The following is a 55,161-nucleotide window of genomic DNA, read 5'->3' on the forward strand; positions in this document are numbered from 1 at the left end:
GCCCCGGGCGGGCCACCGCCGTCACGTTGATGCCGCTGTTCCATGGCAGTCACGCTAGACCGGGGCATCGGCGAAGGGCGTCCGCCAGGCGTGGCGATCAGGCGTACTCCCGCTGGAGTACGAGGGGGAGTACGCCCTGCGGTACGAGGCGGGGTGCGGGAGCCGGCGGCCCCGGTCGGCCTACCGGTCCAGCCGGCTCAGTGCCCGCCCCGCCAGCGGATGCGTCCGCACCAGCTCGGCCAGCGTCATCGAGCCGCGGGTGATCTTCGCGAACGCGTTCCACGCCGGGCGGAAGCCCGTGAGGGCCGTGTGCAGCAGGCCGGGGCGGCGCTCGAAGACGTTGAGCATGCGGCGGCCGACGCTCATCTCGACGCCGAGGCCCGCCTTGATGGCGAACGCGTAGTTCAGGGCCTGACGGCGGGCGTCCACCGCGTCGTGGGCCTCCGAGATGCGCACGGCCCACTCCCCCGCGAGCCGCCCGGAGCGCAGCGCGAACGAGATGCCCTCGCGGGTCCACGGCTCAAGGAGGCCCGCCGCGTCGCCGCAGACCAGGACGCGCCCGCGCGAGAGCGGCGAGTCGTCGCTGCGGCAGCGCGTGAGGTGGCCGGAGGACAGGCTCGGCTCGAAGCCCGCGAGGCCGAGGCGGGCGATGAAGTCCTCCAAGTACCGCTTCGTGGCGGCGCCTTCGCCGCGCGCGGAGATCACGCCGACGGTGAGGGTGTCGCCCTTGGGGAACACCCAGCCGTAGCTCCCGGGCATCGGTCCCCAGTCGATGAGGACGCGGCCCGCCCAGTCCTCCGCGACGGTCTCGGGCACCGGGATCTCCGCCTCCAGGCCGAGGTCCACCTGGTCGAGCTTCACGCCGACGTGCGCCCCTATGCGGCTGGCGCTGCCGTCCGCGCCGACGACGGCGCGGGCCAGGACGGTCTCGCCGCCCTGGAGGACGACGGCGACCGTGCGCCGGTCGGGCACCGCGGGTCCGTGCTGCTCGACCCGGCTCACCGTGGCGCCCGTGCGCAGCTCGGCGCCCGCCTTCTGTGCGTGCTCGACCAGCTGCTGGTCGAACTCCGGGCGGTTGATCAGCCCGAACAGCATGCTCCGTGAGCGGCGGGTGCGGGCGAACTTGCCGTCCAGGGAGAACGTCACGGCGTGCACGCGGTCCTGGAAGGGCAGCTCGAATCCCGGCGGCAACGCGTCGCGCGAAGGGCCGATGATGCCGCCGCCGCACGTCTTGTACCGCGGCAGTTCGGCCTTCTCGAGGATCAGTACGCTGCGTCCGGCGACGGCTGCCGCGTACGCCGCCGAGGCGCCCGCGGGTCCGGCGCCGACCACGACGACGTCCCAGACCTGCCGCGCGTCGTCCGCTGAGTTCTCGCTGCTCACGTTGGTCTTCCGCTCCCGATCCCGCTCTTGGCCGCGCTCTCTTGAGGCATCCTACGGCGCACGCTTCCGCGATCCTCCTGTGGGAGGATCACGTACACCCCGCACAACGTCGCACCCACGAGGAGCGTGCCCATGTCGCCGCATCCGATCGCCGAGACCGTCGCCTCCCTCATGCCGAAGGCGAAGGCGGAACTCACCGAACTGGTGGCGTTCAAGTCGGTGGCGGACTTCGAGCAGTATCCGCGGAGCGAGAGCGAGGCCGCCGCGAACTGGGTCGCCGACGCGCTGCGCACCGAGGGCTTCCAGGACGTCGCGCTGCTCGACACCCCGGACGGCACCCAGTCGGTGTACGGCTTCCTGCCCGGCCCCGAGGGCGCCCCGACGGTCCTGCTGTACGCGCACTACGACGTGCAGCCGCCGCTCGACGAGGCCGGGTGGGCCACGCCCCCGTTCGAGCTGACGGAGCGCGACGGCCGCTGGTTCGGCCGCGGCAGCGCCGACTGCAAGGGCGGCATCGTGATGCACCTGCTCGCGCTGCGCGCCCTCAAGGCGAACGGCGGCGTCCCGGTGCACGTGAAGGTCATCGCGGAGGGCTCGGAGGAGCAGGGCACGGGCGGCCTCGAACGGTACGCGGAGGAGCACCCGGAGCTGCTGCGCGCGGACACGATCGTCGTCGGCGACGCGGGGAACTTCCGCGTCGGCCTGCCGACGGTGACCGCGACGCTGCGCGGCATGACCCTCGTCCGCGTCCAGATCGACACCCTGGAGGGCAATCTGCACTCCGGCCAGTTCGGCGGCGCGGCGCCGGACGCCCTGGGGGCGCTGGTGCGCGTCCTCGACTCGCTGCGCGCCGAGGACGGCTCGACGACGGTCGACGGCCTGGACGGCGGCGGTGTGTGGGAGGGCCTGCAGTACGGCGAGGCGGACTTCCGCAAGGACGCCAAGGTCCTCGACGGCGTCGGCCTCATCGGCGACGGTTCGGTCGCCGACCGCATCTGGGCCCGCCCGGCCGTCACGGTCCTCGGCATCGACTGCCCGCCGGTGGTCGGCGCGACGCCGTCCGTGCAGGCCTCCGCGCGGGCGCTGATCAGCCTGCGGGTGCCGCCGGGCGTGGACGCCGCCGAGGCGACGAAGCTGCTGCGCGCCCATCTGGAGTCCCGCACGCCGTGGGGCGCCCGCGTGCGCACCGAGCAGATCGGCCAGGGCCAGGCGTTCCGCGCGGACACCACGAGCCCCGCCTACGAGGCGATGGCCGGGGCGCTCAGCGAGGCCTACGACGGCGAGAAGATGCAGGCCGCCGGCATGGGCGGCTCCATCCCGCTGTGCAACACGCTGGCCGCGCTGTACCCGGAGGCGGAGATCCTGCTGATCGGCCTGAACGAGCCGGAGGCCCAGATCCACGCGGTCAACGAGAGCGTGTCCCCGCAGGAACTGGAGCGGATGTCGGTCGCGGAGGCGCTGTTCCTCCAGCGGTACGCGACGAGCTGACGCACCGGCCCCGGCCCTGGTCGGCGCTTCGCGCTACAACAGCCCGCGGTCCCGTGCGTACAGCGCCGCCTGGGCGCGTCCGCGCAGGCCGAGGCGGGTGAGGATGCGCGAGATGTGGTTCTTCACGGTGCCCTCGCTGAGGTAGAGCCGGGAGGCGATCTCGCGGTTGGTCGCTCCGGTCGCGACGAGCCGCAGGATCTCCACCTCCCGGGCGGTCGGTTCGGCCTCGCCCTGCGGAGGTGAGGGCGGCGCGGCCGGGACGGGTGGCGGCGAGGGCGCGGCGGCCAGGCGCCGGGTGACCGCGGGGTCGAGCTGGGCCACGCCCCGGTGTGCGAGCCGTACGGCGGCGGCCAGTTCGGCCGCGGGCAGGTTCTTCAGGAGGTAGCCGACGGCACCGGCGCGCAGCGCCTGGACGACGTACTCCTCGTCGTCGAACGTCGTCAGCATGACCACCTTGCAGCCGGGCGCCCGGCTGCCGAGCACCGTCACCGCCTCGACGCCGTCCATGCCCGGCATGCGGACGTCCATGAGGACCACCTCGGGCGCCAGGGCGAGCGCCGCGTCGACGGCTTCGGCTCCGTCGGCGGCCGTACCGACGACGCGAATGCCGGGCTGGATGCCGAGCAGGGAGGCGATGCCTTCGCGGACCAGCTCTTGATCGTCGACCACGAGGACGCGCACGACGGCAGCGGGGACGCCTGGGGCTTCCGGCGTCCCTGGCGTCTCTGGGCTCCCTGAAGTCTCCGGGCTCCGTGGGGTTTCCGAGGTCACGGTCCGCCGCCCGATGTACGCGGCACCGTCACCGTCAGCGTCGTCCCCTCCCCCGCCTCGCTCTCGATGTGCAGTGCGCCACCGAGGAGTTGGAGCCGTTCGCGCAGGCCGAGCAGGCCGACGCCCGGCGCCCCGCCCGTCGCTCCGGGGCCGGGCAGGCCGCGCCCGTCGTCGGCCACGGTGAGGCGGGCGGCGGCTGCGCCGTACTCCAGGGACACGGTGACGTGCCGGGCGTCGGCGTGGCGGCGGGCGTTCGTCAGGGCTTCCTGGGCGGCGCGGTAGAGCGCGGTCAGCGGGTCCGCGTCGTACCCGGTCTCCGCTCCGGCGATGGCGAGGGTCACGCGCGGCCGGTCGGTGCCGGTGTGGCGTACGAGGTCGGCGAGCGCGGCCGACAGGGAGAACGGGTCGGCCTCCTCGCGCAGGGCGCGGACCGACCGGCGCACCTCGTCGAGCGCGCGGGCCGCCGACCAGCGGGCGTCGGCGACGGCACGGTCGGCCGCCGCCGCGTCGCGGGCGCGGAAGGTGTCGGCCTTCTCCAACTGCACGGCGATGGCGATGAGATGGTGGCCGAGGCTGTCGTGGATGTCGCGGGCGAGGCGGTTGCGTTCCTGGGCCGTCGAGAGTTCGGCGACCCGTGCCGCGTACTCCCGCAACTGGCCGTGGGACGCCCGGAGTTCACGCACGGTCGACTCCAGGCTCCGCCGCGCCTCCTGCTCGCCCGTCGCGACGGCCGCCATCGACACGGCGAGCACCAGGCCGAGCCCGAACATCAGCAGGTCGGAGATCGCCTCGGCGTCCGCGTACCAGCCGTCGACCGCGAGCGCGTACCAGCCGAGCAGCGCGCCCGCACAGCCCGCGCCGAGCACGAGGCTCGCGCGGCGCCCGAACGCGAAGTATGCGGTGAACGGCACCAGGACGAACAGCACCCGGGACAGGCCCGCGCCGTCGCAGGCGGCCACGGCGAAGAAGAGCCCGACGCGCAGGACGAGGACGGCCGCCGCGACGGCACCGCGCCGCCCGCCCGCACGGCACCAGCGCGCCTCGGCCGCGTCCAGGGCGAAGAGGGCGGCCACGCCGATGACGAACCCCGCGGTGCGCACGGGGTGTTGGGGGTCGTCCCCGACGATGTCGTAGTACACGCCCGCGAACAGCACGGCGGCGTAGAGCACGGAGGAGACCCAGGGGACGGGGCGGGGCGGCCGGTCCTCCGCCGCGCGCGCTCGGGGCACGTCCAAGGGGTGCGCCGTGGCCGTCATCCGTGCCTCCCCGCCCGCACGACGCGCCTTCCAACCGGCATGACCCGCCTCCCCGTCCACATCGCACGCCCGCCGACCCTCGCGGCGCGCCTCCGAACCTGTCTGGCGGACACGGTACTTGGGGCGACTCGACCGGAACGAGGCTTCGGGGGGCGGTCCGGCCGGGTCTGGCCGTTCGGCATGTGCCGTACGGCCAACGGACCCTCGGCACCCGCCCGCAGGCGTGGCCGCCGCCCTGGCCGGACGGCACTTATGGCCGTCCCCGGCCTCTCCCTACGGTCGCCCTGCCCCGCTCCACACCGGGCGCCGACTCCCCGTCGAGCAGGGGCGGCTCCGGCCGAGCGCGGGACCGACGACCGAAGGAGCTCCACGCATGACGTTCCGTCACTTCTCGGCGGTGGCAGCCGCGTTGCTGCTGACCACCCTCACCCCGACCGCCACGGCCGCCCCCGACCCCGCGCCCTGCCCCGGCGACCGGCTCCGCGTCCCCGGCGCCGAACGCACCGTCGCCGCCTGCCTCCGCGACCTCACCACGGCGGGCACCGTCGCCTCCGGCCACACCGACCCCGCGGACTGGGCGGGCCTGGAGGCCCCGGGGACCCGTAACCCGAGCGGCGTGCCCGGCGTCCAGCTCGACGGCTACTTCCCCGACTCCTCCACCACGAACAGCACGCACGGCTGGGACCACGACAGCCAGTTCGTGATCCGGCTGCCGGAGCGCTGGAACGGCGGCCTGGTCGTGGCGGGACCGCCCGGCGTCCGCGAGCAGTACGCCAACGACCGCACCATCGCCGACCACGTCCTCGCGCGGGGCTACGCCTTCGCGGCGACCGACAAGGGCAACACGGGCCCCGCGCTGTACCGGGACGGCAAGCGCCCCGGTGACGCCATCGCCGAATGGCACCGGCGCCTCACCCAGCTCACCGTCGCCGCCAAGCGCGTCGCGGCCCGGCACTACGGCCGCGCGCCCCGGCACACGTACGCGGCGGGCATGTCCATGGGCGGCTATCTGGTCCGCTGGCAGCTGGAGAACGTGCCGTGGCTGTACGACGGCGGCCTCGACTGGGAGGGCGTGCTCCTGACCCGCGACGCACCGAACCTCCTGGCGACGCTGCCGCCCGCGCTGCGCGCCTACCCGCGGCTCCTCGCGGGCGAGCCCGGCGCGCGCGAGGCACTGCGCGCCGCGGGCTATCCGCCGGAGTCCGAGCCGCTGTGGGAGACGCACTACCGCATGCAGTGGGACACCCTCCAGCGCCTCATCCGCGAGGAGGTCGACCCCGGCTACGACGGCGCGACCGAGGCCGGTACGCCGTTCTGCCGCGAGGGCACGGGCAAGGGCTGCGACACCGACTACGACTACGCGGCCCGTCCGCGCGCGGTGCACGACACCGTGGCCCGCCTGTCCCTGACCGGCCGCGTCCAGCGCCCCCTGATCACCGTGCACGGCACGCTCGACGCCCAGGTCCCCATCGGCCCCGGCTCCGACCGGTACGCACGGCTCGTGGAGAAGGCACACCGCGGTGACAAGCACCGCTACTACCGGATCACCGGCGGCAACCACACCGACGGGCTGTACGGCGCGCACCCGCGCCTCGTGCGCCCCATACTCCCCTGCGCACGCGACGCCTTCGACGCGCTGACGGCCTGGGCGGAGGACGGCACGGCCCCGCCACGCAGCCGCACGGTGCCCCGCCCGGACGGCGACCCGGTGCAGTCCTGCACGCTCTGACCAGCCGGTTCCCGGGAACCGACGGGCGGCGCTTTGCCCTGGGCGGAACGCCTACGCCCAGGGCGAAGTGATCTCCCGTCAGCGGCGACCGCCTCCGTACGGTCGCCGCATGAACGCCATCGAGATCATCGAGCTCCGGCCCCGCCTCCACGTCTTCCGCTTCCCCGTCGGCCAGGCCTAACTGTGGCGGGACGACGAGGAGCTGACCCTCGTCGACGCGGGCCCGCCCGGCGGCGGCGCGGCCCTCGCGGACGCCATCTCCGGAATCGGGCTTCGCCCCGGCGACATACGCCGCGTCGTGCTCACGCACTTCCACGGCGACCACGCGGGCGGCGCGGGCGAGTTCGCCGGGCTCACCGGGGCGACGGTGTACGCGCACCACCTGGACGCGCCGATGGTGCGCGGTGAGGTGCCGGGTCCGGCGCCCGCCCTGGAGGACTGGGAGGTGCCGATCTTCGAGGATCGGCGTACATCTCCCGCAGCACGGCGTGCTGTTCACGGGCGACGCCATCGCCGCCGCGCCCGAGCACGGCGTGCTGCTCGGCGTCGGCAACCAGGACCGGGGGCAGGCCGTCGCGTCCTTCCACCGGCTCGCCGCGCTGGAGGCGGACGTGGCGTGCTTCGGGCACGGCGATCCGGTGGAGCGGGACGCTTCGGCGGTGCTGCGGGCCGCTGCGGAGCGGTACGGGAACTCCTGAGATCCCCTTCGACGGTGTCCAGACGGGGTCCGGCGGTGCACCGGCGGCGTTCTAAGGGGCCGCGCGCCGCGCCTTGTCGGCCAAGACCACTTCGGCCCGTTTGAACGCCGCCGCCTGAATGCGCGCCAGCTCAGTGATAACCGCGCGATCCTTCTCCGGAAGCGAATGCACGAGCTTGCGTCGCGCCTCAATGGCCGACGAAGAAAGCCGACTTGCCAAGGCGCATTCACCGTCATCTGCGGCGACGCCACGTTCGAGTGCGCGGAATTCCAAATTCTGTGCGGACGCCCTCCGATCACGTTTCTCATATTCATCGCTCAACTTCTTGCGGGCCGCTTCGGGAGACGGGTACGGGTGACCGCGTTCCGCCATGCAGGAGCGCCAGCGGGCCAGTGCGGCCACGTACCCGGCCTGCCGGGGGACGGCCGCGTCCAGACGGCCGTTGAGCGCCTGCGGCGTGTAGTACATGCGCGCCCAACTGACGACGTCCCCGGCCAGTGCGGCGCGCGCCCTGGCGTCACAGCCACGCTGTCCCACGTCGACCGTTCCCGTGCCCGTAGCGACCTCCGTCCGCGCGTCGGGCGGACCGGAGAAGGCCAGGTCGAAGCGGCGGCGCCGGTCCGCGTCGAGTTCGGTGTAGTACGGCGCGGGCGGCGGCCCCGACGACGGTGGCGGGGACGCGATGCCGTACCCGTGGCGGCGCCGCGAGGGCAGGTCGACCAGCGCCTTCGCGTCGTCGAGCGAGGTCGGCCGGGCCGCCTTGGCCGCCGGGTACGCGAAGCCCGCGCGCCGCATGCAGGTGTGGGTGAGCTGGTTCAGGGCCGTGTCCAGGGTCTGCTGGACCGCGGGCCAGCTCCCGGACCGGGTGACCATGTCGACGGCGTCCGCGCTCAGCCCCCCGGCTGACGCGGGCGCCGTCGACCGGGGACCGGCCGGCCCGCCGGGCGCCGCGGAGCAGCCCGACAGACCGGCCAGCACGGCCACCGTGAGGCACACGACCCGTGGCGGCCTGCGCGTCACCTCGGCGAACACCAGTGGTTGGAGCTGATGGTGTCGTTGAACGCCGGGTCGCTGTAGCCGACCGGCGGCGCGGCGGCGAAGTTCGGCACCGCGTCGTTCCTGCCCAGGCTGTGGTACCTGCCGGTGTAGTTGAAGCCCGTCCAGAAGTAGACGGTGCACTGCCGCCCCGCGTTGGCGTACGAGCTGATGCAGTCGTTCCAGGTGCCGCCCCGGCACTGACTCTGCCGGAAGTCCCTGAAGTCCTCGTTGTTTCCGGCGACCTTGCCGTCCTCGCCGCCGTAGTTGATGTTCACCCAGAAACACGTGTACGTGCTGGGGCACGAGGGTCGCACCTGTGCACCGCTCTCACCCCGCGAGCCACTCGCGCCGCTTCCGCCGCTCTCTCCCGCCGAAGCCGGAGCCGCCGCGAGTCCACCGAGCACCAGCGTCGCGGAGGCCGCCGCCACTCCCCAAGTCCTACGCATGTTTTCCCCTTCAACCGACGATGGATGGAACTCCCTTTCTTCGTGCCGAAAAGAGACTGATGCATTAACCGGCCCGACTGCTACGAATGTGCGGCTGGACGCACATTCCCTGGTACGTGGATATCCGACCGCACCGCGAACCACGGGAAGTTGTTCGAGGCAACGGAAACGGGGGAACCGGAATGCTGCGGATTCATTTCACCTCGGACGATCTGGCTCGTACGCGATTCGCCGACGGCCCCGATCCACTGTGGGAGTTGAACATCAGCCTGCACCGGCTCCAGCGCCGCGACGCCTCGGTGCTCTTCGGCTCCTGGCGGCGCCGGGTGGCCCCGGCGCTCCCGGCCGACGTCCGGCTGCTCTCGGCGCTCTCCCCGGCCCGCGGCTACACGTGCGACTTCCTCACGCCCCGCACCGGCGCGGGGCTGTGCGAACAGACGGAGGCCCTGCGCGCCCTGCCCCGGCAGACACTGCGCGCCGACCTCCTGACCTTCAGCCGCCTCAACCCCGGCCGCAGGCTGCCCTCCTGGACGGCCGCCCTGGCCGCGGGCTCGGCCCCCGTGCTCGGCCGCATCGCCGACACCGCCCAGGCCTGCTTCGACGTCGGGCTCCAGCCGTACTGGCGCGTCATCCACGACGAGGTGCGCCACGACGTCGCACTGCGCACCCGGGCCCTCGCGCACGGCGGGTGGGGCGCGGTCCTCGGCGCGCTGCACCCGTCCGCGCGCTGGGACTACCCGGTCCTCACCCTCGACTTCCCCGTCGAGCAGGACCTCCACCTGGCGGGCCGTGGCCTGCTGCTCCTGCCGTCCTTCTTCTGCCGTTACAACCCCACGGCCCTGTTCGACCCCACCCTGGAGCCCGTCCTGGTCTACCCGATCGAACACCGTCCGGGCTGGGAGCGTCCCGGCCACGCCCCCGCCGGCCACCCGGCCCTGACCGCACTGCTCGGCCGTGCCCGCGCCGTGCTCCTGGAAGCCGCGGCCGACGGCACGTTCACCACCACGGAACTGGCCCAGCACACCGGCCTGACGCCGTCCAACGCCAGCCGCCACCTCACCGCGCTGCGCCAGGCCGCGCTCGTCTCCAGCCGCCGCTACCGCAACACCACGCTGCACGCGGTCACCGCGCTCGGCGCGGCCCTCCTGAACGGCCGGCAGCCGCTGCTGCCCGCCTGACGCGACCGCCCGGTGCCAGGCCCCGGGCTCAGCCGCCCACCGGCTCCCCGGCCTCCAGGTACAGCGTCGCGCCCCGCTCGCGCGCCCGCAGCGCCCAGCGCAGGCGCGCGTAGCGCACGGGCGGGAGCATCCGGGCGGCCTCGTCCTCGGTGGCGAAGCGCCAGTCGCGCAGTTCCGGTCCCGGCAGCAGCAGTCGGCGCGCCTCGGCGCTGTCGAGGCGGCCGCCGTCGAAGAGGAAGCGCATGCCGCCGTAGCCGGGCGGCGCGGGCGGCTCCCAGTCGGCGACGAGGAGGCGCGGCGTGCCGGTGAGGCGGATGCCGGTCTCCTCGGCGACCTCACGGACACCGGCCTGCGCGGGTGCCTCCCCCGGCTCCACCACACCGCCGGGGAACTCCCAGCCCGCCTTGTACGTCGGATCCACCAGGAGCACCCGGTCGCGCTCGTCGAAGAGCAGCACGCCGGCGGCGAGGGTCTCGGCGGTGGGCTCGGGCGTCTGCACGATGTCGCAGACGGCGGCGGCCCCGGTGCGCACGGCCTCGGCGATGTGCTCGGCCGTCTCGGACGGTGTCAGGGCGCTGTTGTCGACGCGGTGGGCGTCCGCGCCGAGCCAGGCGGACAGCGCGGCGAAGTAGGGCTCGATGTGGTCGAACGACCACTGGCGGACGCGCAGTTCGGCGTCGGGCACGTCCGGGGAGACCTCGCGTCCGGCGATGCGTGCACGCAGGATCGTTTCGTCCGGAGCGAGCAGGACGTGGCGCACGGGTATGCGGCGGGCGGCGAGGCCGCCGAATATCTCATCGCGGTACTCCTGGCGCAGCAGTGTCATCGGTACCACCAGTACGCCGCCGACCTCGGCGAGCAGCCCGGCGGCCGTGTCCACCACCAGGCGCCGCCAGATCGGCAGGTCCTGGAAGTCGCTCACCTCGGCGAGGTGCTTGGCCGGAAGGAGCTGCGGCAGCGCGCCGCCGATGACCTCAGGGTCGAAGAGTGTGCTGTTCGGGATCAGCTCGATCAGTTCCCGTGCGGCGCTGGTCTTGCCCGCACCGAACGCGCCGTTGATCCAGACGATCACGGTTCCCCCTCTTCTGTTGGCCCCCAGTGGCTTGCCCGCAACACACTGCCACGGAAACCAGCGCCTGATGAGGGTGGCCGTTCTCGTACGAACCACCAAGCCGCCCTGTCAAGAGCCTCGCAGTAACTTCCCCCTATCGAGTGGCAGTGCTCTCCCATGAATCGTTCCCGCACTCCCTCTCGCGGCCCTGCCCGATAGCGTGATCCGCCAGGCACCCTGGCCCCTGGTGACCTCCTCGTTCCGGTTGCTGCACAGCAGCCGCCCCCGGCCGCGCGCACTGGCCGGGGCTCGCCCTGGGGGGACTAGTGCATCAGGACAAGCTGAGCGAATTCACGTGCGAGAACCCGGACTTACCACCCCGGGTGTACGAGGTCGACGGCGCCACGGTCGTGGAACTGTACGGCGACATGGACCTCGTGGGGTTCCAGCGCACGCTCCCCCACCTCGACCCGGTGACGGCGGGCCCGGCCCGGGTCGTCGTGGTCGATCTGACGCGTGCCACGTTCCTCGACTGCTCCGGCCTCTCCCTGCTCATGCGGGCCCACCGCCGCCTCACCGCCCGCGGCGCCGCGCTGCGGGTGGTGTGCGCCGACCCCATGACTCTGCGCGTCATGGGCATCACCGGTCTCAAGGCGACGCTGTCACCGGTCGCCTCGGTACGGGAGGCGCTGGCGCAGCCCCGCCTCGACCCTTGACCGGAGACGGCAGCGGGTCCCGGACCACACTCCCGGGGCCCGCACGGCCGCGTCGCTCCCGCGAAGCACCGGGCGGAATCGCGAGCCCCGCAACGGTATGGAAAGGTGGAAATCGCCGAAAAGCAGTGCAATCGGCGCCATTCCACCCCGAGAGGAGCGCGGCCATGTCCTCGAAGCGACGCCGCAAGAAGAAGGCCCGCCGCAAGCACGCGGCCAACCACGGCAAGCGGCCGCAGTCCTGACAGCCGGGCCGCCGCGGGTACGGCCGCGCCGGGTTTCTGGTCCCCGTACAGGGGCGGAATCGGGACACCGGCGTATCCGTGCACAGCCATGACCGGTACTCCGCCCGAGGCACCGGGACGGCCCGCCGCCCGACAACTGCCGTAAGGACCGCACGGCACGTCGAGGTCCGGCCGCCGTCCGTCGCGGCCGGGACGGGATTCGGCGCGAGCCGACCGGGAACTCGCCAGGGACGCGGTCATCCCGACCCGCCGTCGAGCAGCCAGTGGTAGCGCAGCCGCAGCGCCCGCTCCGTGCTGGCCGCCGCGGCACCCAGCCCCACCAGGACGTTGCCCCGTGCCGACAGGTCCACGGGCGAGGTGAAGGCCCCGACGTGCCGGGCGATCTCCTCAGGCCTGGTGAGCTGCTCGACCAACTGGGCGATGAGCAGGAGCAGTGCGACGACGAGCACGATCGACGAGAAGTGACCGATCCAGCGGCTCAGGGCGGGGTGCGCGCGGTCGACGTACGCACGGCGCCCTTCGGCGGAGTCGCGGTCCGGGACGAGTCGGTGCTCGGTTCCCTCGGCGGTGACGTAGTGGCAGCGCTTGAGCCCGAAGGCGCTCGTCCTCACTTCGACGGTGCCGCCGTGGACGGGGAAGGCGGCGGGGAGTCGGGACCGCGCGTGCTGCCTGCCGTCGACGTACAGGTGGGCGTTGACGGCGCCGGACTCATCGGTCCGCCCGTGCTTGACGTCGATGGCGTAGACGACCTGCCGACCGTCGTCGTGCGTCAGCCGAAGGTAGAAGAGCGCGCGGGACAGCAGCTGCCACCAGCGGAAGGGCTTCAGCGGCCGCCCGTCCCCGGGCTTGACCCTCCGGGCCGCCCGGCGCTGCCGCCACTCCTTGATCATGACTCCGCTCCCGTCGCGACCGTTCCCGTACCAGGGGAACGACCTTCTCCCACGGGCACGGCCGGCACATCGACCCGTCGGCCCGAACCGTCCTCGACCAAGGACGAGGCGGTCATTCGACTCCGGTCGAAGGGCATACCGGCCTCAGGTCTGACGCGGTGATCGCACGGCCTCGCGATAATGACCGCGTGAACACGGACGCCGCGCCACCGCTCGGATGGTGGCAGCAGACCTCGCGGCTGGCCGCGGCCGCGGCCGTGGGCCTGCCGGCCTGGCTGACCGTGGGGGTGCTGCTGCACCGGGAGGCGGACGGGACGGGTTCCTGGTTCCTCCTCGGTGATCCGCTGGTGGCTCTCGGCTGCCTGACCGCACTGCTGTGGCGGCGCCGGTTCCCGCGTGCCGTCGCCATGACCGTCGCGCTCGCCTCCACCGCGTCGGCGCTCGCCGGCGGCACCGCGCTCCTTGCCCTCGGCTCGGTCGCCACCCGTCGCCGTCCGATGGAGATCGGGGGCGTCGTGCTGGTCTACGTGGCCGCGTCACAGTTCCCCTCGCCCTACCCCACGCAGGGCGCACCCGGCACGACGTGGGTCGAGCTCGTGTTCCCGGTACTGGCCGCGGGCATCGCGGTGGCCATGGGCATGGCCGTCGGCGCACGGCGAGTCGAGGTGCGGTCCCTGCGGGAGCGGGCTGAGAGCGCGGAACGGGAGCAGACCGCACGAGCGGCGCAGGCGCGGGCCCTGGAGCGCAACCGGATCGCCCGCGAGATGCACGACGTGCTCGCGCACCGGATCTCCCTGGTCGCCCTGCAGGCCGGAGTCCTCGACCACCGCGGCGACCTCACCGCCGAGGAGAACCGCGTGCTGGTCCGCGGCATCGTCGAGGGCTCCCACCACGCCCTGGAGGAACTGCGGGACGTCCTCGGCGTGCTCCGCGCGGAACCCGGCCGCCCGGAACCACCGCAACCCGACCTCGGCCACATCCCGGCCCTGATCCAGGACGCACGCGCCTCCGGCCTCGACGTCACGCTCAGCACCACGGTGACGGGAAGGCCGTCAGACGTCGCCGCACGCACCTGCTACCGCATCGTCCAAGAGGGACTGACCAACGCCGCCAAGCACGCCCCGGGCGCACGCGTGCGCGTCGCCCTCGAGGGAGCAGCGGGCGACCGGCTCACCGTCAGCGTCCACAACTCCCCGGCCGCCTACGCGACACCGCACCCACCGACGTCGGGATTCGGGCTGCTCGGCCTCAACGAGCGGGTCGACCTCGTCGGCGGCGAGCTCGACCACCGCCCCACACCCGGCAACGGCTACCTCCTCACAGCCGCCCTGCCCTGGCCGAACCCCGTGCTCGAAAAGAGAACATGAGTGGACACCGAACAGGCGAAGGTGCGTGTCGTCATCGTCGACGACGAACAGCTCGTACGCATGGCACTGCGGCTCATCATCGACGGCGAACCGGACCTGACCGTCGTCGCGGAGGCGGCCGACGGGAACGCCGCGCTCACCGCGGTGGACGAACACCAGCCGGACGTCGTCCTGATGGACGTGCGCATGCCCGGCCGTGACGGTCTCAGCGCGACCCGGGAACTCCTCACCCGGCGGCCCGCGCCGCGGGTGCTCATGCTGACCACCTTCGACTCCGACGATCTGGTGCTCGGCGCGCTGCGCGCCGGAGCACTCGGGTTCGTGCTCAAGGACACCCATCCACCGCAGATCCTCGACGCGGTGCGGACCGTCGCGGGCGGCAACCCCGTCCTCTCCCCCGCGGCCACGGCGCGAGTGATCGCCGCAGCCACAGGACCGCAGTCCGCGCACGCCCGCGACCCGTCCCGCGAAGCCGCACGGAAACAGCTGTCCACCCTGACCGAACGGGAACGCGAGACCGCCCGCGCCATCGCGGACGGCCTGGGCAACCCGGAGATCGCCCGACGGCTGCGCATCAGCGTCGCGACCGTCAAGGCCCACACGAGCAACCTGTTCGCCAAGCTGGCGGTCGAGAACCGGGTCCAGATCGCACTCCTGGTCCGCGACGCGGAGAAGTGACTCAGCCCTTGCTCGACCCCAGCGTCAGCCCCGCGATGAAGTGCCGCTGCAGCAGCAGGAAGACGAGGATCGTCGGCAGGGCCACCAGGACCGAACCCGCCGCCAGCAGGTTGTAGTCGGTGAAGAACTGCCCGCGCAGGTTGTTCAGCGACGAGGTGATGGGGAGTTTGTCGGGGTTCGAGATGAAGATCAGGGCCCAGAGGAAGTCGTTGTAGATCCAGGTGAACTCGAGCGTGGCGAGGGCCGCGATCGCGGGGCGGCACAGGGGCAGGGTGATGCGCCAGAACTGGGTCCACACCCCGGCGCCGTCGACGATCGCCGCCTCCAGGATCTCCTTGGGCAGGGTGCGCATGAAATTGGCCAGGACGAAGACGCAGAAGCCCACCTGGAAGCCGATGTTGACGAGGATGACGGCCCAGTACGAGTCGTAGAGGGTCATCGAGTCGGACATCCACCAGGGCAGGTCGATCTTCAGGAACAGCACGTAGAGCGGGGTCACCAGGACCTGTGGCGGCAGCAGGTTGCCCGCGGTGAAGAACATCAGCAGGGCGAGGCTGCCGCGGATGTTGATGCGGGCGACGGCGAACGCGACGAACGCGGCGAGGAAGAGCGTGATGATCACCGCGGGCACGGCGATGATCAGTGTGTTCATGAAGTACTTGCCCATACCGGATTCGGTGTAGGCCTCGCGGTAGTAGTCGAAGGACAGCTTCTTCGGGAACGAGAAGTAGCCGTGCTGCGCCGTCTCCTCGTACGGGCGCAGGCTCGCGTAGACGGCGAGCAGCAGCGGAGCCAGGAACACCAGGGACACCGCGGACAGGAAGATGTGCACGCCGAAGCGGCCGCGGCGGGGAGTTCGGCGGGGGTCCGACTCGCGTGCGGGTGGGGCGGGTTCGGTGGGGCGGGCCGTGGCACGGATGTCCGCTGTCATTTCTCGCGCGCTCCTCTCAGCTCCTGGACCAGGAACGTCACGATGAATCCCAGGGACACCGCGAGCAGGACGACCGCGATGGCCGAGCCGAATCCGATGCGGCTCGCCTCGCCGATGATGTTGTCGGTGATGAGCACCGAGAGCAGTTCGAGTCCGTTGCGGCCCTTGTTCACCGCGTAGACGATGTCGAAGGCGCGCAGTGCCTCGATGACGGTGATGACGCCGACGATGACGTTCACGGGCCGCAGCGTCGGCAGGGTGACGCGGAAGAAGGTCTGGCGTTCGTTCGCGCCGTCGATGGCCGCCGCCTCCTTGAGGGCGGGGTCGACGGATTTCAGTCCGGCCAGGTAGAGGATCATGACGTAGCCGGTGTGTCGCCAGCTCGCGGCCAGCATCATCATCCACAGGTTCTTGCTGGAGTCGCCGAGCCAGTCGACCGGGTCGTTCCGGTTGTCCAGGATCGTGTTGACGACGCCCTGGTCGGTGCCGAGGAGCAGTTGCGCCATGAAGCCGACGACGGCGAGGGACAGCACGACGGGCATGTAGAGCACGGACTGGTAGAAGCGGCTGAAGCGGACGCCGCGGTCGATGAGGACGGCGAGGAAGAGTCCGAACGGCGTCGCGACCAGGCCGAGGAAGGCGATCCACAGCAGGTTGTGGCGGACGGCGGGCCAGAACGCGGGATAGTCCTGGACCAGGTTCTCGTAGTTGTCGCCGCCCACCCAGTGGATGTCGCCGATGCCGTCCCAGGACGTGAAGGACAGGCCGACGGAGGCCAGGGCCGGGCCCCAGACGATGACGATGTCCAGGAGCACGGGGATGCCAAGGAGCACGCCGAGCACGGCGATGTCACGGCGTGTGAAGCGCCGTGTCGTCGCCCGCCGACCGGCGCGCCGCGCGGTTTTCTGCGGCACGGAGTGCGGTCCTCTCGAATCAGCTCACGAATCCACGGACGAAGCCGCTCACGGTGCGGCTCACGTGGAGAAGATGTCCTTCTTCTGCCGTTCGATGCTGTTGACGAGCCCGTCGACGTCCTTCGGGTTGTCGATGAAGTCCTGCAGCGCCTTGATCATCACGGTCTGTGCGAAATCGGGGCGGGTGTCGCGGTCGAGGAACTGCGAGATGTGCTTGGCCTTGGAGACGAGTTCGGCGGACTTCTTCTGCAGCGGGGAGTATTTCGCGGTGTCGGCGCCGTCGTTGACCGCGACGTTGTTGGGGTCGCCCTTGAGATAGACGTCCTCGGCCTCGGCGGTGCCGAGCCAGGCGAGCAGGTCCTTGGCGCCTTCCACGTTCCTGGACTTCTTGGCGATGAGGAATCCGTCGATGGGCGCCTCCACCGCGTCCCGGCCGAACCGCGGGTCGATCTCGGGGAACGCGAAGAAGTCGATGTCGTCGCGCTCGCTCGCAGGGAACTGGCTGCCGGGGTGCGGCATGCCGAAGACGGCCATGCCGGTCCTGCGCTGCTGGAGGCCTTGTCCGGCCTCCTCCCAGGTCCGGCCGAGCGCGCCCTTCTGGTAGTACGGCATGAGTTCGCGCCAGAGGTCGAAGACCTTCTTCACCTTCTGGTCGGTCCACGCCTCCTCGCCCGCCATCAGGCTCTTGTGGAAGTCGTATCCGTTCAGGCGCATGTTGATGTAGTCGAAGGTGCCCATGGCTGGCCAGCCGTCCTTGTCGCAGAAGGCGACCGGGGTGCCGTCCTTGCGCATCTTCTTGGCCAGCGCGATGAACTGGTCCCAGTTCTCCGCCTGTTCGTATCCACGCTTCTCGAAGAGGCTCTTCCGGTGGAAGACGGCCCACGGGTAGTAGTAGTACGGCACGAAGTACTGCTTGCCCTCGTGGGTCGACTGTTCCTTCAGCGCGGGCGAGAAGCCCTTGAATTCCTTCCAGACATCACTGATGTCGATGAGCAGGCCCTTTTCGGCGAAGTACTGCATGCGGTAACCGGCGAACCACATGAAGACGTTGTCCGGTGAACCCTGCAGGTAGCGCGTGATGTTCTGCTGGAATTCGTTGTGCTCTGTGGTGTTGACCTTGACCTTCTTGTCGCTCTGCTTCTCGTACGCGTCGAAGGCCCCGGCGAACGCCTTCTTCGGCACGGCGTCCGAGGCGTTGGAGCCCACCGTCACTTCGTTCTTGTTGCCGCCGGGCCCGTCGCCACAGGCGGTGAGCAGCGCGGGGAGCGTGACCGCTCCGGCGCCCACGGCCGCACCGCGCAGGAGATTCCGCCGGGACATCGGATGTCCAGCCCCACCACGCGGGGTCGGTGGACCGGTGAACGATGACTGCGTCATGTCCCCTCCTCGGGGTGCAACCGAACACAACCGAACGCGAGGATTGGATCTCACTCCCACCAGTCCCCGCCGTCAAGGGTTTTGGCAGGGACGGCCCGAACCGTTACCGCTCCTCTTCCAACAGAGTTCAACACGCCCTACCGTAAGCGCGCACGAGTGACACGTACACGAAGACATCCCATCTTCCGCGAGTACGGAGGAACGTCACGATGCGTCACCTTTCCAGCCGCACCACCCCCCGAAGAGTGGTCGGGTCGCTCGCCGCGGCGCTGCTCTGCGCGGCCGGGCTCGCGGCGCCCGCCGTCGCCGGCGACACCCGGGGGGCGGACACCGCCCGGTCCCCCGGAGCGGACGGCGCCCAGCCCCGGGCACAGACCCGGGAAAGCGAGACCCCCCGGCTGCCGGGCGGCCTCGCGCTCACCCCTCCGATGGGCTTCAACAACTGGAACGCCACGCACTGCCGCGCCGACTTCGACGAGTCGATGGTCAAGGGGATCGCCGACATCTTCGTCGAGAAGGGCCTCAAGGACGCGGGGTACGAGTACGTCAACCTCGACGACTGCTGGGCACTGCCGGAGCGCGACGCCAACGGCAAGCTGGTGCCCGACCCCAAGCGGTTCCCGGGCGGCATCAAGGCGGTCGCCGACTACGTCCACTCCAAGGGGCTCAAGCTCGGCATCTACACCAGCGCGGGCACGAAGACCTGCAACTCGGCGGGCTTCCCCGGGGCGCTCGGCCACGAGCGCAGCGACGCCCAGCAGTTCGCCGACTGGGGCGTCGACTACCTCAAGTATGACAACTGCAATAACCAGGGCGTGGACGCCAAGAAGCGCTACATCGCCATGCGGGACGCCCTGAAGGCGGCGTCGGAGACGACGGGCCGCCCGATCGTCTACAGCATCTGCGAATGGGGCGAGAACAAGCCCTGGGAGTGGGCCGCCGACGTCGGTCACCTGTGGCGCACCACGGGCGACATCAGCGACAACTGGGGCTCGATGCTCTCCATCATGAAGCGGAACCTGCCGCTCGCGCAGCACGCGGGGCCCGGTCGCTGGAACGACCCCGACATGCTGGAGGTCGGCAACGGCGGCATGACGGCCACCGAGTACCGCAGCCACTTCTCCATGTGGTCGATCATGGCCGCGCCGCTGCTCATCGGCTCCGACCTGCGCAAGGTGTCCCCCGAGACCTTCGACATCCTCGGCAACAAGGAAGTCATCGCCGTCGACCAGGACCCGCTGGGCAAGCAGGGCCACGTCGTCTCGTCAGACGGTGGGCGCTGGGTCGTCGCCAAGGAGATGAAGGACGGCAGCCGCGCCGTCGCGCTGTTCAACGAGACCGGCAGCCCGAAGACCATCACCACGACCGCGAAGGCCGTGGGCCTGCCCGCCGCCGACGGCTACTCCCTGCGCGACCTGTGGAAGCACGAGAGCTACAACGTCGCGGGCACCATCTCGGCGACCGTGCCCGCACACGGCACGGTTCTCGTACGGGTCTCGGCCGACGACCAGTGGCAGCACAAGCCGCCCGCCGTCGACCTAGGCTCCGCCGCCGACCCGCTGGTGGAGGCGGGCGAGGCCGAGAAGGTCCTCACCAAGGTCACCAACCGCGGCAGCACCGACGCGCGCGACGTCCGCGTCTCCCTCACCGGCCCCTCCGGCTGGCGCCTCAAGTCGACCTCCCCGACCCGGGCGTCCGCCCTCCGCACGGGCGAGGTCCTCGGCACGTCCTGGCAGGTGACAGCGCCCCGGGACGCCAAGCCCGGCACGTACGCCCTCGATCTGAAGGCGAGCCACCGCGCCCCCGGCGGCGGCCGCGTCCAGCTCGAACTGCCGCTGACAGCACGGGTCGTGGTGGCCCCGCCCGCGGGCGACACCGCGCTCAGCGGCCTCCCCTGGCTGTCCACCACCAACGGCTGGGGCCCCGTCGAGAAGGACACCAGCAACGGCGAGAGCGCGGCGGGCGACGGCAAGCCGCTCACCATCGGCGGCAAGGTGTACGCCAAGGGGCTCGGCGTGCACGCGGAGAGCGGCGTCGAGTACTACGCGGGCGGAGCCTGCGAGAAGCTGACCGCTCAGGTCGGCGTCGACGACGAGAAGCCGGACAAGGGCACCGTCGCCTTCCAGATCTGGGCCGACGGCAGACTCGCCGCGTCGACCGGCGTCCTCACCACCGCCGACACCGCCAAGCCGATCTCGGCCGACGTGCGCGGCGCCGAGGTGATCCGCCTCGTCGTCACGGACGGCGGCGACGGCATCGACTCGGACCACGCGGACTGGGCGGAGCCGGTGCTGGGCTGCTGAGTTCGCGCCCGCTCGGGCCCGAGCGCGTCCGGGCCCGGCCCTGTCTCAACGACTCGGCCGGGCCCGCACAGCGCGTCACGGGGTGCGGAAGCCGCGGAAGGTCACTGACTTGCGGCTCTCGAAGCCGAGCCGCTCGTAGAGGGCGATGGCACCGGTGTTCGCCTCGGCCACATGCAGGAAGGGCCGCTCACCCCGGGACAGGATGCGCTCTACCAGCGCGAGCACCAGGCGGGCGGCGTGGCCCTGGCCGCGTTCCTCGGGGGCCGTGCACACGGCGCTTATCTCGGTCCAGCCCGGAGGCCGCAGCCGCTCGCCCGCCATCGCCACCAGGCGTCCTTGCACACGGATCCCGAGATAGGTGCCGAGTTCACAGGTGCGGGGCCAGAACGGCCCTGGTGCGGCCCGCGCGACGAGGTCGAGCATCTGCGGCACGTCCTCCGGCCCCAGCTCCCGGATCCCGGCATCGGCGGCAGGAGGTGCGGCATCGAGCCGGTGGCCGGGCCACAGCATCTGCCGCCCCTCCAACTCGAAGACCGGCTCCCAGTCGGATGGCGGGAGCGCCGGGCTGCTGAACATGTCGGCGAAACCGCCGCTGCCGAGCAATCGCGCCAGATCGGCCCAGTCCGTCGAGTCGGGCTCGGCCGGCACCGCGCAGAAGGTCGCGACACCCGGCAGGTACGTGGCCGCCTGCCCGCACCGTCGGGCCAGCTCCGCGTGCTGTCCGAGCAGCGAGTGGGCCACGGGATGGTCGAGCACGGCGGCATCACTGGTCACTCCCTGATCCTCGCATCCCGGCAACCTCCGGCGGCACGGGGGTCGAAGGTCATGTCCGGTTGCGACGACGCACGCGGGGTCCTTCGCGGTGCCTCACCCTCCGTGGCGGAGCCTTCTTCGCGGCCTCGGCTTCGGCCTTTCTGCCGGAGCGACGCTGCCAGAACTCGTGGATCGTCACCCAGGCGACGCCCAGACCGAACACCGCGCCCAGGAAAGCCAGCACCGCGACCGCATCGTCCTTGGCGCGCCGAGCCGTGTGCGCCGCCGTTGCGCGGACATGAGCTTTCTGCATGAAGGGCGGCTTCTCGAAGAGGACGTTGTCCGTGTCGCGGTGGTACGCCGTGACCGTCAAGGCAAGAGCCATGGTGCCCGTTGCGGACGGCTTCACAATCCACCGCCATTTCGCTTTGTCATCAGGCGTGAGCACGTTCTGCCGCTCGGAGGAGAGTGCCGTACAGGTGACTCCCGCCCCGCTGCAGTGCAGCTTGACGCCCATGAGCGCGCCGACTTGCAGCTCACCCGTGCGCTGCAAGTCCTTTCCCTCACCCCGCGGTCCGGCGACGCGGAACCCTGCCACTTCCGCATGGAACTCAAAGGCTCGACCGAGCTTCGCCGACCGTACACGCGTGTAGCTGATCTTGCCCTCGAACATCTCCTTGCGGCTCTCGATGATCTCCTGACCATAAAGAGCTTGGCTTTCCGGGTCGTCACCCCTGCTCGACTTACCCGCACATGAGGTGACCAGCAAAGCAACGAGCGCGACACCAACCGTCCAGGCGGCCGCCCGAGGCGCTGTGACTCTTTTCCGACTCGAATCCTTCTGCGCTGCCATCGTGATCGCCTGACGCTCCCCCCGTTGGCAGCATCGTGCCGCAACTGGGCACACGCCGCTGGCCGTTCACACGGCATCGACGAGATCCGGACTCAGCGATTGGCGACCGGGCGCAGCTGTCCGACCGTCGCGTCGGGGAAGGCCCGCAGCGCGGCCGCGGCGGCCCCCACGAGGCCCGCGTCGGTGCCCATCAGGGCAGGGGCCACGGTCAGGCCGCCGACGAAGGACAGCGTGGCGTACTCCCGCAGGGCACGGCGCAGCGGTGCGAACAGGAGCTCGCCGGCCATCGCCACGCCCCCGCCGATCACCGCGATGTCGATCTCGACGAGCGTGGCCGTGGCGGCGATGCCGGCCGCGAGGGCCTGCGCCGCGCGCTCGAAGGAGGCGACGGCGACCGGGTCGCCCGCCCGGGCCGCGCGGGCCACGGCGGCCGCGGAGGTGTCGCCGTCGGGCCCGGGGAGCCAGCCGTTCGCCAGGGCGCGCCGGGCGATGTTCGGGCCGCTCGCGATCCGCTCGACACAGCCGCGGCCCCCGCACGGGCACGGGTCGCCGTCGAGGTCCACGCTGATGTGACCGATGTGGCCCGCGTTGCCGGTGGGGCCGGGGTGCAGGGAGCCGCCCAGGATCAGGCCGCCGCCGACGCCGGTGGACACCACCATGCACAGCGCGTTGTCGTGGCCGCGGGCGGCGCCCTGCCAGTGCTCGGCGGCCGTCATCGCCACGCCGTCGCCGACCAGCTCGACGGGCCGGCCGTCGGCGGCGGCGCGCACCCGCTCGACGAGGGGATAGCCGCGCCAGCCGGGGACGTTGACCGGGCTGACCGTGCCCGCGCCCGCGTCGACGGGCCCCGCGCTGCCGATTCCGACCGCGCGGACGAGCCCCCACGGTTCACCGGCCGTCAGGTCGCCGATCACCTCTTCGACCGCGCGCATCACGGTGTCGCCGTCCTCGCGTGCGGGCGTCGGCCGCTGGGCACGCAGCAGGATCCGGCCCTGGCCGTCCACCAGGGCTCCGGCGATCTTGGTGCCGCCGATGTCGAGTGCGGCGACGAGGTCCGTGGGCATCAGTGTCAGATCTCCTGGTGAAAAGGGCAGGCCGGAGAGTGCGGTGCATAGTCTCTCGTGCATCTGACAACGTTGTCCAGGTCCTATGCTCGACGCCACATGCGGGGCACACGCATTCGAACGAGTGCGCGCTGCCCTGCGCAGACCCCGGTGGGCGGGGTCGTACCGCCCTCAATGGATAGTGGACGTCACGAAGTACCGAGGTGGAAAGCTGAACTTCCGCACGTGAAGCAGCAACCTTACGCAGACTGAGATCCGCACCAGTGGACGACAGACAGGACAGCGCACCGTGGCAGAGACCGCCCGCACCCCCGTCTCCCGCCTCCGTACGGACGGGAGCACTTCGGACGGCACCGCGGACCCCCGGAGCCGTTACGGCAACCGGCCGACCATGAAGGACGTCGCCGCGCGCGCGGGCGTGGGCCTCAAGACGGTGTCGCGCGTCGTGAACGGCGAGCCCGGTGTCACGCCCGACACCGAACGCCGGGTCCAGGAGGCCATCGAGGCGCTGGGCTTCCGGCGCAACGACAGCGCGCGGGTGCTGCGCAAGGGCCGTACGGCGAGCATCGGCCTGGTCCTCGAGGACCTGGCCGACCCGTTCTACGGGCCGCTCAGCCGGGCCGTCGAGGAGGTCGCCCGCGCGCACGGGGCACTGCTGATCAACGGCTCGAGCGCCGAGGACCCCGACCGCGAGCAGGAGTTGGTGCTCGCGCTCTGCGCGCGCCGGGTCGACGGGCTCGTGGTCATTCCGGCGGGCGACGACCACCGCTATCTGGAGCCGGAGATCGCCGCCGGTGTCGCCACGGTGTTCGTGGACCGGCCGCCGGGGCGGATCGACGCCGACGTGGTGCTCTCCGACAGCTTCGGGGGCGCGCGCGACGGCGTCGCGCACCTGGTCGCCCACGGTCATCGCCGGATCGGCTTCATCGGTGACCAGCCCCGGATCCACACCGCGATAGAGCGGCTGCGCGGATACCGCGCGGCGATGGCGGAGGCGGACATCGACGTCGACGAGTCCTGGGTGTCGCTCGGCCCCACCGACCCCGAGCGGGTCCGGCACGCGGCCGAGTCGATGCTCTCGGGCCCCTCCCCCGTCACCGCCGTCTTCGCGGGCAACAACCGGGTGACGGTCACGGTCGTCCGTGTCCTCGCGGGCCTGAACCGCCCCGTGGCCCTCGTCGGCTTCGACGACATCGAGCTTGCCGACCTGCTGAGCCCCGGCGTGACGGTGGTCGCCCAGGACGCGGCCCAACTGGGGCGCACGGCGGCGGAGCGCCTGTTCCGCCAGCTCGACGGCGCCTCGGACGCGCCGGAGCGCATCGAACTGCCGACGCGGTTGATCACGCGGGGGTCGGGGGAGCTGCGGCCCGCCGACTGAGGGCGGCCCCGCAGGGTCCCGCAGCCGGGCGTCCGGAAATGCTTCCGGGCGGCTCTAGCGGGGCGTCGGCAGGGTGACCTCCCAGGTGTCCACGGCGTAGTGCAGGGCGAGGCCGTGGGCCGTGTACAGGTTCAGGGCGCCGGTGGCGTTCTCGGTGTCGACGCCGAGGCCGATGGTGTCGCGGCCGCGGGCGGCGTACACGGCGAAGGAGTGCCGCAGCAGATGGCCGGCGAGGCCCCGGCCGCGGGCGTGCTCGCGGACGCCGAGGTAGGGGATCCAGGCCATGGCCGCGCGGTCGTCGCGGGTCACGGCGACGGCGACGTCGCCCGCCCCGGTGAGGGCGGCGATCCAGACGAGGGACCAGTCCATGCCCTCGCCCAGGTCGTCCAGCCACTGCTGATAGGTGCGCGACTGGTGGTCGTGGTGGCCGACGAAGGTCTCCTGGACCAGCGCGTGGGCGCGTCGCCGGTCGACCTCCGCCGCGCAGTCGCGCAGGGTCAGGCCCGTCGGCGGGGTGGGGGCGGGGTCGGCGGCGCGGGAGAGCGGGCGGGTCAGTACGTGGTAGCGCCGGACGGTGTGCCAACCGCGCCGGGTGAGCGTCGCCCCGTCGAGGCTGGGGCGGATGTTGAGGTTGAGGTGGACGACCGCGCGGGTCGCGCCGTTCTCTGCGGCGCGTTCGGCGGCGCGGGTCTCGATGGCGGCGAGCACCCGCTCACCCGCGTCCTGGTGGTCGGGCAGGACGTAGTGGTCGGCGTCGATGCGGTCGGCTCCGGAGTCGTCCCAGAGGAGTCCGTACGCGACCATGTTCCCGCGGTCGAAGGCCAGCCAGGAGTTGTGGGCGAGGTCGGCCTCGGGGTGAACCAGGTCGACCTCGACGGTGCCCAGGTCGGTCTCCGGGTGCCCGAGCTCCAGGATGTCGATGGTGTTGAGCAGGCGGCAGATCTCCACCGCGTCCTCGGGGGTCGCGGCGCGTACGGTGAGTTCGTCGTCGTGGGCCGGATCGTCCCGGCCGGTCCGGGCTTCCGTGGGCGTCAACTCGTCCATCCGGCAAGGGTCCGCGCCGCCGCGCGGGCCGCGCAACCGGATTGTTTGCGGCGGGCCCCGCGCCGTCCGGCACACCCGGTCCGGCACACCCCGGCGTACGCCGTCCCGCGTGCCCGGCACGCCCTCTGCGGCCGGGCTGTCTCGCTCTGCGGGCGGGCGATCCCGATCTGCGGCCGGGCCGTCCCGCTCTGCGGCCGCGCTGTCTCGCTCCGTGGCCGGGCGGTCCCGGAATCAGCAGGTCGGCAGGCCCGGAAGCGGCTTGTCGTTGTCGCCGCCCCGGATGTACACATCGCTCACGAACACGTTCGTGTTGCCGCTGTCGTCGTCCGTCTTCGCCCACCAGACGTTGGTCCACTGGCCGTGCGTCTCGCGGCGGCCGAGGTTCTGCTGGCAGTAGAAGTAGTTGGTGCCCGCGTTGAGGATGCCCGCCTCGGCGCCCGAAGCCTGGTACGACTTCGCGGTCTGCCACACCGAGCAGTTGTACTTGCCGCCGCCCGCGGGATGGCAGGCGGGCTCCTCGTCGCCGCCGGAGGAACCTCCGGACGTGTCGTCCTTGGGCGGCTTGGACGACTCCTTGGGGCGTGTGTCGGGCTCGTCGCCTGAGCCGGAGTCGGACCCGGAGTCGTCGTCCGACGCCCCGTCGCCCTTCTCGCCGTCGTCGTCCCGGTCGTCCTTGCCCGACTTGTCGGGGCTTTCGGCGTCCTTGGCGGGCTTCTGCTTCTTGTCGCCCTGCTTCGAGGGCTTCGAGCCGTCCGGGTCCAGCGCGCCCCGGCTCGCGTCCGAGCCCGGCTCGACGGTGCTCCCGGCCTCCTGCGCGTCCCGCCCGTCCCGCGCCTGGTCCTTCTTGTCGTCCCCGCCGGACAGCACCGCCACGGTCACGCCCGTCACCGCGAGGACCACCGCCACGGCCGCGGCGGCGAGCAGGGCCTTGCCCCGGCGCGGCCGGCCCGCCCGCGCGGCACGCCGGCCGGAGGGCTCCGGAGCGGGCGCGGGTATGGACCCCGCGGGCGCCGCACCCGGCGCGCCGAACGCCGCGGGCTCGCCGGGCACGCCCGGCCCTCCGTGCCCCGCGGCCACTCCGGACGCACCAGCGACTCCGGACGCCCCGGCCGCTCCGGACGCCGCGGTCGCTCCGGACACACCGGGAGGCGGGCCGAAACCGGGCGGCGGCGCGGTCGGCACATGGCGCACCGTGGGCTCGCGTTCCCCGTTCCCGACGCTCCCGACGCCCTGGGACGACGACTTCTCGTACCCGAGAGGCCCGGTCGCGCCAGCAGACCCGGCCGCCCCGACGGGACCGGTGGACCCAAGAGACCCGGTCGCCCCGACAGGCCCCACAGCCCCAAGAGGCCCAGTGGCCCCTACAGCACCGGGAGCACTGATGTCCCCACTGGCCCCCACAGCCCCGCCAGCAGCTCCCGCCGCGCCCGCCCCCGGCGAAACCCCCGAGATCGACTCCCCCGCGGCCACCTGCTCAAGCAGCCGCCGCGCGCCCTCCGCGTCCGGGCGTGCCTGCGGGTCCTTGTCCATGAGCAGCCGAAGGACCGGCATGAGCGTGCCCGCGCGCAGCGGCACGGGCAGGGGCTCGACGACGATCGCGGTGAGCGTGGACCACGTCGACGTGCGGCGGAACGGGGACGCGCCCTCGACGGCCGCGTACAGCGTGGCGCCGAGCGCCCACACGTCGGACGCGGGTCCGGGCTCCTGGCCCTGGGCGCGCTCGGGCGCCAGGTAGTCCAGGGAGCCGACGAGTTCGCCGCTGCGGGTGAGGTGGGTGGCCGAGCCGTCGCCGGGGTCCTCCATGGTGGCGATGCCGAAGTCGGTGAGGACGACGCGGCCGCCGGTGCCGAGGAGGATGTTGCCGGGCTTCACGTCGCGGTGCAGGACGCCCGCGCGGTGGGCGGCGGCCAGGGCGTCCATGACCTTGGCGCCGATGGCCGCGGCCTCGCGCGGGTCGAGCGGGCCGCGCTCGCGCAGGACGTCGTCCAGGGACGGGCCGTCGACCAGCTCCATGACGATCAGCGGCCGCCCGTCGACCTCCGCGACGTCGTGCACGGCGACGACTCCGGGGTGGCGCACCCGGGCGGCCGCGCGGGCCTCGCGCTGCATCCGCAGCCGCAGGTCGGCCAGCTCGGGCCCGGCCGTGTCGGTGTAGGTGCGCAGTTCCTTGACCGCGACCTCGCGGTGCAGCACCTCGTCGAGCGCGCGCCACACGACGCCCATGCCGCCGCGCCCGAGCTGCGCGAGGACGCGATACCGCCCGGCGAGGATGCGGCCGATCCCGTCCGTCTGTCCTTGTTCCCCCGAAGACACCGCTGCCCCGTCCTTGTGGTCCCTGTGTCGCCGTCGTGCTGATGTGCTGTGTGGCGTACAGAGTACGGGGCAGAAGTGACAGGCGGTGCGGGACGTCTCGTGAAGACTCCGGGACGCCCGCCCCCGGTCGCGCCCCTACTTGGCCGACGGCGTCAGATCACCCCGGCGCGGCCCCGCGTACACCTGGAGCCCCGCGAGCGTCAGGCCGGTGAGACGGGTGACCTCGGCCGTGTCGAGCGCCCCGCAGTCCAGGCCGCGCAGCAGATACCCGGCGAGCGCCTTCGCGGTGGCGGGCTCGTCCGCGATGTCGCCGCCGGTCCGGTTGGCGTAGGCGGCGAGGCGGGCCGCGGCCTGCGCGAAGCCCTCGCGGTAGAAGGCGAAGACGGCGGCGTACCGGGTGGGGATGTGGCCGGGGTGCATGTCCCAGCCCTGGTAGTAGGCGCGGGCGAGGGCGCGCCGGGTGAGGCCGTAGTGCAGCCGCCAGGCGTCGTGGACCTTCGCGGTGGGGCCGACGGGCAGCACGTTGGTGGAGCCGTCGGAGACGCGCACGCCGGTGCCCGCGGCGGCGACCTGCATGACGGCCTTGGCGTGGTCGGCGGCGGGGTGGTCGCTGGCCTGGTAGGCGGCGGAGACGCCGAGGCAGGCGCTGTAGTCGAAGGTGCCGTAGTGCAGGCCGGTGGCGCGGCCCTCGGCGGCGTCGATCATCCGGGCGACGGCGGCGGTGCCGTCGGCGGCGAGGATGGACTGGCTGGTCTCGATCTGGATCTCGAAGCCGATCCGGCCCGGGGCGAGGCCGCGGGCCTTCTCGAACTCCTCCAGGAGCCGCACCATCGCGGTGACCTGCTCGGCGTACGTCACCTTGGGCAGCGTCAGGACGAGTCCGTCGGGCAGCCCGCCCGCCTCCATGAGGCCGGACAGGAAGACGTCGAGGGTGCGAATGCCCCGGTCGCGTACCGGCGCCTCCATGCACTTCATGCGGATGCCCATGTACGGAGCGGCCGTGCCTGTGGCGTAGGCCTCGGCGATCAGACGGGCCGCGCGGGCGGCGTGGGCGTCCTCGTCGGCGTCGGTGCGCCCGCCGTAGCCGTCCTCGAAGTCGACGCGCAGGTCCTCCACGGGCTCGCGCTCCAGCTTGGCGCGCACGCGCGTGTAGACGGGCTCGGCGAGTTCGTCGGCGAGGCCGAGTACGGCGGCGAAGGAGGCGGCGTCGGGGGCGTGCTCGTCGAGGGCGGCGAGGGCCCGGTCGCCCCAGTCGCGGATGGTGTCGGCGGCGAAGGCCTCACCGGGTACGTACACGGTGTGCACGGGCTGGCGGGTGCCGGGGTCTCCCGGGTACCGGCGTTCGAGCTCCGCGTCGACCGGCGCGAGCGAGGCACTGATGCCTTCGCTGACCGCACCTGCGAGGCTCGTGGACACCTTCTCCTGCTGACCCATCCGTGCACCCTCCACTGTTCAGTGACCCACACCGGTTCTCAGTGACTCACACCCACGGCATCGCCGACGGTCTTCCCGTACGGCCTTTCCGTCTGACGGAATCAAACATCCGCATACTGAAGTTATCCGTGCACCTTCCCGCTGGTCAACACCTTCTCGCGTGCCGGTCCCCGAGTGTTCACGCGTGTCTCAGATGGTGCTTCCACACTCCCGTGGGCGCACTTCACGCTGACCGTGGCCCGACCGTGACCCAACGCACCGACCACGACCCGATGAAGGAGAACGCGTGCCGACCGACAACCGAGTGACCCGCCGCTCCGGCCTGCGGACGGCGGCCGCGGCCGCGGCCGTCACGGTCCCGCTGCTCGCGACCGCCCTGGCCGCGTCGCCCGCCCGCGCGGTGGAGCGTCCGGGCCGCCGCCTGGAGGTGATGTCGTTCAACCTGCGCTACGCGGGAACGAACCCGCCGAACACCTGGGCCGACCGCCGCCCCGTCACGCGGGAGCTGCTGCGGCGCGCCCGCCCGCACGTCGTGGGCACCCAGGAGGGTCTCTACCAGCAGGTGCAGGACATCGCCGAGGACCTGGGGCAGCACTACGCGTGGATCGGCACGGGCCGCGCGGGCGGCAGCCGCGACGAGTTCATGACGGTCTTCTACGACACGCGCAGGCTGCTGCCCGTCGCCTACGACCACTTCTGGCTCTCCGACACCCCGGACGTGATCGGCTCCAACACCTGGGGCGGCGGCTCGATCCGCATGGTGACCTGGGTCCGCTTCCTGGACCGGCGCACGGACGGCGAGCTGTACGTCCTCAACACCCACCTGGACAACGCCAGTCAGTACGCCCGCACCCGCGCCGCGCACCTGATCACCGACCGGATCACGACCCTCGACCGGTCGCTGCCGCTGATCGTCACCGGCGACTTCAACGTCGCGGCCCACAAGAACCCGGTGTACGAGACGATGCTGAACGCCGGGCTCGTCGACACCTGGGACGCGGCGGACGAGCGCAGCAAGCAGTACGCGACGTTCCACGGCTACAAGCCGCTCGTCCCCGACGGCGACCGCATCGACTGGATCCTGGCGACGCCGGGCGCCCGGGTGCACGCCGCCGCCATCAACACCTTCTCGATCGGCGGGCAGTTCCCGAGCGACCACCTGCCGGTGCAGGCGAGCCTGACGCTGTGACGCGCGAGGCCCCCGCGTCCGCACGGCGGAAGCGGGGGCCTCGCCCGGCCTCGGCCGCGGGCCGCCGGGAGAGCCGGTGCCCCGGCGCTCCCCCGACCCGACGGGCTCAGCCCTTGCGCGACTTGACCTCGTCGGTCAGCTGCGGGACGACCTCGAAGAGGTCGCCGACCACGCCGTAGTCGACCAGGTCGAAGATCGGGGCCTCGGCGTCCTTGTTGATGGCCACGATGGTCTTCGAGGTCTGCATGCCCGCGCGGTGCTGGATCGCGCCGGAGATGCCGGAGGCGATGTACAGCTGCGGCGACACGGACTTGCCGGTCTGGCCGACCTGGTTGGAGTGCGGGTACCAACCGGCGTCGACGGCGGCGCGGGAGGCACCGACGGCGGCACCGAGCGAGTCCGCGAGCGCCTCGATGATCGCGAAGTTCTCGGCGCCGTTGACACCGCGGCCGCCGGAGACGACGATCGCGGCCTCGGTCAGCTCGGGGCGGCCCGTGGACTCGCGCGGGGTGCGCGCGGTGACCTTGGTGCCGGTGGCCTGGGCGGAGAACGACACGGACAGGGCCTCGACGGCGCCCGCGGCCGGGGCGGCCTCGACCGGCGCCGAGTTCGGCTTCACGGTGATGACCGGGGTGCCCTTGGAGATGCGGGACTTGGTGGTGAACGCGGCCGCGAACACGGACTGCGTGGCCACCGGACCCTCGTCACCGGCCTCCAGGTCGATGGCGTCGGTGATGATGCCGGACTCGATGCGGACCGCGAGGCGCGCCGCGATCTCCTTGCCCTCGGCGGAGGACGGCACGAGCACGGCGGCCGGGGACACGGCGTCGTAGGCGGCCTGGAGCGCGTCCACCTTCGGTACGACGAGGTAGTCGGCGAACTCGGGGGCGTCGGCGGTGAGGACCTTCACCGCGCCGTGCTCGGCGAGCGTGGCGGCGGTGGCCTCGGCGCCGGAGCCGAGCGCGACGGCGACGGGCTCACCGATGCGGCGGGCCAGCGTGAGCAGCTCCAGGGTGGGCTTGCGGACGGCGCCGTCGACGTGGTCGACGTAGACGAGAACTTCAGCCATGGGACTTCAATCTCCTGCGATTACGAAGAAGTTGGGATGTGAGGGGTGACTGAAGCTCAGCTCAGATGAACTTCTGGCCGGCGAGGAACTCCGCGAGCTGCTTGCCGCCCTCGCCCTCGTCCTTGACGATCGTGCCCGCGGTGCGCGCGGGACGCTCGGCGGCGGAGTCGACCTTGGTCCAGGCGCCCTCGAGGCCGACGGTCTCGGCGTCGATGTCCAGGTCGTCCAGGTCGAGCGACTTCACCGGCTTCTTCTTGGCGGCCATGATGCCCTTGAAGGACGGGTAGCGGGCCTCGCCCGACTGGTCCGTCACGGACACGACGGCGGGCAGGGACGCCTCGAGCTGCTCGGAGGCGGTGTCGCCGTCACGGCGGCCCTTCACCACGCCGCCCTCGACGGAGACCTCGGAGAGCAGCGTCACCTGCGGCACGCCCAGGCGCTCGGCGAGGATCGCGGGCAGCACGCCCATGGTGCCGTCGGTGGAGGCCATACCGGCGATGACGAGGTCGTAACCCGTCTCCTCGACGGCCTTGGCCAGGACCAGGGAGGTGCCCATGACGTCGGTGCCGTGCAGGTCGTCGTCCTCGACGTGGACGGCCTTGTCGGCGCCCATCGAAAGGGCCTTGCGGAGCGCGTCCTTGGCGTCCTCGGGGCCGACGGTGAGGACCGTGATCTCCGCGTCGTCGTCCGCCGCTTCCTTGATCTGCAGGGCCTGCTCGACCGCGTACTCGTCGAGCTCCGAGAGCAGACCGTCCACGTCGTCGCGGTCGACGGTCAGGTCCTCGGCGAAGTGCCGGTCGCCGGTGGCGTCGGGCACGTACTTCACACAGACAACGATCCTCAAGCTCACGCCGGCTCTCCTACTGCATCGTCATTACTGGGCTGCTGCCTTGGCTGCGGGCTACTGCCTTCTTGCAGGCAGCATAGGCGCCTGAAGCGGCGGGTCCCGGTTGGGGCGGCCCCGCTCCAACCGGAATATTACTCATGAGTACACCCAGTACTTTCCCCCTGAGCAAGCGCTTTGAACTGTGACCTTCGCAACGCTCCGTAATCACGCGCACCCCGCGTCATCGGGAACTCTCAGTCACGCAGCGCGTTGAAGCGTCCCTGGTGGTACAACAGCGGGCGGCCCGCCCCCGAGGGGTCTCCGGCGACGGCCTCGGCCAGGACCACCCGGTGGTCCCCGGCGGGCACCCGCGCCACGATCCGGCACACCATCCAGGCGAGCACGCCCTCCAGGACCGGCACGCCCTCGGGCCCGTCGAACCAGCGCGTGGGCGCGCCGAAGCGGTCGGCGCCGCTGCGGGCGAAGGTGGCGGCGAGTTCCTGCTGGTGCTCGCCGAGGATGTGGACGCCGACGTGCTCGGCCGCGGATATCGCGGGCCAGCTGGAGGCGCCGGTGCCGATGCCGAAGGAGACCATCGGGGGTTCGGCGGAGACCGAGGTGAGCGAGGTGGCGGTGAAGCCGACGGGGTCCGCGCCCCGTGCGGTGATCACGGCGACTCCGGCCGCGTGCCTGCGGAAGGCGGAGCGCAGCAGGTCGGGCGTCGCGAGCTGGGGGGCGGAGAGGTCGGGCGTGGCCGTCATGGAGTTGTGTCCTTCTGCCGAGAGGTACGAACGGGTCCGTGGCTGCTCAGCGGGACCAACAGCGCGCACTGGCATGGCGCGCGAGGTCCACGTGGACACGCTCGTAGAGAAGGAGCTCCGGGGGCATGGCAGCAGGCTGACGATAGATGCCGGGTGCAGTCAAGCCCGTTCCGTGATGTGAAGGCTCCGTGGACCATCGCATATCGCTCATACCGCCGCCCCCAGGGCCGCGATCACATCGGCCTTCCGCGGCTGTCCCGCCGCGCGCCGCACCTCGCGCCCGGCGGCGTCCAGGACGAGCACGGTCGGGGTCTTGTCGACGCCCAGGGCGCGTACGAGATCGAGGGCGGCCTCCGCGTCGATCTCCACGTGGGCGACGCCCGGGACCATGGCGGCGACGTCGGCGAGGACCCTGCGGGTGGCCCGGCACGGCTGGCAGAACGCGCTGGAGAACTGCACGAGCGTGGCTCTCTCACCGAGCTCCGCGCCGAGTTCCGCCACACCGAGCGGCACCACGCCCTCACCTCCGCGCACCCCTGTCACGCGTGCCCCGCCTTTCCCGCCCCCACCGAGGGCCTCGATCCGCCCCACCGGGGCTCCACATACGTCCATCCCTACAGCGCACGCGCGTACGGAAAGATTCCGACGTGACGAGAATCTCGCGCGATACGGGCACCATGGCTGGCCAGCCGCTCGTTCTTGGGGCACGATCTGGCGGAGCCGTAGACCCTACGGATCCGTAACTTAGCTTCCTGCCAAAGGCCCTCTCCTCTGGCAGACACGAAGGGCCCTCCCCAGCCATGGCAGAACTCGTCTACCGACCGGTCATCGGCGCCGCCAAGACCTTCTTCAAGGCTCTCGACCTGAAGATCGACTGCAAGGGCTCCGAGAACATTCCGCGCTCGGGCGGGGCGGTCCTGGTCAGCAACCACATCAGCTACCTGGACTTCATCTTCGACGGCCTCGCGGCCCTGCCCCAGAAGCGCGTGGTGCGCTTCATGGCGAAGGAGTCGGTCTTCCGGCACAAGATCTCCGGTCCGCTGATGCGCGGCATGAAGCACATCCCGGTGGACCGCAAGCAGGGCGAGACGGCCTACGCCCACGCCCTGGACTCGCTGCGCGCCGGAGAGATCATCGGCGTCTTCCCCGAGGCGACGATCTCGCAGTCGTTCACGCTGAAGTCCTTCAAGTCGGGTGCCGCGCGCATGGCCCAGGAGGCCGGGGTCCCGCTGATCCCGATGGCCCTGTGGGGCACGCAGCGGCTGTGGACGAAAGGGCACCCCCGCAACCTCAAGCGCCAGGGCCTGCCGATCACGATCCGCGTCGGCGAGCGCATGGAAGCCCCCAAGGACCAGTACGCGGGCGCGATCACGCGCCGTCTGCGCGAGCGCTGCCAGGAGCTCCTCGAGGCCGCGCAGCGCGCCTACCCCGTGCGCCCCAAGGGCCCGGAGGACACCTGGTGGATGCCGGCGCACCTCGGCGGCACGGCCCCGACGCCCGCCGAGGTCCGCGCCGCCGAGGCGGGCTGACCCACCGCCCGGCCGGGGCGTGCCCTATCCCACCGGCGCGTGGACGGTGACGCGGGCCCCCGGGCTGACCTTCTCCAGGAGCTCGGCGAGTTCGGCGCCCGCCGCCTCCAGGCCCGCGTCCGGCCCCATGCCCTCGAGCAGGAAGATCGCGTTCACGCTCGCCTCCGTGAGGCGGGTGCGCGGGCCCTGCCGACAGTTCCAGCGACGGCAGGTGACGCCCTCGTCGTCGCGCCAGACGACCTCGCCCGGCTCCGGGTGCTCGACGGCGCGCTCGCCCGCCGCCATGGTGACGAAGTCCTCGTCCCCGGTGGCCCGCACGAGCCGCATGTCGCCCTTGATGTGGTCCAGGTCCTCGCCGCCGACGGGGATCAGACGGGCCACGCTGATCGCGTTGTAGACGTCGACGAGCGCGTTGATCCGCGGCAGTCCGCCGTCCGCGAGCGCCCGCTTGGCCAGCGCCTCGGCGGAGTTGCGGGTGCGCGAAGGCTTGGCGCCGAAGGCCGTGTACGCGGCGCGCCAGGCCACCATGTGCGGGTCCTCGTGCGGGGCGCGGCCCTCGAGGCGGGCGGCGAGGCGGCGGGCGGCGTCGTCGAGCAGGGCCGAGGTGGTGTCGGTGCTGGGGCCGTTGACGAGGTCGTACGCCTCGATGGCGACATGGGTGAAGCCGGGCGCGAGCGTGCGCACCTCGTCGGACACGGTGAGGGTGAGCGTCATGGTCTGCCTTGGTTCGCGGAAATCGACGGAAGTGCAGCATAGGGCACCATCGAGTGCACCATGTTGGACTTCCGTCGATTTCCGACCCCTACGGCAGGCCCCAGGCGGGCTCCGTCCCGTTCGCCCGCACATCACGCGGGCGCAGCGACGGCCTGGCCCCCTTGGGCGTGATCACCGCGGACTGCCCGCGCCCGAGCGGCACGCTGATGACGTCCCGGCCCGTGTACGGCAGCGGCCGTCCGCCCTCGTCGCGTACGTCGATGGCGCCGGTGATGCCGTGCCGCAGCCGCAGCGGCTCCCCGGCCTCGCTCTCCACCCTGATCCACTCGGTGCGCCCGTCGCGCCGTGAGGCGTCGACGAGGAACGCGCCCTGTGTGCGCACCTGTTGCAGGCTCGCGTCCGCCCAGGTGCGGGACACGGCGGGGAAGACCTTCAGCACTCCCCCGTGGCTCTGCGTCAGCATGTCGAGCAGGGACTGTCCGGCGCTGATCGGGCTCTCCAGCGCGAAGTTGGAGCCCTCGCGGTACATCGTGTTGGGCGTCATCGCGCACTTGTCGGTGACGTTGCCGTCCAGGAAGAACCGCAGGTGGCGCAGGGCTTCCTCGGGCTTGCCGAAGAGCGTCTCCATGGAGGCGGCGGCCGCGTAGCTGTAGCCGTGCCAGCGGTCCTGGCGACCGGCCCAGTGGTCGAAGGTGCGCCGGTCCAGCTTCTCCTGGAGCGGATAGAGCCACAGCAGGTGCGAGTAGTGGCGGTGCGACTCGGCGAGCGGGACGCCGTCGCCGATCATGACGCCGTTCTCGTTCTCGTGGTACGGCACGAGCCGGTCGCGGATGTCGCGCCAGCGCTTCTCGTGCGGGTCGCGCAGCCGCAGCCGCCGCGCGGAGTCCAGGAGCGTGGTGACGCCCCAGCGCAGCAGCGAGAGGTCGTAGGTGCAGTCGGAGGCGTTGGCGTACTCCGGGGAGCGGGTCTCGGGCAGGTGGAGGCGGCCGTCGGAGCCTTCGGTGAGGTGCCGCGCGTAGTAGGTGACGGCCTTGGTGAGGACGGGGCGGATGACGTGCCGCAGGACGTCGTCGTCCATGTGGTGGCGGTAGGTGACCCAGGCGTTGTGCAGCGCCCAGGTGAGGTTGCCGGTGTGGTCGTTGGGGCTCTCGCCGGGGATGCCGACGTAGCGGGGGCCCGAGCGCAGCTTCCAGTCGCCGGGGTGGCACAGGGCGTAGGTCTCGCCGTCGCGCAGCCTCGGCCAGATGTTGGACTCCAGGTTCTCGTGGTGCTTCGCGAACGTCGGTGTGACGGCGTCGAGTTCGCGGTGGTTGGAGCCGTTGGCGATCGGATACGTCACCTGGACGTTGGTGTTCCACCAGATGCTGGTCCAGTTGTTGCCGGTCTCCGGGAACCAGGGTCCGAAGACGGGGGTGACGGGCCCGTGGCTGCGGGTGGCGCACGCCAGCTTGTAGAGCTGGATCCAGTAGAAGCGCTGCACCTTCTTGTCGGGTACGGACACGAAGCTGCGCCGGTGGAAGGCGTGCCACCAGTCCCGGTGCCGGGCGATCGCCGCGTCGGGCGAGCCGTCGAGGGCGCGCCGCACGGTGCGTTCGGCCTCCTCGCGACCGGTCGAGCTGGGGTGTCCGTACGCGATCGTGGCCGCGAGGAGCCTTTTCGTGCCGGAGCGCACCTCGCGCCAGGCGGTGGTGTAGCCGCCGCCCGCGTGCAGGGGCTGTTCGACGACGCCGGGGGCGGTCGTCGGGTCGGGGTTCGCGGTGTAGTCGGGCGGGACGCGGGTGGTGCGGGTGGTGTGCGAGGGCAGCGCCGTGAAGCCCCAGGCGGCGGCCTCCTCGCCCGCGCTCGGCTCCGACGACACAAGCAGGACGTCTTCCTGACTGAGGATCAGGGCGGTGAACCGCACACTGCCGCGCGCCGTGGTGATGGTGCCCGTCAGCTCGGCGTTGTCGAGGTCGAGCCGCCAGTCGACGCCGGTGATCGTGCCCGCGAGGGTCAGCGTGAAAAAGCCGACGCCGAGCCGGGAGTAGCCGATCGCGGCCTCCCACTGACCGCGCTGGTCCTGCACGTACGAGTGGTTGATCATGACACGCAGGACGTTGCCCTCGCCGGGCTTGACGTACAGATGGGCGGCGAGGAACCCGTTGCCGAGGAACGAGCCCTCCTGCCAGCCGCCGGGCGGGCGCCGCCACACCATCGCGGCGTCGCGAAGGAGCGCGCCGTGCACGTCGTCCGGCGCGGCGGCCGGGGGTCTGCCCCAGGCGACAGGGGACCCGGCCGCCACTAACGCTCCGGAGGTGCCTGCGACGAACGCGCGCCGCGAGATGGGGGACATGGCGAGGCCTTCCGACAGAGGACAGCGCGACAGCTCGGACGGCACGCAGCATCGACGCCCGGACGGGTACGCGTCAAGGAATCCGACAGGAATAGGTCGGATGAATCTCCAACCAATGCGTCGCGCATGGGAATTGCGAGAGCATTGGCTTCACGTACTCGACCTGTCCTCCGATGAATGACCTCGCACCCTCACCCGGCCCACCCGGCCCACCCGGCCTACCCGGCGGCCGGCAGCTCCGTCGGCAGCGTGTCCCACAGCTGCGGCCGGTCGGCGGCCTGTTGCAGGCAGGCGAGCACCGACGGGTGCGGGGAGGCATGGAGTTCGGGGTAGTCGACCTCGCCCGTCGACGCGTCCGGGATCCAGGCGAGCCGCTCGCCGTCGAGGCTGAACTGCGCGTCCACGCCCGGCTTGTTGCCGCGCGGGTCCTGCCGGTGCCAGGCGCCGTCGAGGCGCACGGCGACAAGACCGTGGACGGCGAAGCCGCTGCCGTCGTCGTGCAGGAGGCGCTGATAGCACAGCGCCGTCGGGATGTCCTCGGCGCGCAGGAGTGCGGCCAGGGCGTGGGCCTTGGCGTGGCAGATGCCGGTCCTCTGCTCCAGGACGTCGGAGGCGCGCCAGGTGACGCGCGTGTCACCGGTGTCCGCGGAGTGCGGGACGGCGTCCCGTACGAACTCGTAGGCGGCGCAGGCGTATGCGTAGGAGTCGGCCGCGTTCTTGGCGAGCCGGGCCGCCGTCTCGCGTACCAGGGGATGCGTGTGGTCGATGACCTCGTCCGCCGTGAGGTAGGCCGAGAGGTCCGGGGTCTGCTGGATCAGCTGCATGGCGAGCGAGCATAGGAAAGCGGCCGATCGACAGTCAATGACTTTTCGATCGGCCGCATACTTATGCAATGCCCGGGTCGGGTGGTTCGGCTAGCGCGCCATTTCTTCCTTCAGCGCCGCCACGAAGGCGTCCACGTCGTCCTCGGTGGTGTCGAAGGAGCACATCCAGCGGACGTCGCCGGCCGCCTCGTCCCAGAAGTAGAACCGGAAGCGCTTCTGCAGCCGTTCACTGACGTCGTGCGGCAGGCGCGCGAAGACGGCGTTGGCCTGGACGGGATAGAGGATCTCCACGCCGTGCACCGCGCGGACGCCCTCGGCGAGGCGCTGCGCCATCTCGTTGGCGTGCCGGGCGTTGCGCAGCCACAGGTCCTTGGCGAGCAGCGCCTCCAACTGCACGGAGACGAACCGCATCTTGGAGGCGAGCTGCATGGACAGCTTGCGCAGGTGCTTCATGTGCCGCACCGCGTCCTGGTTCAGGACGACCACGGCCTCGCCGAACAGCGCGCCGTTCTTGGTGCCGCCGAACGAGAGGATGTCGATGCCGACCGCGTTCGTGAACGTCCGCATCGGGACGTTCAGGGACGCGGCCGCGTTGGCTATCCGGGCGCCGTCGAGGTGCACCCGCATGCCGAGGCCGTGGGCGTGCTCGACGATGGCGCGGATCTCGTCCGGGGTGTAGACGGTGCCCAGTTCGGTGTTCTGGGCGAGCGAGACGACCTGCGGCATCGCTCGGTGCTCGTCCTCCCAGCCGAACGCCTGCCGGTCGATCAGCTCGGGGGTGAGCTTGCCGTCGGGCGTCGGCACGGTGAGCAGCTTGATGCCCGCGACCTTCTCGGGGGCGCCGCCCTCGTCGACGTTGATGTGCGCGCTCTCGGCGCAGATCACCGCGCCCCAGCGGTCGGTGAGCGCCTGGAGCGCGACGACGTTCGCGCCGGTTCCGTTGAAGACCGGGAAGGCTTCCGCGCTCGCCCCGAAGTGGCTGCGGATCACCTGCTGGAGGGCTTCCGTGTACTCGTCCTCGCCGTAGGCGACCTGGTGGCCGCCGTTGGCGAGGGCGAGGGCCGCGAGCACCTCCGGGTGCGTACCGGCGTAGTTGTCGCTCGCGAAGCCGCGGACGGCGGGGTCGTGGTGCCGGCGCGCGTCGGTCTTGGGTGGGTTCACGGCTTCTCGGTCAGCCACAGACGGTTTCCGTTCACTTCCTTGGCGGGCCGCTCCCAGACTCCGGCGATGGCCTCGGCCAGCTCCTTGACGTCGGTGAAGCCCGCGAACTTCGCGCTCGGCCGCTCCGCCCGCATCGCGTCGTGCACCAGCGCCTTGACCACCAGGATGGCAGCCGCCGCGCGCGGCCCCTCGTCGCCCCCGGCCTTGCGGAAGGCGTCGCCGAGCGCGAGCGTCCAGGCCTCGGCGGCGGCCTTGGCGGACGCGTACGCCGCGTTGCCCGCCGTCGGCTTCGATGCGCCCGCCGCGCTGATCAGCAGATAGCGGCCGTTGCCGCTGCGCTGCAGGCCGTCCTGGAAGGCGAGCGAGGTGTGCTGGACGGTGCGGATCAGGAGGTCCTCCAGGACGTCCCAGTCGCCGAGGTCGGTCTCGGCGAAGGAGGCGCTGCCGCGCCAGCCGCCGACGAGGTGCACCAGGCCGTCGACGCGGCCGAACTCCTTCTCGGTGCGGTCGGCCCAGGCGCGGGCCGCTTCCAGGTCGAGCAGGTCGACGGTGTCGCCCGTGACCGTGGCGCCGCCGTGGGCGTACCGCGCGGCGTCCACGGCCTCCGCGAGGCGTGCGGCGTCGGCGTCGGAGGCGACGACCGTGGCCCCGGCCTCAGCGAGCCTGAGCAGTGTGGCCCGGCCCGCGGGACCCGCGGCCCCGGCTACCGCGACTACGGCTCCGTCGAGTGCGGACATGGTCCTCGCCTCCTTGTTGCGGTCGCTCACGCGGCGACCTTCCCGGCTCCCGAGCCCGCGGTGATCCCCTGGGTGGAGGCGATCACTGCCTTGAGCTTCTTGGAGAGCGCCTCATAGAACATGCTGAGCGGAAACTCGTCCGGAAGCACCTCGTCGACCAGTTTCCGCGGCGGCAGCGAGGTGTCCAGGGCGTCGGGGCCCTTGGCCCAGCGCGAGCCCGGGTGCGGGGCGAGATAGGTGGAGACCAGGGCGTATCCGGCGAGCCAGTGGACGAGCTTGGGGCGGTCGATGCCGTCCCGGTACAGCTTCTCGATCTCCGCGCAAAGCTGGTTGGTGACCTGGGGCGCGCGCTCCCAGTCGATCTTCAGCTTGTTGTCGGTCCAGCGGACCACGTCGTGCTTGTGCAGGTAGGCGAAGAGCAGCTGGCCGCCGAGGCCGTCGTAGTTGCGCACGCGCTCGCCGGTGACCGGGAAGCGGAACATCCGGTCGAAGAGGACCGCGTACTGCACGTCGCGGGCCTGGGACACGCCGTCGGCCTCGAGCTTCACGGCCTCCTTGAAAGCCGTGAGGTCGCACCGCAGCTCCTCCAGGCCGTACATCCAGAAGGGCTGCCGCTGCTTGATCATGAAGGGGTCGAACGGCAGGTCGCCGTGGCTGTGGGTGCGGTCGTGGACCATGTCCCACAGGACGAAGGCCTCCTGGCAGCGGTCCTGGTCGTCGAGCATCGCGCGGACGTCGGCGGGCAGCTCGATGCCGAGGATGTCCACGGCGGACTCGGTGACGCGGCGGAAGCGGGCCGCCTCGCGGTCGCAGAAGATGCCGCCCCAGGTGAAGCGCTCGGGGGCCTCGCGCACGGCGATCGTCTCGGGGAAGAGGACGGCCGAGTTGGTGTCGTACCCGGGAGTGAAGTCCTCGAAGGTGATGCCGCAGAACAGCGGGTTGTCGTAGCGCGTGCGCTCCAGCTCGGCGAGCCACTCGGGCCAGACCATGCGCAGCACGACCGCTTCGAAGTTGCGGTCCGGATTGCCGTTCTGCGTGTACATGGGGAAGATCACGAGGTGCTGCAGGCCGTCCTCGCGGCGGGCCGCGGGCTGGAAGGCGAGCAGCGAGTCCAGGAAGTCCGGCACCACGAAGCCCCCGTCGACCCACCCGCGCAGGTCGCTCACGAGCGCCTGGTGGTACGCCTCGTCGTGCGGGAGCAGCGCGGTGAGCGCCTCGACGCCGGATATGACGCGGTTGACCGCGGCCTCCGCGTCGACCCGGGTCGGGGCGCCCTCGCGCTCGAAGTCGATGGACCCGTCCTTGGACTGCCAGGGCCTGATTTCCTCGACGGCACTCTTGAGTTCCGGCCAGGCCGGGTGATCCACCACTCGTCCGTCACGGATGGCGTCGCCACCCTCCATCGCCGTGTGCACAAGAATTTCCGTCATGACCCATCCTCCACGGGAGAACCTCGCGTATGGACACCGTATGTGTGCGGGGTTCTCCGTTTCAAGAGGGGATCCGGGAAATTATCCTGCCCCACCCCCGGTGATGCCGCTGTTTTTCCTGTCTCCCACCGTCGAGACGATCGCATCTCTCACTGTTTCCTGAGCGGCGCGGGCATCCGCGAGGAGCTCCGGGAAGCCGAAGAACCCGTGGAACATGGCCGGGAAGTGCCCCTCGACGACGGGGACCCCGGCTTCTCTCAGCCGCGCCGCGTAGGCCCTGCCCTGCGCGCACAGGGGGTCGTGGCCCGCGGTGACGACGACGGCGGGCGGCAGGCCGGAGAGGTCGGCGGCGAGGAGCGGCGAGACGCGCGGGTCCTTCGGGTCGCCGCCCGCGCGCAGGAACGCGCCCAGGTACTGCTCGCGGAACCAGCGGCTGTGGGCGGGGGTGAGGAAGCTGGTGTCCATGTCCTCCGAGTCCTCCGAGTCCTCCGAGTCCTCCGAGTCCTCCGAGTCCTCCGAGCCGCCGCGGTCACGCGCGTCCACCGCCGGATAGATCAGCACTTGCAGCGCCGGCGACGGGCCACCCCGGTCGCGGGCCGTGAGCGCGGACACGGCCGCGAGGTTGCCGCCCGCGCTGTCGCCCGCGAGCACCAACGGGCCGTCCTCGCCGCCGAGTTCGGCGCGGTGCGCGGCGGCCCACAGGACGGCGGCGTACGCGTCGTCGACGGCCGCCGGGAACGGGTCCTCCGGGGCGAGGCGGTAGTCCACGGAGACCACGGCGGCGCGCGCCTCCCGGCACAGGCCGCGCGCGGTCGCGTCGTGGGTGTCCACGCTGCACAGGGACCAGCCGCCGCCGTGGAAGAAGACGACGGTGGGGCGGGGCCCGGCCGCCTCCGCCGTTCCCCGGCCGGGGACGGCCTCGGGCAGGTAGCACCGCACGTGGAGGTCCGGCGCCCCGGACGGCCCCGGGACGAACCGGTCGGACACCGAACCGACCCGCGGCGGCGGGAACGGTGACGCGGGCGCGGCGGCCAGGACGCGGCGCGCCTCGGCCGCGTCGGTGACGGCACCGCCGATGTCGGGGAAGAGCGCGGTGAGCGCGGCCACGAGGGGCCGGGCCTCGGCGGCTAGGGGGACGAGGGCGGGCGGGGGCGGCCCGGCGGCCTCCCCGGCACCGCCGACCGCGCCGGAACGTGCCGCGCGGCCCCGTGCCGCATCGGAAGCTGTCGCGCCGGGAACTGCCGCACCGGAACGTTCCTCACCGAAGCGTGCCGCATCAGATGCCATCTCAGGCTGCCTTCCCATGCCGGGGACGAAAGTGCGGAATGACCGTCCTGCCCCACTGCCGCAGCGTCTCCAGGCACGCCTCCTGCGGCACCGTGCCCATCTGGACCAGGCACATCACCTCGTCCGCCCCGGCCGCCCGCAGCCGCTCCACGTAGGCGATGGCGTCGGCCGCGGTGCCGTAGGCGTGGTCGGCGCGGAACACGGCGGTGGCGGACGGGCGTACGGGGATGTCCTGCTCGTTCAGGCGTGCCACGACCTGCTCGCCCGCGGTGCGCAGCGCGGCCGCCTCGTCGGCGCCGTCGACCACCGCCTCGTCGGGCAGCCCCGCGCCGCCGTACCAGTGCGCGATGGACTGCGCGAAGAACCGCTGGCCGCGCAGGCCCACGCGCCTGGCCTCCGCGCCGTCGTCGAGCACGATGGTCGGGCAGAGCACGGCGAAGTGGTCGTTGACGACGCTCGACACGAAGTGGTCCGGCGTACGCGCCGCGACGGCGTCGTCGTACACGCGCCGCATCCCGGCGATCGACTCGGGCCCCGCGAAGCCCATCACCAGCGCGCCGACGCCGAGCCCGGCCGCCCGCTCCAGGGTCTCGGCCCTGGAGCACGCGAGGAACAGCGGCGGGTGCGGGGTCTGCGCGGGGCGCGGCAGGATCGGGTGGGGCCCGATGTCGAGCAGCGGGCCGTGGTGTTCCAGCTCGTCGCGCTCCCAGGCCTTGGCGACGACGCGCAGCGCCTCCTCGACCTCCTGCGCCGTGCGGTCCGGGTCGACCCCGCACAGCGAGGTCTCCTGCGCCGTGCCGCCGCGGCCCGCGCCCAGGTCGAGCCGTCCGCCGGAGAGCAGGTCGAGCATGGCGGCCCGCTCGGCGACGCGCGCGGGGTGGTTGAAGTTGAACGGCATGCAGACGACGCCGTGCCCGACGCGGATGGTGCGAGTGCGTGCGGCCACCCAGGTCAGGAAGACCTCCGGTGCGGACATGTGCGCGTACCACTTCAGGGAGTGGTGCTCGACCGCCCAGACGCGGTCGAACCCCATCTCCTCGGCCAGGACGGCCTGTTCGACGCAGTCGTGGAGGAGCCGGTGCTCGCGGTCCACGGTCGGATCGGCGAGTTGCGCTTCGAAGATGACGGAGAACTGCACGTTGCCTCCAGGGAGTCGGACCTCCGGGACGCTCGCATGTTTCAAACAGTCATATGACTAGTCGTCAGATCTTGAAGAGGCAAGGGGCACGACAAGGGCGGCGGGAGAAGCGGCCGAAGCGCTCAACTCACGCCAGACATAGCTGACATGAGGCGCCAAGTGTGGCTGATTACGCGTTCTCCCTCAAACCCCGTGAGGCCACTAGCGTTCCCCGGCGCGGGGGCGGCCAAGGAGGGGTGTCACAGGCATGTTCTACCGCTTGTTCAAGTGCGTCGCGCTGGTCCCGCTGCTGCGGTGGCTGTTCCGGCCGCGGATCGAGGGGCTCGCACACGTGCCCGCCGCGGGCGGGGCGATCGTCGCGGGCAACCACCAGTCGTTCTGCGACCAGTTCCTGCTGGGGGTGACGCTGAGACGGCGCATCAACTTCCTCGCGAAGATGGAGTACTTCACCGGCAAGGGGCTCAGGGGCCGCCTGGCCGCCGCGTTCTTCCGGGGCATCGGGGCGATCCCGGTGGACCGGTCCGGGAACGGGGCCGGGCGCGCGGGGGTCGAGTCGGGGCTCGCGGTGCTGCGCGGCGGCGGGCTGCTCGGGATCTTCCCCGAGGGCACGCGCTCGCACGACGGCCGCCTGTACAAGGGCCGGGTGGGAGTGGCGGCGATGGCACTCCGAACGGGTGCGCCCGTGGTCCCCTGCGCGATCATCGGCACGTTCGAGGCGCAGCCCGCGGGGCGCAGGGTGCCGAGCATCGTGCCCCTGACGCTGCGCTTCGGCGAGCCGCTCGACTTCTCCCGCTACGCGGGCATGCAGGACCAGCGCGCCGCGCTGCGGGCCGTCACGGACGAGATCATGTACGCGATCCTGGTCCTGTCCGGCCAGGAGTACGTGGACCAGTACGCGGTGGACGCGAAGGCGGAGGCACACACGAAGACCCTCGCCGAGCAGGCGGCGGCCCCGCGAACGCACTGAGCCCCAAAGGCTCGCGGGCGGACCCTTGCGCGCACACCGGCCCGTTCACTTCAATGCGGCCCATGGCAGCCCCGCTCCCGACCCCGAGCCCCCCGCCCGCCCCGCTGCCGCCGACCGCGTGGGCCGTGCTCGGGCTGCTGTCCTTCCCCGGCGAGCGGACCGGCTACGAGCTGAAGAAGTGGGCCGACTCCTCGCTGCGCTTCTTCTACTGGTCACCGGCCATCAGCCAGATCTACGCCGAGCTGCGCCGCCTGGAGGCGCTGGGGTACGCCTCCTCGCGCCGGTCGGGCCCGGAGGAGCCGCGTACGAGACGGGCGTACGCCATCACGGACGCGGGCCGGGCGGCGCTCGCGGGCTGGGCGGCGGGCGGGCAGGACGCCGGGCCGCCGGTGCTCAAGCATCCGCTGCTGCTGCGGGTCTGGCTCGGCCACCTCACCGAACCGGCCCGGCTGCGCGCCCTGGTGGACGAGCACATCGCGCACACCCGGGACGAACTGGCGCAGGTCCAGGGCGCCCTGGCGCATGCCGAGGGCGTCGAGGGCTGGAGCCATCCGCAGATCGCGCTGCGCTGGAGCGCCCGCCACCTGGAGGGCGAACTCGAGCTGGCCGAGGCACTCCTGACCGACCTCGACGGCCTCCCGGAGGCTCCGGGAGACGGCCCTGGTCAACGCCCGGACGACGCGCCCACCCACGGGTGAGACCGCTCGCGATCAAGGGCTCCGCGGGGGTAGGACGGGCCGGGTCAGCCGACTCCGCCCGAGAGAGGCCGCGAACCCTTGAGCACCCGCGCCGTACTTGTCGCCGCCCTCATCACCGGACTCATCCTGGGGATCGTCGGAACCAGACCGGACGACTCCACTCCGCCGCGCAGGGACGGTCCCATCGCGGAGGCGGGCCATTAGGCTGCGCCTTGCCGCGTGGTCATGAGCCGCCGAGCCGCGCGGAGCCGAGCCGCCGTCGACGGAAGCGAGTGAACCTTGAACTTCCTCACCATCGGTCATCGCGGTGTCATGGGTGTCGAACCCGAGAACACCCTGCGTTCGTTCGTCGCCGCCCAAGCCGCGGGCCTCGACATCATCGAACTCGACCTGCACCTCAGCAAGGACGGCGCCCTCGTCGTCATGCACGACGCGGACGTGGGCCGCACCACCGACGGCCGGGGCGCCATCGCCGACAAGACCCTGGCCGAGCTGCGCGACCTGGACGCGGGCAAGGGCGAGCGGATCCCCGTCTTCGAAGAGGTCCTGGACGCCGTCAAGGCGCCGCTGCAGGCCGAGATCAAGGATGTCGCGGCGGCCCGCGCGCTCGCCGACGTCATGCACGCGCGCGATCTGACCGGCCGGGTGGAAGTGCTCTCCTTCCACGACGAGGCGATCGCCGAGATCGCCCGGCTCGTCCCCGGCGTGCGGACCGCGCTCGTGGCCAGCCGCTACGGCACGGACGTCGTGGAGCGCGCCACCGCGGTGGGCGCCACCACCCTCGTGCTGAACATCCGGCGCCTCACGCTGGAGATCGTGGAGCACGCGCGCAAGGCCGACCTGCGGATCATCGGCTGGGTCGTGAACACCCAGGACGACCTGCGCCTGGTGCGCGCGCTGCAACTGGACGGCGCCACGACGGACTACCCGGAAATCAAACGCACGGGCCGCTTCACCGCCTGACGGCCCGCGCACGCACCCGCCCCGCGTGCCGGGGCACCGCTCAGCCGATCTCCTTCACCAACAGCTCGAACTGCAGGTCGTCGCGCTGCGGGACGCCGAAGCGCTCGTCGCCGTACGGGAAGGGGCTCATCTTTCCCGTACGGCGGTAGCCGCGCCGCTCGTACCAGGCGATGAGTTCGTCGCGCACCGAGATCACGGTCATGTGCATCTCGCGCGCCCCCCACGCCTCGCGCGCGATCCGCTCCGCCTCCGCCATGATCACCTTGCCGAGGCCCGCGCCCTGGAGCGTCGGGCTGACCGCGAACATCCCGAAGTAGACGTGCTCGCCCCGGTGTTCCAGCTGGCAGCAGGCGACGACACGGCCCTCGATCTCGACGGCGAGCAGCTTGCTCCCGGGCTTCTCGATGACCGCGACGACACCCTCGGGGTCGGTGCGCTGGCCCTCGAGGATGTCCGCCTCCGTCGTCCACCCGGCCCGGCTGTCGTCCCCGCGGTACGCCGACTCGATGAGCGCGACCAGCGCGTCGACGTCGTCCACGGTGGCGTCCCGGAACGTCGGGTCGCCGTGGGTCCTGGGGCGCGGTGCGGTGTGCATGGGCGCGTGTCTCCGATCTCCGGAGCCGCGGCGCGTGCCGGGCCCCGGCTGCGACGGGTTTCCGTACGGCGGCGGCGCCACTCCCGCACCACCGCGCGCACCGCCGAGGGTAACCCGGCACTAGCGTGCGCAAGCATGGTGCACGTACTCAGCAGCAGGATCCTCCTGACCCCCACCGACCTCGAACGCTCCCGCACGTTCTACGGCCGCGACCTGGGCCTGGCGGTGTACCGCGAGTTCCGCACGGGCTCGGAACGCGGCACGGTCTACTTCCTCGGCGGTGGCTTCCTCGAACTGTCCGGCCGCTCCGACGCACCCAGGTCCCCCGCCGTCCGGCTGTGGCTCCAGGTCGCCGACGTGACGGCCGCCCACGAGGAACTCTCGGCACGCGGCGTCGAGATCCTGCGCCCGCCGGTGCGGGAGCCGTGGGGCCTGATCGAGATGTGGATCGCGGACCCGGACGGCACCCGGATCGCGGTCGTGGAGATCCCGGAGGACCATCCGCTGCGCTACCGCCCCTGAGGACACCCCGCGCCTCCTCCCTTCACCTCCCCCGCTTCCCTTGCCCCCACAAGCGCGCTCGGGCGGCGACCCGCGCCCCCGACGTGCTCCCGCCGTACCTCCATGCGCTCCCGTACGCCGCCCCGGAGCCGGGCATCGACCCGACGACGGCGTGACGTCGATCGAGGAGGTGCTCAGGTGCACGGACCGGGGTCGGCGAGCTGGCTGCTCGTGACGCTCTGTGCGGGGAGCGGCGCCTACTGCCTGCTGCGGATGCGCAGCCGCGTCGAGGAACAGCGGCGCACGGCGGGCGGTGAGGCGCTGATGGGGTTCGGCATGGCGGTGATGGCCCTGCCCGCCACGGTGGTGCAACCGCCGCGCGGCGTGTGGATCGGGTACGCGGCGGTGTTCGCCGCCGCCGGCCTGTGGACGGCGTGGCCCGCGCGGCGCGCACCGCGCCATCTGCACCATGTCGTGGGCGCGCTCGCCATGGTGTACATGTCCGTGGCGATGGTGGCGGCGCCGGGCGGCCACGCCGGTCACGGCGGCGCGGGCGTGCCGCTGGTGACGGGCGCGCTGCTCCTCTACTTCGCCGGCCACGTCCTGCTCTCGGGGGCGCGCCTCGCGCCGGTGGGGGCGGTGGTCGCCGGGGGCGAGGGGGTCGCGGGCGGGGGCGGCGGGCCCGGGGGGTGGGCCGACCGGCCGGAGCTGGTGCGGGTGTGCCGCCTCGCGATGAGCATGGGGATGCTGGCGATGCTGGTGCTGATGTCGTGAGGAGCCTCGCGCCCCGGGCGGGACACGCCGCAGGGGCCCGTGACACCTGATTCCGTCGTGGCGTACGTCACTTGCGGTGGCTGCCCATACCCCCGCGTGGCGCGGCCCTCATAGGGTTGACCCATGATGGTCCCCGTCGCGCTGTTGCTCCTTGCCGCGCTGACCGCCGTCGTCGCCCCCAGACTGCTCGCGAGGGCCGACTGGGTGGAGCGCGAACCGGTGGTCGCGCTGTGGGCTTGGCAGTGCGTGGTGGCGGGTGTCCTGCTGTGCTGCGCCCTTTCGATGACGTTCAGTGCGGCGTCCGCCTGGCAGGCGGTGCGCGGGCACCTGTTCGCGCCCGCGCCGCGCGGCGTCGTGGAGGCGTACGCGCTCGGACCGACCCCGTGGGCGGCCGTGACGGCGGTGGCGCTCGCGTGCGGCGGCGTGTGGACCGCCGCGATGCTCACCCGGGAGATCGCCCGGGCCCGCACCCGGCGCACCAAGCGTCGTGCCGAACTCGTCGTGCGGGCACCGCTGTTGCCCGGCGAGGAGCCCGGCGCCGACCGGCTCGTGGTCCTTGAGGGCGAGCGGCCCGACGCCTGGTGGCTGCCCGGCGCCGCACCTCAACTGGTCATCACCACGGCCGCGTTGCGCCGCCTGAAGGGCCGTCAGCTGGACGCGGTGCTCGCCCACGAGCAGGGCCACGCGCAGGCCAGGCACGACTGGCTGCTGCACTGCTCGGGCGCGCTGGCCGCGGGCTTCCCGCAGGTCCCGGTGTTCGCCGCGTTCCGCGACGAGATGCACAGGATCGTGGAACTGGCCGCCGACGACGTGGCCTCGCGCCGCTTCGGGCGGCTCACCATCGCCCTCGCCCTGGTCGAACTCAACGAGGAGCGGGGCGTGTTCGGGCCCTGCCCGACCCCGCAGGCGCATGTGCCGCAGCGCGTGCACCGGCTGCTCTCGGCCCGGCCCCGGCTCACGGCCGGGCGGCGGCTGCGGCTGACGGCGGCCGCGGCGCTGGTGCCGGTCGTCCCCCTGCTCGTGGCGTTCGTCCCGGCGCTCCGCGCCCTCGGTTAGTCCGGCACTTCACGCCCCGGTTGGGCGCCGCCGCCCTCCATCGGCCAGGATCAACGCATGCCTTCCGCACCGCCCGCACCCCCCGGAGCAGCCCGGCGCGCCATCCGCGCCCCGCGCGCCGCCCTGTTCCTCGCCGTCCCGTCCGTGCTGCTGCTCGTCCTCGTCGCCGCCGAGTGGCATCCGCTGCTCGGCCTGGACGACGACATCGCGCGGACCACCCACCGCTGGGCGGTCGGGCACTCGGGCCTGACGCGGACCGCGCGCATCCTGACGGACTGGGTGTGGGACCCGTGGACGATGCGCGCGCTTGTGACCGTTGTCGTGCTCTGGCTGGTGGCGCGGCGCGCCTGGTGGTTGGCGGGCTGGCTCGCGGCGACCAGCCTGGTGGGCACGCTGGTGCAGCAGGGGCTGAAGGCCGCGGTGGGGCGGGAGCGGCCCCAGTGGCCGGACCCGGTGGACTCCGCGCGCTACGCGGCGTTCCCCTCCGGGCACGCGATGACCGCGACCGTGGTGTGCCTTCTGATGCTGTGGCTGCTGCGGCTGTACGGCGCCGGGGCCCTGGTGTGGCGTGCGGGGCTCGCCGTCGCCGTGGTGTCCGTGGTGGGCGTGGGGTTCACCCGGGTGTGGCTCGGCGTCCACTGGGCGTCCGACGTCGTCGAGGGCACGCTGCTCGGGGGGCTCACGGTGGCGGTGGCCGTGACGGTGTACGAGCGCTTCGTGCCCGAGGAGCAGCGCCCGGACCGCGCCGAGCGGCCCTGACCCCGTCTCCCGCGCCGCTCGGTGCGTCCTTGACCCTCGTTCGCCCGGTCCCGGAGGATCGTTGCCATGGCAATCAAGGGCGTGCTCTTCGACTTCTCCGGGACGCTGTTCCGCATCGAGTCCACCGATTCCTGGCTGCGCGGCACCCTGGCCGCGAGCGGGCTGACGCTGCCGGAGGAGGAGGTGGCGCGGCTCGCGGCGGCGCTCGACCGCGCGGGCGCGCTGCCGGGCGGCTCACCGACGGTCGACGTACCGGAGCACCTCGCGGACCTGTGGCCCCGGCGCGACCAGAGCGCGGAGCTGCACCGGGCGGCGTACACAGGCATCGCCCGCACCGTGGAGCTGCCGGATCCCGCCCTCTACGACGCGCTCTACGAGCGGCACCTGACGCCGGAGGCGTGGCGGCCCTACGACGACGCGCTGGAGGTCCTGCGGGGGCTGCGGGCGCTGGGCGTGCGCGTGGGGGTCGTCAGCAACATCGGCTGGGACCTGCGGCCCGTCTTCCGGGCGCACGGACTCGACCCTTACGTCGACGCGTACGTCCTGTCGTACGAGCATGGCGTGCCGAAGCCGGACGCGCGGCTCTTTGCGCAGGCCTGCGCCGGGCTCGGAGTGGCTCCGGAGGACACGCTGATGGTGGGCGACGACCGGCGTGCGGACGCGGGTGCGGCCGCGCTGGGCTGTGCGGTGCACTTCGTGGACCATCTGCCGGTGGCTCGTCGGCCCGACGGGCTGCGGCCCGTGCTCGGGCTCGTCGAGGGCACGGGCGCACGCTGAGGCCGGGGGTCCACCGCCCTCGCCGTCAGGACTGGTAGTTCTCGACCTGCGCCACCGGGCGCGGCCGCACCGTGTCGGGGTCGCCGCCGAACTCTTCCTTGGCCCGCCGCCTGCGCAGCAGGTCCCAGCACTGGTCGAGTTCCCGTTCCAGGACACCCAGGCGGGCCCGCTCCGTCGTCTCGTCGATCGCTCCGGACGCGAGCGATTCCCGCAGGGTCTTCTCGGCGTCGACCATCTCGCTGATCCGCGCCAGAATTTGCTGTTGGTCCATGTCCAAGCGCCTCCTCGGCCCCCGGCCCACTGTAAGGAGGCGGAGCCGGATCCGCGAGAAGAGCGCGGACGGGCGCGCGACGGCCGGGGCCCCAGGCTGCCCAAGGGCAGGCAACACTCCCCCGCGGTGTTGCCTGCCCCAGACCGCACCGGCCCATGACGGCCAGGGCCGGGTCGTCCTGAGTATATTGGCTGTGAGCCAGTCAACGCAGGAGTTACAGGATGTCCCCGCGTAGCCCATCGGTCAATGAAGAGTTGCGGCGACGTTCCCGCGAGCGGCTTCTGCAGGCGACGGTGGAGCTGGTCGGTGAGCGTGGTTACGAGGCCACGACCCTCGGCGACATAGCCGACCGGGCCGGTTCGGCACGCGGCCTGGTGTCGTACTACTTCCCGGGGAAGCGGCAGCTCCTGCAGTCGGCCGTGCACCGCCTGATGCATCGGACGCTGCAGGCGGCGCTCGAGCGGGAGCCGCGCACGGAGGACGGGGACGAGCTGCTCGCCCGCGCCATCGACGCGATCCTGGGCCTCGCCCGCGACCAGCCGATGCTGATGCGCACGCACATGGCCGGCATCCTCCAGGCCGAGGGGTTCGTGCAGTGCCCCGAGCAGCAGCGCCTCGCCTTCCTGCTGCGCGAAGCGGTGTCCCGGCACGGGTCGCCGGAGGCCGAGACGGACTACCGCATGCTGCGCGCCCTGCTGATGGGCGCGGTGTTCGCGCTGCTCATCCCGGGCGCGCCGATGCCGTTCGACGTGCTGCGCGCCGAGCTGTTCCAGCGGTACGACCTGGACTGGAAGCGCGGCGTCCCGCCGGGCGACGAGCCGCCCGAGGGGTCGTTCAAGACGTGAGCCGCGTACGGGTGATCCGGGCCGGGGCGAGGGCGCCCGAGGACGGCGGGGAGCGGGCGGCGGCGGTCGTGCCGGAGCTGGTCTGGTACGCGGCCTACGGCTCCAACACGCGGCGGGACCGCCTGATGCACTACATCGAGGGCGGCCGGCCCCCGGGCGCCGCCCTGGCCTCGCCCGGCTGCCGGGACCCGCGGCCGCCGCGGGCGTCGGTGCCGGTGGAGCTGCGGGGCGTCGTGTACTTCGCGACCGAGTCCGCGCTCTGGTCGGGCGGCCGGGCGTTCTACGACCCCGACGCCCCGGGGCGGGTGTACGCGCGCGCCCATCTGGTGACGGCGGAGCAGTTCCGCGACATCGCGGCGCAGGAGATGTACCGGGCGCCGGGGACGGGCCCCGACCTGGCCCCGGCACTGCGCCACGGCCGGGCCCGCCTCGGTGAGGGGCGCTACGAGACGCTGGTGTGCCCGGGCACCCTGGACGGCCTTCCGGTGCTCACGTTCACCGCGCCGTGGGCGCTGGGGGACGTGCCCCTCAACGCCCCCTCCGAGGGCTATCTCCGGCAGCTGGCCGCCGGGCTCCTGGAGGCGGACGCGTGGGACGGGGCCGCTGTGGCCGGGTATCTCGCGGCGTGCCCGGGGGCGGCGGGGCGGTGGACGGCCGAGCGGGTCGCGGAGCTGCTGCGCGGGTGACCGCCCGGCCGGGGCGCGGCATGACTCACGCGGCGCCCGCCTGGGCCCGCTCCTGTCGCCCTGCCCGGGGCCCGGTCCGGTCAGGTGCCGCAGATCTCCGCGAAGCGCCGGGCGTCGACGTTGCCGCCGGAGAGGATGATGCCGACGCGGGGCGGCACGCGGTCGACGCGGCCGCTGAGGGCGGCGGCGAGGGCCGTGGCGCCGCTCGGCTCCAGGACGGTCTTCAGGCGTTCGAAGGCGAACCGCATGGCGTCCCGGATGTCGTCGTCGGAGACGAGGGCGATGTCGTCGACGAGCCGCCGGTTGATGGAGAACGTCAACTCGCCCGGGATCTCGGCTGCTTGGCCGTCGGCGATGGTGCGCGGCACGGGGATCGTCACCCGGTGTCCGGCCGCGAGCGAACGCTTGGTGTCGTCGCCCGCCTCCGGCTCGACGCCGACCACGCGGACGCCGTCACTGAGGCCCTTCACGGCGGTGGCGCTGCCCGCGATCAGCCCGCCACCGCCGACCGGCACGAGCAGCAGGTCCAACTCGCCGACCTCCTCGACGAGTTCGAGGGCGGCCGTACCCTGTCCCGCGATGATGTGCGGGTGCTCGTACGGCGGGATCAGGGCGAGGCCGCGCTCGGCGGCCAGGGTCGCGCCGATGGCCTCCCGGTCGCCGGTGTAGCGGTCGTACGTGACGATCTCCGCGCCGTACCCCTCGGCCGCCGCGCGCTTGGAGGCCGGGGTGTCCTCTGGCATGACGATGACGGCGCCGCTGCCCAGTTCGCGGGCGGCGAGGGCGACGGCCTGGGCGTGGTTGCCGGAGGAGAACGACGCGATGCCCTTGGCCAGTTGCTCCGGCGAGAGCCGGGACACGGCGTTGTAGGCGCCGCGGAACTTGAAGGCGCCGACGCGCTGCTGGTTCTCGCACTTGAGGAACACCTCGGCGCCGACTCGGGCGTCGAGGGTGCGCGAGCGCAGCACGGGGGTGCGGTGCGCGACGCCCTTGAGCCGGGCCGCCGCGTCGCGGACGTCGTCGAGGGTGACCGGGGGTGTGCTGGTCATGCGGTTGCTCCCTGTCTCGTCATGCGGATGCCCCCGGTGCGGTGTCGGGCCCGTCCTTCGGGGGCTCCTGGGCCCGGGCCTTGGCGAGGTAGCTGTACGCGGAGGCACGGGAGATGCCGAGGCGCTCCGCCACCTGGGGCACCGCGCGCCGGACCGCGAAGACGCCGCGCTCGTCGAGCCCCCGGAACAGCTCGACGCGTTCGGCGCGGTCGAGCTCGCCCCACGGGCGGCTGCGCTTGAGCTGATAGGCGTCGACGACGGACCCCACGACGGCGTCGATCACCTCGGCGGAGTCGCCGAAGGTGGTCGTCGGCACCTCCGCGGGGACCGCCACACCGGCGAGTTCACCGATGAGCGAGCCCACCTGCTGGACGGCGGTGATGTCGAGGTTGACGCACAGCGCGCCGAACACCGCGCCGCCGCTGTCGCGCAGCAGCATCGTGGACGACTTGACCAGCTTGCCGTCCTGAGTGCGGGTCAGATAGTTCAGCTCGTCGCGCGCCTCGTCGCCGCGGGCGAGCATGCCCATCCCGATCTCGCTCATGGCGCCGCCGACGCTGCGCCCGGTCACGGACCCGGCGATCGACACGACGGACTCCTCCGGCCGCCGGTAGTCGTGGACGACCACTTCGCACAGCGAGCCGAAGGTGGCGGCGATGCCGTCGGCGACGGGGACGAGCGCGGCGAGGATCGCGTCCCGCTCGTGATCCCGGGGGGAACCGGCGTCTTTGGGGCTGTCCGCGGCGCTCATCTCGGTCCTCTTGCTCCTCGCGCTTCTCGTGCTCCTCGTACTTCCCAGGCGTGACCGCGGTCCCGGCCCTGCGACCCGGACGCCTGGACACAATGTACATGCCTTGGACGAAAATTCCAGATGCCGATCACCGCCGGAGGCCGGCCGGGCGAGCCGTGACGCCAAGGGCCCCCGGCC

53 protein-coding genes and 1 pseudogene are annotated in these 55,161 nt (G+C 72.2%); 22 read left to right on the top strand and 32 right to left on the bottom strand.

What is annotated here, in order from left to right:
- Positions 1-180 precede the first annotated feature (180 nt).
- Entirely contained in the window at positions 181-1,383 is a 1,203-nt protein-coding gene (locus ACFVHO_RS36140) for a geranylgeranyl reductase family protein (protein WP_385724387.1), read from the bottom strand.
- A 132-nt stretch (positions 1,384-1,515) separates the two neighbouring features.
- Here ACFVHO_RS36140 and ACFVHO_RS36145 point away from each other — a divergent pair, with 132 nt between their 5' ends.
- Positions 1,516-2,871, top strand: coding sequence for a dipeptidase (locus ACFVHO_RS36145; RefSeq protein WP_385724390.1), 1,356 nt, complete (start codon positions 1,516-1,518; stop codon positions 2,869-2,871).
- A gap of 33 nt (positions 2,872-2,904) precedes the next feature.
- On the opposite strand, the gene ACFVHO_RS36150 is transcribed toward ACFVHO_RS36145, so the two are convergent.
- Together ACFVHO_RS36150 and ACFVHO_RS36155 are read right to left on the bottom strand one after the other, a co-directional pair.
- Positions 2,905-3,552 carry a response regulator gene (locus ACFVHO_RS36150; protein ID WP_385724392.1) on the bottom strand — a complete coding sequence of 216 codons (648 nt, stop codon included), beginning with the start codon at positions 3,550-3,552 and terminating at the stop codon, positions 2,905-2,907.
- A gap of 86 nt (positions 3,553-3,638) precedes the next feature.
- Complete coding sequence (locus ACFVHO_RS36155; protein WP_385724395.1) at positions 3,639-4,898, bottom strand: sensor histidine kinase; 1,260 nt, start codon at positions 4,896-4,898, stop codon at positions 3,639-3,641.
- Positions 4,899-5,271: 373 nt separating this feature from the next.
- Here ACFVHO_RS36155 and ACFVHO_RS36160 point away from each other — a divergent pair, with 373 nt between their 5' ends.
- Both ACFVHO_RS36160 and ACFVHO_RS36165 read left to right on the top strand, forming a co-directional pair.
- Positions 5,272-6,627 (top strand): tannase/feruloyl esterase family alpha/beta hydrolase, encoded by a 1,356-nt coding sequence (locus tag ACFVHO_RS36160; RefSeq protein WP_385724398.1) that lies wholly within the window; start codon positions 5,272-5,274, stop codon positions 6,625-6,627.
- A 181-nt stretch (positions 6,628-6,808) separates the two neighbouring features.
- A pseudogene (locus tag ACFVHO_RS36165) lies at positions 6,809-7,325 on the top strand (MBL fold metallo-hydrolase).
- 51 nt (positions 7,326-7,376) lie between these two features.
- Here the strand turns inward: ACFVHO_RS36165 and ACFVHO_RS36170 are convergent.
- Entirely contained in the window at positions 7,377-8,357 is a 981-nt protein-coding gene (locus ACFVHO_RS36170; protein ID WP_385724401.1) for a hypothetical protein, read from the bottom strand.
- Positions 8,342-8,809 carry a peptidase inhibitor family I36 protein gene (locus ACFVHO_RS36175; protein ID WP_385724403.1) on the bottom strand — a complete coding sequence of 156 codons (468 nt, stop codon included), beginning with the start codon at positions 8,807-8,809 and terminating at the stop codon, positions 8,342-8,344. The genes ACFVHO_RS36170 and ACFVHO_RS36175 overlap by 16 nt, the downstream gene beginning before the upstream one ends.
- A gap of 182 nt (positions 8,810-8,991) precedes the next feature.
- Between ACFVHO_RS36175 and ACFVHO_RS36180 the strand changes: the two genes are divergently transcribed.
- Positions 8,992-9,987: an ArsR family transcriptional regulator gene (locus ACFVHO_RS36180; protein ID WP_385724406.1), complete on the top strand. Its 996-nt coding sequence runs from the start codon at positions 8,992-8,994 to the stop codon at positions 9,985-9,987.
- Positions 9,988-10,015: 28 nt separating this feature from the next.
- On the opposite strand, the gene ACFVHO_RS36185 is transcribed toward ACFVHO_RS36180, so the two are convergent.
- The gene (locus tag ACFVHO_RS36185) at positions 10,016-11,059 is read right to left on the bottom strand and encodes an NUDIX domain-containing protein (RefSeq protein ID WP_385724409.1); all 1,044 of its coding nucleotides are present in this window, start codon (positions 11,057-11,059) and stop codon (positions 10,016-10,018) included.
- Positions 11,060-11,364: 305 nt separating this feature from the next.
- Between ACFVHO_RS36185 and ACFVHO_RS36190 the strand changes: the two genes are divergently transcribed.
- Together ACFVHO_RS36190 and ACFVHO_RS36195 are read left to right on the top strand one after the other, a co-directional pair.
- Positions 11,365-11,754: an STAS domain-containing protein gene (locus tag ACFVHO_RS36190; RefSeq protein WP_385724412.1), complete on the top strand. Its 390-nt coding sequence runs from the start codon at positions 11,365-11,367 to the stop codon at positions 11,752-11,754.
- 125 nt (positions 11,755-11,879) lie between these two features.
- Complete coding sequence (locus tag ACFVHO_RS36195) at positions 11,880-11,996, top strand: 50S ribosomal protein bL37 (protein ID WP_385724415.1); 117 nt, start codon at positions 11,880-11,882, stop codon at positions 11,994-11,996.
- A gap of 236 nt (positions 11,997-12,232) precedes the next feature.
- On the opposite strand, the gene ACFVHO_RS36200 is transcribed toward ACFVHO_RS36195, so the two are convergent.
- Positions 12,233-12,886 (bottom strand): hypothetical protein, encoded by a 654-nt coding sequence (locus tag ACFVHO_RS36200; protein WP_385724418.1) that lies wholly within the window; start codon positions 12,884-12,886, stop codon positions 12,233-12,235.
- Positions 12,887-13,074: 188 nt separating this feature from the next.
- Between ACFVHO_RS36200 and ACFVHO_RS36205 the strand changes: the two genes are divergently transcribed.
- Positions 13,075-14,253 carry a sensor histidine kinase gene (locus ACFVHO_RS36205; protein ID WP_385724420.1) on the top strand — a complete coding sequence of 393 codons (1,179 nt, stop codon included), beginning with the start codon at positions 13,075-13,077 and terminating at the stop codon, positions 14,251-14,253.
- Positions 14,254-14,931 carry a response regulator gene (locus tag ACFVHO_RS36210; RefSeq protein WP_385724423.1) on the top strand — a complete coding sequence of 226 codons (678 nt, stop codon included), beginning with the start codon at positions 14,254-14,256 and terminating at the stop codon, positions 14,929-14,931.
- A 1-nt stretch (position 14,932) separates the two neighbouring features.
- Here the strand turns inward: ACFVHO_RS36210 and ACFVHO_RS36215 are convergent, their stop codons facing one another.
- The 3 genes from ACFVHO_RS36215 to ACFVHO_RS36225 are packed head-to-tail and all read right to left on the bottom strand — an operon-like array spanning position 14,933 to position 18,096.
- Positions 14,933-15,862 carry a carbohydrate ABC transporter permease gene (locus ACFVHO_RS36215; RefSeq protein ID WP_385724426.1) on the bottom strand — a complete coding sequence of 310 codons (930 nt, stop codon included), beginning with the start codon at positions 15,860-15,862 and terminating at the stop codon, positions 14,933-14,935.
- Positions 15,859-16,776 (bottom strand): carbohydrate ABC transporter permease, encoded by a 918-nt coding sequence (locus ACFVHO_RS36220; RefSeq protein WP_385724429.1) that lies wholly within the window; start codon positions 16,774-16,776, stop codon positions 15,859-15,861. The genes ACFVHO_RS36215 and ACFVHO_RS36220 overlap by 4 nt, the downstream gene beginning before the upstream one ends.
- Before the next feature lie 60 nt (positions 16,777-16,836).
- A complete protein-coding gene (locus ACFVHO_RS36225) occupies positions 16,837-18,096 on the bottom strand; it encodes an ABC transporter substrate-binding protein (RefSeq protein WP_385724432.1) in 1,260 nt (419 codons plus the stop codon).
- Positions 18,097-18,362: 266 nt separating this feature from the next.
- Here ACFVHO_RS36225 and ACFVHO_RS36230 point away from each other — a divergent pair, with 266 nt between their 5' ends.
- Entirely contained in the window at positions 18,363-20,456 is a 2,094-nt protein-coding gene (locus ACFVHO_RS36230) for an NPCBM/NEW2 domain-containing protein (RefSeq protein WP_385724434.1), read from the top strand.
- 75 nt (positions 20,457-20,531) lie between these two features.
- Here the strand turns inward: ACFVHO_RS36230 and ACFVHO_RS36235 are convergent, their stop codons facing one another.
- The 3 genes from ACFVHO_RS36235 to ACFVHO_RS36245 all read right to left on the bottom strand — a co-directional run bounded on the left by ACFVHO_RS36235 (position 20,532) and on the right by ACFVHO_RS36245 (position 23,126).
- Entirely contained in the window at positions 20,532-21,230 is a 699-nt protein-coding gene (locus ACFVHO_RS36235; RefSeq protein WP_385724436.1) for a GNAT family N-acetyltransferase, read from the bottom strand.
- A 49-nt stretch (positions 21,231-21,279) separates the two neighbouring features.
- A complete protein-coding gene (locus ACFVHO_RS36240) occupies positions 21,280-22,062 on the bottom strand; it encodes a hypothetical protein (RefSeq protein ID WP_385724439.1) in 783 nt (260 codons plus the stop codon).
- A 92-nt stretch (positions 22,063-22,154) separates the two neighbouring features.
- Positions 22,155-23,126 (bottom strand): ROK family protein, encoded by a 972-nt coding sequence (locus ACFVHO_RS36245; protein ID WP_385724442.1) that lies wholly within the window; start codon positions 23,124-23,126, stop codon positions 22,155-22,157.
- A gap of 391 nt (positions 23,127-23,517) precedes the next feature.
- Between ACFVHO_RS36245 and ACFVHO_RS36250 the strand changes: the two genes are divergently transcribed.
- Positions 23,518-24,504: a LacI family DNA-binding transcriptional regulator gene (locus ACFVHO_RS36250; protein WP_385724517.1), complete on the top strand. Its 987-nt coding sequence runs from the start codon at positions 23,518-23,520 to the stop codon at positions 24,502-24,504.
- Positions 24,505-24,558: 54 nt separating this feature from the next.
- Here the strand turns inward: ACFVHO_RS36250 and ACFVHO_RS36255 are convergent, their stop codons facing one another.
- The 3 genes from ACFVHO_RS36255 to ACFVHO_RS36265 all read right to left on the bottom strand — a co-directional run bounded on the left by ACFVHO_RS36255 (position 24,559) and on the right by ACFVHO_RS36265 (position 29,295).
- On the bottom strand, positions 24,559-25,548 hold the full coding sequence (locus ACFVHO_RS36255; protein WP_385724444.1) for a GNAT family N-acetyltransferase: 990 nt from the start codon (positions 25,546-25,548) through the stop codon (positions 24,559-24,561).
- 231 nt (positions 25,549-25,779) lie between these two features.
- Entirely contained in the window at positions 25,780-27,861 is a 2,082-nt protein-coding gene (locus ACFVHO_RS36260; protein ID WP_385724447.1) for a serine/threonine-protein kinase, read from the bottom strand.
- Positions 27,862-27,996: 135 nt separating this feature from the next.
- The gene (locus ACFVHO_RS36265) at positions 27,997-29,295 is read right to left on the bottom strand and encodes a DUF6986 family protein (RefSeq protein WP_385724449.1); all 1,299 of its coding nucleotides are present in this window, start codon (positions 29,293-29,295) and stop codon (positions 27,997-27,999) included.
- Positions 29,296-29,581: 286 nt separating this feature from the next.
- On the opposite strand from ACFVHO_RS36265, the gene ACFVHO_RS36270 reads away from it, so the two are divergent.
- Entirely contained in the window at positions 29,582-30,484 is a 903-nt protein-coding gene (locus tag ACFVHO_RS36270) for an endonuclease/exonuclease/phosphatase family protein (protein WP_385724451.1), read from the top strand.
- Positions 30,485-30,590: 106 nt separating this feature from the next.
- Here the strand turns inward: ACFVHO_RS36270 and ACFVHO_RS36275 are convergent, their stop codons facing one another.
- The 4 genes from ACFVHO_RS36275 to ACFVHO_RS36290 form a co-directional block, all read right to left on the bottom strand.
- Positions 30,591-31,553, bottom strand: a complete 963-nt coding sequence (locus ACFVHO_RS36275; protein ID WP_289954191.1) for an electron transfer flavoprotein subunit alpha/FixB family protein — start codon at positions 31,551-31,553, stop codon at positions 30,591-30,593.
- 61 nt (positions 31,554-31,614) lie between these two features.
- On the bottom strand, positions 31,615-32,403 hold the full coding sequence (locus ACFVHO_RS36280; RefSeq protein WP_087883011.1) for an electron transfer flavoprotein subunit beta/FixA family protein: 789 nt from the start codon (positions 32,401-32,403) through the stop codon (positions 31,615-31,617).
- Positions 32,404-32,633: 230 nt separating this feature from the next.
- Complete coding sequence (locus ACFVHO_RS36285) at positions 32,634-33,140, bottom strand: flavin reductase family protein (protein ID WP_385724455.1); 507 nt, start codon at positions 33,138-33,140, stop codon at positions 32,634-32,636.
- 207 nt (positions 33,141-33,347) lie between these two features.
- On the bottom strand, positions 33,348-33,683 hold the full coding sequence (locus tag ACFVHO_RS36290; RefSeq protein ID WP_385724458.1) for a TlpA family protein disulfide reductase: 336 nt from the start codon (positions 33,681-33,683) through the stop codon (positions 33,348-33,350).
- 257 nt (positions 33,684-33,940) lie between these two features.
- On the opposite strand from ACFVHO_RS36290, the gene ACFVHO_RS36295 reads away from it, so the two are divergent.
- Positions 33,941-34,669 (top strand): lysophospholipid acyltransferase family protein, encoded by a 729-nt coding sequence (locus tag ACFVHO_RS36295; RefSeq protein WP_385724461.1) that lies wholly within the window; start codon positions 33,941-33,943, stop codon positions 34,667-34,669.
- Positions 34,670-34,693: 24 nt separating this feature from the next.
- Here ACFVHO_RS36295 and ACFVHO_RS36300 read toward each other — a convergent pair whose 3' ends face one another.
- From ACFVHO_RS36300 to ACFVHO_RS36335, 8 genes are all read right to left on the bottom strand, one after another.
- Positions 34,694-35,383 (bottom strand): B3/4 domain-containing protein, encoded by a 690-nt coding sequence (locus tag ACFVHO_RS36300; RefSeq protein WP_385724464.1) that lies wholly within the window; start codon positions 35,381-35,383, stop codon positions 34,694-34,696.
- 88 nt (positions 35,384-35,471) lie between these two features.
- Entirely contained in the window at positions 35,472-37,715 is a 2,244-nt protein-coding gene (locus tag ACFVHO_RS36305; RefSeq protein ID WP_385724467.1) for a glycoside hydrolase family 95-like protein, read from the bottom strand.
- Between the two features lie 218 nt (positions 37,716-37,933).
- Positions 37,934-38,539: a transglutaminase domain-containing protein gene (locus tag ACFVHO_RS36310; protein WP_385724468.1), complete on the bottom strand. Its 606-nt coding sequence runs from the start codon at positions 38,537-38,539 to the stop codon at positions 37,934-37,936.
- Positions 38,540-38,629: 90 nt separating this feature from the next.
- A complete protein-coding gene (locus ACFVHO_RS36315; RefSeq protein ID WP_385724471.1) occupies positions 38,630-39,700 on the bottom strand; it encodes a threonine aldolase family protein in 1,071 nt (356 codons plus the stop codon).
- A complete protein-coding gene (locus ACFVHO_RS36320) occupies positions 39,697-40,437 on the bottom strand; it encodes an SDR family NAD(P)-dependent oxidoreductase (RefSeq protein WP_385724474.1) in 741 nt (246 codons plus the stop codon). The genes ACFVHO_RS36315 and ACFVHO_RS36320 overlap by 4 nt, the downstream gene beginning before the upstream one ends.
- 26 nt (positions 40,438-40,463) lie before the next feature.
- The gene (locus tag ACFVHO_RS36325) at positions 40,464-41,867 is read right to left on the bottom strand and encodes a DUF6421 family protein (protein ID WP_385724476.1); all 1,404 of its coding nucleotides are present in this window, start codon (positions 41,865-41,867) and stop codon (positions 40,464-40,466) included.
- A gap of 81 nt (positions 41,868-41,948) precedes the next feature.
- Positions 41,949-43,154, bottom strand: a complete 1,206-nt coding sequence (locus tag ACFVHO_RS36330) for an alpha/beta hydrolase (protein ID WP_385724479.1) — start codon at positions 43,152-43,154, stop codon at positions 41,949-41,951.
- Between the two features lies 1 nt (position 43,155).
- Complete coding sequence (locus ACFVHO_RS36335) at positions 43,156-44,292, bottom strand: LLM class flavin-dependent oxidoreductase (RefSeq protein WP_385724482.1); 1,137 nt, start codon at positions 44,290-44,292, stop codon at positions 43,156-43,158.
- 247 nt (positions 44,293-44,539) lie between these two features.
- Here ACFVHO_RS36335 and ACFVHO_RS36340 point away from each other — a divergent pair, with 247 nt between their 5' ends.
- The 3 genes from ACFVHO_RS36340 to ACFVHO_RS36350 all read left to right on the top strand — a co-directional run bounded on the left by ACFVHO_RS36340 (position 44,540) and on the right by ACFVHO_RS36350 (position 46,920).
- Entirely contained in the window at positions 44,540-45,259 is a 720-nt protein-coding gene (locus ACFVHO_RS36340; RefSeq protein ID WP_385724484.1) for a lysophospholipid acyltransferase family protein, read from the top strand.
- Positions 45,260-45,321: 62 nt separating this feature from the next.
- A complete protein-coding gene (locus ACFVHO_RS36345) occupies positions 45,322-45,957 on the top strand; it encodes a helix-turn-helix transcriptional regulator (protein ID WP_385724487.1) in 636 nt (211 codons plus the stop codon).
- Between the two features lie 279 nt (positions 45,958-46,236).
- Positions 46,237-46,920 carry a glycerophosphodiester phosphodiesterase family protein gene (locus ACFVHO_RS36350; RefSeq protein ID WP_289954139.1) on the top strand — a complete coding sequence of 228 codons (684 nt, stop codon included), beginning with the start codon at positions 46,237-46,239 and terminating at the stop codon, positions 46,918-46,920.
- Positions 46,921-46,960: 40 nt separating this feature from the next.
- Here ACFVHO_RS36350 and ACFVHO_RS36355 read toward each other — a convergent pair whose 3' ends face one another.
- On the bottom strand, positions 46,961-47,515 hold the full coding sequence (locus ACFVHO_RS36355) for a GNAT family N-acetyltransferase (protein ID WP_385724489.1): 555 nt from the start codon (positions 47,513-47,515) through the stop codon (positions 46,961-46,963).
- A gap of 135 nt (positions 47,516-47,650) precedes the next feature.
- Between ACFVHO_RS36355 and ACFVHO_RS36360 the strand changes: the two genes are divergently transcribed.
- The 5 genes from ACFVHO_RS36360 (at position 47,651) to ACFVHO_RS36380 (ending at position 51,382) form a co-directional block, all read left to right on the top strand.
- A complete protein-coding gene (locus ACFVHO_RS36360; protein ID WP_385724492.1) occupies positions 47,651-48,037 on the top strand; it encodes a VOC family protein in 387 nt (128 codons plus the stop codon).
- Between the two features lie 177 nt (positions 48,038-48,214).
- The gene (locus ACFVHO_RS36365) at positions 48,215-48,790 is read left to right on the top strand and encodes a DUF5134 domain-containing protein (RefSeq protein WP_385724495.1); all 576 of its coding nucleotides are present in this window, start codon (positions 48,215-48,217) and stop codon (positions 48,788-48,790) included.
- A gap of 123 nt (positions 48,791-48,913) precedes the next feature.
- Positions 48,914-49,846, top strand: coding sequence for a M56 family metallopeptidase (locus tag ACFVHO_RS36370; protein WP_385724498.1), 933 nt, complete (start codon positions 48,914-48,916; stop codon positions 49,844-49,846).
- A gap of 57 nt (positions 49,847-49,903) precedes the next feature.
- Complete coding sequence (locus tag ACFVHO_RS36375; protein ID WP_385724501.1) at positions 49,904-50,605, top strand: phosphatase PAP2 family protein; 702 nt, start codon at positions 49,904-49,906, stop codon at positions 50,603-50,605.
- Positions 50,606-50,671: 66 nt separating this feature from the next.
- Positions 50,672-51,382, top strand: coding sequence for an HAD family hydrolase (locus ACFVHO_RS36380; protein WP_385724504.1), 711 nt, complete (start codon positions 50,672-50,674; stop codon positions 51,380-51,382).
- Between the two features lie 25 nt (positions 51,383-51,407).
- Here the strand turns inward: ACFVHO_RS36380 and ACFVHO_RS36385 are convergent, their stop codons facing one another.
- On the bottom strand, positions 51,408-51,653 hold the full coding sequence (locus ACFVHO_RS36385) for a DUF2630 family protein (protein ID WP_385724506.1): 246 nt from the start codon (positions 51,651-51,653) through the stop codon (positions 51,408-51,410).
- A gap of 221 nt (positions 51,654-51,874) precedes the next feature.
- Here ACFVHO_RS36385 and ACFVHO_RS36390 point away from each other — a divergent pair, with 221 nt between their 5' ends.
- Together ACFVHO_RS36390 and ACFVHO_RS36395 are read left to right on the top strand one after the other, a co-directional pair.
- A complete protein-coding gene (locus ACFVHO_RS36390; RefSeq protein ID WP_385724507.1) occupies positions 51,875-52,498 on the top strand; it encodes a TetR/AcrR family transcriptional regulator in 624 nt (207 codons plus the stop codon).
- Positions 52,495-53,184, top strand: a complete 690-nt coding sequence (locus ACFVHO_RS36395) for a histone deacetylase (RefSeq protein WP_385724510.1) — start codon at positions 52,495-52,497, stop codon at positions 53,182-53,184. The genes ACFVHO_RS36390 and ACFVHO_RS36395 overlap by 4 nt, the downstream gene beginning before the upstream one ends.
- An 80-nt stretch (positions 53,185-53,264) precedes the next feature.
- Here ACFVHO_RS36395 and ACFVHO_RS36400 read toward each other — a convergent pair whose 3' ends face one another.
- Both ACFVHO_RS36400 and ACFVHO_RS36405 read right to left on the bottom strand, forming a co-directional pair.
- Positions 53,265-54,233, bottom strand: a complete 969-nt coding sequence (locus ACFVHO_RS36400) for a threo-3-hydroxy-L-aspartate ammonia-lyase (RefSeq protein ID WP_385724512.1) — start codon at positions 54,231-54,233, stop codon at positions 53,265-53,267.
- A gap of 19 nt (positions 54,234-54,252) precedes the next feature.
- On the bottom strand, positions 54,253-54,984 hold the full coding sequence (locus ACFVHO_RS36405) for a transcriptional regulator (protein ID WP_385724514.1): 732 nt from the start codon (positions 54,982-54,984) through the stop codon (positions 54,253-54,255).
- Positions 54,985-55,161: the final 177 nt, after the last annotated feature.

Source organism: Streptomyces sp. NPDC127108 (genome assembly GCF_042677545.1).
Taxonomy (GTDB): domain Bacteria; phylum Actinomycetota; class Actinomycetes; order Streptomycetales; family Streptomycetaceae; genus Streptomyces.

Excerpts from the sequence above, each read along its gene's own strand:
- ACFVHO_RS36325 (WP_385724476.1), bottom strand. The coding sequence starts at position 41,867 with ATGACGGAAATTCTTGTGCACACGGCGATGGAGGGTGGCGACGCCATC.
- ACFVHO_RS36145 (WP_385724390.1), top strand. The coding sequence starts at position 1,516 with ATGTCGCCGCATCCGATCGCCGAGACCGTCGCCTCCCTCATGCCGAAG.
- ACFVHO_RS36200 (WP_385724418.1), bottom strand. The coding sequence starts at position 12,886 with ATGATCAAGGAGTGGCGGCAGCGCCGGGCGGCCCGGAGGGTCAAGCCC.
- ACFVHO_RS36360 (WP_385724492.1), top strand. The coding sequence starts at position 47,651 with ATGGTGCACGTACTCAGCAGCAGGATCCTCCTGACCCCCACCGACCTC.
- ACFVHO_RS36355 (WP_385724489.1), bottom strand. The coding sequence starts at position 47,515 with ATGCACACCGCACCGCGCCCCAGGACCCACGGCGACCCGACGTTCCGG.
- ACFVHO_RS36175 (WP_385724403.1), bottom strand. The coding sequence starts at position 8,809 with ATGCGTAGGACTTGGGGAGTGGCGGCGGCCTCCGCGACGCTGGTGCTC.
- ACFVHO_RS36285 (WP_385724455.1), bottom strand. The coding sequence starts at position 33,140 with ATGACGGCCACGCCCGACCTCTCCGCCCCCCAGCTCGCGACGCCCGAC.
- ACFVHO_RS36375 (WP_385724501.1), top strand. The coding sequence starts at position 49,904 with ATGCCTTCCGCACCGCCCGCACCCCCCGGAGCAGCCCGGCGCGCCATC.
- ACFVHO_RS36180 (WP_385724406.1), top strand. The coding sequence starts at position 8,992 with ATGCTGCGGATTCATTTCACCTCGGACGATCTGGCTCGTACGCGATTC.
- ACFVHO_RS36255 (WP_385724444.1), bottom strand. The coding sequence starts at position 25,548 with ATGGACGAGTTGACGCCCACGGAAGCCCGGACCGGCCGGGACGATCCG.
- ACFVHO_RS36320 (WP_385724474.1), bottom strand. The coding sequence starts at position 40,437 with ATGTCCGCACTCGACGGAGCCGTAGTCGCGGTAGCCGGGGCCGCGGGT.
- ACFVHO_RS36155 (WP_385724395.1), bottom strand. The coding sequence starts at position 4,898 with ATGACGGCCACGGCGCACCCCTTGGACGTGCCCCGAGCGCGCGCGGCG.
- ACFVHO_RS36400 (WP_385724512.1), bottom strand. The coding sequence starts at position 54,233 with ATGACCAGCACACCCCCGGTCACCCTCGACGACGTCCGCGACGCGGCG.
- ACFVHO_RS36305 (WP_385724467.1), bottom strand. The coding sequence starts at position 37,715 with ATGTCCCCCATCTCGCGGCGCGCGTTCGTCGCAGGCACCTCCGGAGCG.
- ACFVHO_RS36345 (WP_385724487.1), top strand. The coding sequence starts at position 45,322 with ATGGCAGCCCCGCTCCCGACCCCGAGCCCCCCGCCCGCCCCGCTGCCG.
- ACFVHO_RS36230 (WP_385724434.1), top strand. The coding sequence starts at position 18,363 with ATGCGTCACCTTTCCAGCCGCACCACCCCCCGAAGAGTGGTCGGGTCG.
- ACFVHO_RS36370 (WP_385724498.1), top strand. The coding sequence starts at position 48,914 with ATGATGGTCCCCGTCGCGCTGTTGCTCCTTGCCGCGCTGACCGCCGTC.
- ACFVHO_RS36295 (WP_385724461.1), top strand. The coding sequence starts at position 33,941 with ATGGCAGAACTCGTCTACCGACCGGTCATCGGCGCCGCCAAGACCTTC.
- ACFVHO_RS36240 (WP_385724439.1), bottom strand. The coding sequence starts at position 22,062 with ATGGCAGCGCAGAAGGATTCGAGTCGGAAAAGAGTCACAGCGCCTCGG.
- ACFVHO_RS36215 (WP_385724426.1), bottom strand. The coding sequence starts at position 15,862 with ATGACAGCGGACATCCGTGCCACGGCCCGCCCCACCGAACCCGCCCCA.
- ACFVHO_RS36380 (WP_385724504.1), top strand. The coding sequence starts at position 50,672 with ATGGCAATCAAGGGCGTGCTCTTCGACTTCTCCGGGACGCTGTTCCGC.
- ACFVHO_RS36245 (WP_385724442.1), bottom strand. The coding sequence starts at position 23,126 with ATGCCCACGGACCTCGTCGCCGCACTCGACATCGGCGGCACCAAGATC.
- ACFVHO_RS36160 (WP_385724398.1), top strand. The coding sequence starts at position 5,272 with ATGACGTTCCGTCACTTCTCGGCGGTGGCAGCCGCGTTGCTGCTGACC.
- ACFVHO_RS36250 (WP_385724517.1), top strand. The coding sequence starts at position 23,518 with ATGAAGGACGTCGCCGCGCGCGCGGGCGTGGGCCTCAAGACGGTGTCG.
- ACFVHO_RS36275 (WP_289954191.1), bottom strand. The coding sequence starts at position 31,553 with ATGGCTGAAGTTCTCGTCTACGTCGACCACGTCGACGGCGCCGTCCGC.
- ACFVHO_RS36405 (WP_385724514.1), bottom strand. The coding sequence starts at position 54,984 with ATGAGCGCCGCGGACAGCCCCAAAGACGCCGGTTCCCCCCGGGATCAC.
- ACFVHO_RS36300 (WP_385724464.1), bottom strand. The coding sequence starts at position 35,383 with ATGACGCTCACCCTCACCGTGTCCGACGAGGTGCGCACGCTCGCGCCC.
- ACFVHO_RS36390 (WP_385724507.1), top strand. The coding sequence starts at position 51,875 with ATGTCCCCGCGTAGCCCATCGGTCAATGAAGAGTTGCGGCGACGTTCC.
- ACFVHO_RS36385 (WP_385724506.1), bottom strand. The coding sequence starts at position 51,653 with ATGGACCAACAGCAAATTCTGGCGCGGATCAGCGAGATGGTCGACGCC.
- ACFVHO_RS36340 (WP_385724484.1), top strand. The coding sequence starts at position 44,540 with ATGTTCTACCGCTTGTTCAAGTGCGTCGCGCTGGTCCCGCTGCTGCGG.
- ACFVHO_RS36310 (WP_385724468.1), bottom strand. The coding sequence starts at position 38,539 with ATGCAGCTGATCCAGCAGACCCCGGACCTCTCGGCCTACCTCACGGCG.
- ACFVHO_RS36330 (WP_385724479.1), bottom strand. The coding sequence starts at position 43,154 with ATGGCATCTGATGCGGCACGCTTCGGTGAGGAACGTTCCGGTGCGGCA.
- ACFVHO_RS36265 (WP_385724449.1), bottom strand. The coding sequence starts at position 29,295 with ATGGGTCAGCAGGAGAAGGTGTCCACGAGCCTCGCAGGTGCGGTCAGC.
- ACFVHO_RS36225 (WP_385724432.1), bottom strand. The coding sequence starts at position 18,096 with ATGTCCCGGCGGAATCTCCTGCGCGGTGCGGCCGTGGGCGCCGGAGCG.